Genomic DNA, 57671 nt, shown 5'->3' with positions numbered 1-57671 from the left:
ATCATTACTGATAAAGAAGGAATGAGCCAAAATCGTTTTAAACGAAATAAACCGCCACATAACGAAATTCGGAAGGAAATTTTCAAGCTAGAGAGTAAGTTAACCCCTCCTTTAAATAGAAAACGGGGAGAAACTGTTGAGGCTTGGCTAGAAAGAATAAACGATGAAGAAGATGTAAATATTCAAAGTGATATTATTATAGATGCTTATAATACGGTGCGTTATTCAAATAGTGCAAACACTGTACTTCTACATGAATTTAAGGAAGAGATTCATAAGCTTTATGCATATCAAAAAAGTTTGAAGAAACGAAAGAAATAACGTAACAAAAAGACTCCTATATTCATAGGAGTCTTTTTGTACTTCTACGTTGCTTTTTAAATGGAAGCATTCTTCCCTGCTTCAATTTCTAATGACTCTTCATGCCACCAAAGTGTTTCTTCAGGGTCTTCTTTAGCGATTTGGTGTGCTTCTTTTTTCGTTTCTACTGTAGGATATGAACCTTTTAGCGCACGCCCTGAAGTTGTAACGAATAGTACACTAAATACAACTAATCCAATAATACTTACACCTGCTAAATAAAATGCCGGTGCGAGCGGGTTACCAGTTGCATGAACTAAGTATGAACATACAAGCGGTGTTGTTCCACCGAATATCGATACAGAAATATTAAATGAGATCGAAAGTGCTCGATAACGTACATCAGTGAAAAAGAGTGATGGTAATAATGAAGGTAATGTTCCTTCATATACACTTAAGAAGAAACCTAGTACGAAAATACCTGCAAATATAGCTGCAATATGTCCGTTACCTATTAGTAAAAATGCTGGAATTGCAAATACAGTTAAACCAAGTAAACCAATTTGCACAACGCGTTTATTACCAATTTTATCACTTAATTTACCGAAATATAGTGCTAGTGGAATCATAAGTGCCATCGTAATAGAAATAATTAATAAACCTGTTGTTTCTTCGACTTTAAGTACTTGAGTTAGATAAGAAGGAATATACGAAAGAATCATATAATTTGTAATATTAAAGAAGGCGACAATTACTGTGCTTAATAAGAAGTCTTTTTTGTGATATTTAATAATATCCATGAATGAAAATTGTTCATTGTCTTCAGATTCCTCTTGTGCTTTTTCCATCTCTTCAAAGATTGGAGATTCATCTAGATGACGGCGTAAGTATAAACCGACCAAACCAATTGGTGCAGCTATTAAGAACGGAATACGCCATCCCCAGCTGAGCATTTGCTCATCTGTTAACAATAACGTCAAAATGGTAACAATTACCGATGCAGCAATGTAACCTGAGAGTGTTCCAATTTCAAGACCACTACCGAGTATACCACGCTTTTTATCTGGAGAAGATTCTGCGATATAAACCATTGCACCTGAATATTCGCCGCCTGTAGAGAAGCCTTGAATCATTCGGGCAACTAAAAGTAGTATTGGTGCCCATACACCAATTTGTTCATAGGTTGGTAGTAATGCGATGAATAATGTAGAAAGTGCCATTAAAATAATAGTAGTACTTAACACGATTTTTCGGCCGTACTTATCTCCTATTCTACCAAAGAATACACCTCCGATTGGTCGAACGAGAAAGGCTGCTGCAAATGTACCGAATGTAAGTACAAGTTGCAATCCACTATTATCAACACCTGAGAAGAATAATTGACTTAAAATTACCGCTAAATACGCGTATAATCCGAAGTCAAACCACTCCATTGCGTTCCCTATACCAGTAGCAATTACTGCTTTCCTGGCTTGTTTAGGATTGACAATATTAACGTCTTGCGGTTCAAAATTTAAATCATTATTTTGTTGCATATAATAAAACAGCTCCTTATTTAATTTAACTTCTTTAAGCACACCTTCTCTTATTGAATAAAATTAATTCGAAGCACTTAAGGAAAAGCAACGTATCCTTATCTGTTATTATTATTTCACATAATTAATTATTTGTCCAATTAAATGCTCTTTTTATATAAAATTACACCCTATTTAACTTGTTATAAAATGACGTTTAGCTTATATAATACATACCTTTACACTACAAATGAAACTTTAATTTATTTATATTTATAACGTTTCTATAATTGCTTCCTTTAACCTGGAAATCAGTAACTTTTACTAAAGATTTGCATATATTTAAAAAGTGAACTCATTAGCTCGAATTTTGTCTTATTACATTCAACTATAGTATTATTATAGATTTAAAGGAGGCTATTTTATGTTGGAAATAATACTTTTACTTGCTACTGTTTCTTTTCTCTTAATTATTTCTGGATTTTTCATTACCTTAAAGCAATATAAAGAAATAAAAAATATAAAGACTATATTAACTACCAAAAAAGAAAATGAGAAAACTCCATCCGAAAACTCAATCCCTATGCAATTAGACCTTAGCGTTCTCAATAATTTACTCGCTTCTGGAATAAATAAAGGTTCGAATTCAAGTAATGAAAATTTTAAATCTGATAAAACTAAATAGTCGTTACGTATATAATAAAATATATATCTCCTATTTTATCTAACCTTATTAATAACTACCTCTGATTAAAAAGGAGACTACTTATGTGTAAAAATCCGATTTCTATTATTATTCGTATACAGCATAACATAAGAGTTTTACCTGAAATTTTGAAAGCCTGTGAACAACTACAGCCTTTAGAAATCATCCTTACTATTAACGGATGTATCGATGATTCCATTGATACTGCACAATCTTACAATTGTAAAATTATCACATTAGAAGAACCGATAGAATCAAATAATTGTTATGTAATTGGTGCCAAAAAAGCAAAGGGTAAGTACCTCTTATTTTTAGATGCAAATTACATTATTCACCCTTCCTTACTTATACCATTTCTTCAACCATTACTAGACGAATCAGCTGACGTAGTATTAAACAATTTAGATGATTTTTTTTATCAAAAGCAAAAGCCCACTATAGAAATGATTTGGCAGCAAGTTACGAATCATTTTTTTCATCGTCCAGATTTACATGTTAACTCATTATTATTTCCTCCCTATGCAATAACAAAAGAGATTCTTGATGCAATTACTCCAGAAAGTTTATTAAATCCGATACTGGCACAAATGAAAATTATTAAAAATAAATTTCGCATTAGCAATCATTTTAAAATTTCTATACCGCAAATTCCCTCCTTCCCCTCAAAACAACTCATTCGTTACCACCTAGAAGCAATTGAAAATTGGGTAAATATATTACAAGATCCAAGAGGAAACTATACTGATAATAATCGAAGACGGGATATTATTTTAGAACTTCAAAACGGCGAACAAAGAGCTATACCTAAAATAATTACAGGTAAAGAGTTTGATTCAAATACTTATGGAAATAAACAATTATCCATCATTATCCCTGTTCAAAATGAAGAAAAAACGATAGAATCTATCATTTTTGAGGTGCAGAAATTAAAACCTTTAGAAATCATCATTATTGTTAATGGATCAACAGATACAACAGAGGAATTGGCGAAGAATTGCGGTGCAACAGTTATTACTTACAAAGAAGCACTCGGCATTGATACCGGACGTGCCGTTGGTGCATATTTTGCAAAAGGTGATATATTATTATTTATTGATGGTGATTTCTTAATTCCTAGTTCTGATTTATTACCATTTGTACAATCTGTTCAAAATGGAACCGATTTAGCTTTAAATAAATTAGAGCACTACTACATGTATCGTCTTCCTTATACTATCGTGACTGCATGTAAGTATGCTGTTAATTTAGCATGTAATCGAAAAGATTTAGGTATGGGCTCCACAACTGCTGTCCCTCATGCTTTTAGTCGAAAATGCATTGATATAATTGGGTTTGATTCTCTTCTTTCACCAACCTTAAGTCAAGTTAAAACAATTTTAGCAGGATTGCATGTACAAAATGTTCATTCTATCGACGTTGACAAGATAAATCGAGTTCGACCAGAAAAACACTTCTCGCAGGAAGGCTACCTTTCATTAGCAACGCAACAAATCATTGGTGATCATATAGAGGCAATTTCTTACCTCCTCGAACAAAAAGGAGACACTGAATGCTTTTAATTGTATATTCTTACCACCAAATAATATATAAATTCAATTTAAATATATAGCAAAATAAAAAAGATGGTTTGTAACCATCTTTTTTATTTTTACATTAGTTCAAAAGAAAAAGTAGAAAGCAGGCTTTTCATTTCTTGATTTTCTTAGGAAGTTTGAAAAGAGAGGCTTGTTAATGAAGATACAACACTTAAATCATCGTTTAGTGTAATTGAGAAACATGCAACCAATGGTAAAGTAATTACAATTGATCCACTAGGACTAATTACAATTGTAGGACTTGTCCCACATGCCCCCCCACAATCCACTACAGCGTCAATTCCACTACCAGGGGTAATTGTAATTTTAAGACATACATCAAAACAAACATTATTCGTAGTACATGCCATAACTCTCCCTCCTTTCTCTTAACAATATATGCAGTTAGTTAAATTCGGACACGACTCTCTTACTAAATTTTATAAATTAGATGTTATTTCACTATTAGTTCCATAAAAAATTAACGTTTTATTAAACTATCTAAATCAACTAAAAAACTCAAATCATCCTTTACTGAAATAGAAACACATGCAATAAACGGTATTACATTAAAATTAGATGAACATTCATCATTGCACCTTACGAATATTTCTGCCCCACCATTTGGATTGACTTTAGTTTCTAAACAAATATTAAAACAACTTTTATTGATGCAAGACAAGATATTTCCTCCTTTCTTATATCTAATATCAATTTATTCACAAATAAGAATATTGTTACAACTTTATTCACTCTTTACTTTCCATACATAAAATAAAAAAGATAAAAGCTCCTTCATATATATAAAGAAGCCTTTACCTTTTGGTTACTTGTTCATTTATTATCAGTCAGTGAAACATGCTCTTCACTTGTACCTAAGCTAAAAATAATAAAAATTTTTGATTTCAGTTTCATTGCAATACTAAATATCATCAAGTTGCATAAATGAAATGTTTAGGTTACTCATTCAATAGAGAAATTTACCTTTTAAAATAAGTCTTTAAAATCCTTGTTCTTCAATAAATACGAAAATCCTTCTAAATGATCCCCAGTAATTCTTAATACAGCTGGTGGATGTCCTATCGTGGCAAAATGCTCTTGTGGCCGAATACGATTAGGTTTCATTACATCTACAAAATGGACACATTCAACTTTATATCCTTCTAATATTGCCTTTACTTGCGCAACACACGATGTATGAAGTGTATCCCAGCCGATTCCCTCTAAACATTTTCTACTAATAGCATGAGGAACAGCAATTGTGGATCCCACCCCTAAATCTTTACGGTTACAGGCAATATTCAACATATATTTATATAAATTTACAATGTATAGAGGAAATCTAAGATTTAAATTTAAATCATTTAAAGCTATATCAACACCATCTGTAACAGCCTGTGTTAACGGATGAAGATCTTTTGCTGGAATAGCAAAATCAGCATCAATAAAGAGAAGTATATCCCCTGTGGCTTCTTGTGCACCAATTGCCCGTCCTACATCATGCCCTAATCTTTCTTCATAAACAATTACTGTAGCTCCTAATTGCTTAGCAATTGCTTCTGTTTGATCTGTTGATCCATTAATGACAACAATTATTTCTTTCGGTTCAATTTTTCTTGCCTCAAGAATAACTTCTTTAATCGTTGTTTCTTCATTTTGTGCTGGTATAATAATAGATAACTGTTTTCCATTATAAATAGAGGAATTCATTCCCCATCCTTTATGAAAACGTGAATAATTCTTCTGTTTTTTTAGTTGCTCTATAACTTCTCTTTTTCTTCCTCCATCTGTATAATTACCTCTATCATCTTTTCCTTGTAACCAACTCTCTAAAGCTTTTACATTCTCATTAATCTCACGTACTTCTAACTTAGTTAGTTTATTTCTATAAAAAGAGGTATGATTTGCATTTAAAGAGGTTTTAGTGATTGCTGAAGAAGTGTGTACTCGCCACCCTTTCTCAATAAGAGTTACTTGGGACAGAATAGGGTTCTGCAAGATATCATATCCAATGTCTTCAATTGCTTTTTTAGTAATAGCATATGGCATAGATAACATCGAATCATATTTTAAATCCATACGCCCCAATACATCGTTTACTATTTTTCTATACACCATAGCAATGCTTGGCCATTCTACTCTCATCTTTTCAAAACAAACCGAGTCTATATTATTTAAAATTACATCCTGTTCCTTTTTTAGTAGCGGTTCTATAAATCGTTCTAATTCTACCGAAAAAATAACATCTTCTCCATTAAAAAATAAGACCACATCACCATTGGCGACTTTTGCCCCATGAACTGGTGCTTTCCGTTTACTTTTCTCCTCAATCACAACAACGTTACTTTCAACAAATGTTGGTATAGATTGTATCGCACTCATTCTATCATCAGATACAATAATTATTTCTAGTGGTTTTATATGCTGCACTTTATTTAAAATTTGATTCAATTTTGATTTATCTTCTCCTAAAACTATAACGACTGATAGGTCCACTTCTTTTTGTTCTTCTTTTACAGTCTGATTAGGTTTTACTTTTTTTATATATTCAATTGTTTCACTCTTACCTACAGCTGCATGCCCTGCTTTTTTATCAAAATATAAGTCAATTATAATTTGATTTACTTCCGTGTCTTTATCAAGTTGCTCTAATTCGGAAATAAATGGTAGCAAATGATTTTGAACATCAAATTCACACGCGAAATTTTGCAAAAAATAAATATTCGGTACATATTTAATGTGATTAAAAAATTTCACAACATTAATTCTTTCGCCAAATTTCTCTTCAACTTCTTCTCTTGATAAATTTGGATAAGACAAATCGAAAACTAGATTTATTGGTACAGGTATCCATTTTAATAAATTTGTTTGAGGATTATTAATGAAAGCTGTGGAGCCCTTAACGAATCCAGCTAAAATTAAAGACATAAATCCTCCCCCAGAACTGCCATAAAACAACACATTTTTCGAATCAACTTTTAACTTTACAAATACTATTTCTAAAATATTTGCTATATCTTGTAAATAAAATCTATTTAACTCTCCCTGTCCCCAACCTAAAGATAATTTTCCAAGATATAACGTAGGGTCATTATAATATATAACAGTATCTTCAAATTCATCCATCCAAGAATGTCGATGAAAAATAGGTGGACCAATTGGCTGTTCTTGAAACCCACCTGCTCCGGATCCAAAAACAATAGTGTTAGAAGCATCGGGCTTAATACGAATTAAAAATTCATACGTTACTTTATCCCAATCAACCTTGAGTATAAATGGTTCTGTAATTTGAAAATCCATTTGCCATAATTGTTCATATGAAATGTTAATTATTTTATACTGGTCTAACAGTTTAATCACCCTTTCCATCCATTTCGAGTTGTTCTATCAAGTAAGAGAGAGCTTCAACGTGATCACCAATTATTCTTAATACTGCTGGAGGATGCCCATTGTGACTTACATTTTCCTTTAAACGAATTCTATTCGGTTTTACAACATCAACATAATGAACACATTCTACCCTATATCCTTGTAATATAGCTTTTACTTGTGCAAGACTAGGGCATAGTAAAGTTTCCCACCCTATTGCATCTAAACATGATCTACTCATAGCATGTGGAATTGCTACTAATGAGCCATTGCTTAATTCTGGACGATTATATGCTAAATTAAGCATATATTTTACGACGTCTACGACATAAAACGGAGGGTGTAACATCGGATTCAAATCATTTAATGCTATGTCTACACCAGCTGAAACTGCTTTTGTAAAATGATGCAAATTACTTCCTGAAACACTAAAATCACCATCAATAAATAAAAGAATATCGCCTGTAGCTTCAAGCGCTCCAATAGCACGTCCAACATTATGACCAAGTCGTTCGTTATATTCAATAATAGTAACACCAAGTCTTTTAGCAATATTAGCCGTTTGATCTGTCGAACCATTTACAACGACGATGATTTCTAGTGGTTCTATTTTTCTCGCCTCAAGTATTACTTGTTCTATAGTCTCTTCTTCATTTTGTACTGGTATAATGACAGAAAGTTGCTTCCCATCATAAATTGAAGAATGCATTCCCCACCCTTGATGATAGGAAGGGTATCGCTTACATTCACCTAGTTTTTGAACAATATCTCTTCTTTTTCCTGCATCAGTAAACCCTACTCTTCTTCCTTTTTTCTCTATCCATTTAGCTATACCGCGTAAATATCTTTCTACTTTCTCTTTTTCATTTTTGGATAACTCTTTTTTTATTAAATATCCTCCTTCCTCTATAGTCTCATCTTTAGATAACGTATTGATTGCATATTGATCGTTAATCCGCCACCCTTGATTCACAATCTTCATATGAGATAGAACGATATCTTCCATATAATTAAAGCCGATATTTTCCACTACTTCCTTCGTAAGCGCATATGGTAACGAAAGTATTGAATTGCTTTTTAAATCTGGTCGACTTAAAATTTCATTTAACATTTTTCTCCATACAATATCCATATTTGGACATTTACCTATTTCTATAAATTTATCTATTTTATTTAAAACTACATCGGCTTGATTTGTAACAATTGGCTCAATAAATCTCTGCATTTCATTTGTGGATAATGAAAAATTGCCATCTAAAAATAATAAAACTTCTCCTTTTGCTGCCTTTATACAAGCTCCATATCCATCATAATGCTTACTATATTTGTCCATAAAAACAATATGACATTTATGTTTCTTTGCTATTTCATACAAATTACTTCTATCGTTAGGAACGAAAATTATAATTTCAAGAGGATTTAGCTTCCATATAGATTGAATTGACTCTTCTAATCTTTGCTCTCTTTCACTGTACAAAATAATAACCGTTAACGATTTCATTACACGCCCCCTTTACACATCATGTGACATAAAATGTTAATTATTGCCATTTCCTATGAATTTGCTACTTTATTAACATATTCAAAAGTGAATTATACTGTGTGAAAACAAACGTCTATTTTTGAAAATATAATCTCTACACTTGTATCCCTCCTCTTATCGTTGTCTGTTACAACTCTCACCATTTAAAAATAAAAAAAGTCCTAATTTCTTTAGGACTCTTTTACACTAATTTATAAATATCATTAATTTTATATACAACCTTTTTCCATGTTATACCTCTATCCGTTGTAGTAAATATTTCTTTTTTATTACAAGCCCAACCTTTACGCCGATTAAAAAAATGTAAACAAAATACATTTTTCAACAATGGATTACTTGATACCTTTATCCATTTTGCTCCTTTTTTTATTATTTGATATACACTTCCATGTTCACTATTTATAACCCAGCCATAATAGGAACTAAAAAAAGAAACAGCCGCTTTACTAGTATTTATTGTTTTATTTGAAATATGCCACGAATTCCCCTTATCAAATGAGTAATTCATTAAAAATACATCATTATTCATTTTAGTTGGTATTACTAACAAGTTATTTTTATAGATTGCTTTATAAGCCATAGAAGTCTCATTATTACTTCCTTCAAGACTTGGAATATCTTTTATAGGCTGCCAACTTGCCCCACCATCTATTGTTTTAAATACCGCTGATGTTTCATATTGTTTGTGTAATGAAATAAATCCAACTAACTCGTTTATAAATGTTATTCCTGAAATACTATCACTAATACTTATATTTTTAATTACTTTCCATACTCTCCCTTTCATTTTCATATAGTATAAATTATGTTCAAATTTATTTGATGCAAGCTTTCTAGACAATACAATCCATATACTATCCATATTCGCGGCATGCAATTGTACTTGAACATCCGTCGATTTCTCCCACTCTTCTTCAATTGGTAATATAAACTCACTCCATTTTTCCCCTCTATTAACTGTATAAAATATAGCGGGTAATAAATCATCATTCTTTTTTGTTAAACCATATGCCCAAGAGCTTCGAGCATTTATTGGATATCCAAATATTACAATTGAATTTAGAGGGTTAACAACATCCCATTCTACTCCTCCGTTTCGAGTATATAAGATGGCTTGCTTTTTATTTGTATATTGAATACCAGCCCACCCAAATCTATCAGTTCGCATTTGTAAAGAAGTAAATTGAATATCATTATTTTCCAATATATCACCTCATTCTTATCATATATATATTCGTATGCTATTATTTTCAAAACGTTCTATCATTAGTTATTTAAACCATCCGCTTTATCTACTATCTTTATACTTACTTTCCCTTTTCTTCACCACTCAAATATAACGAAATTCCTTCTATTTTTCCGTTATCATATACAAACGACTGTATTTTACAAAATTCAACTATAAAAAATGCACCCCAATTGTAAACTATCCCCAACAATTAGAGTGCACTTTATATAAAATATAGCTTTAATTTTTAAGCACTTACTACAGCAGCAACTTTATCTAAACAAATAATAAACTGATTCATAAATGCGTCAATTTCCTCTTTCGTAATAATATACGGCGGAAGTAATCGAATAATATTCCCTTTTGTTACATCGACTAACATTCCTTTATTCATTAGCTCAACCTGTAATTTCTTCACATTTTCATTCGTATCATTCAGACTAATTCCAAACATCATGCCAGCATGACGCACTTCCTGTATATAATAAGAATTTTCTTTCTGAATGTCTTGCAGTTTGTCATTCAAATATAGTGACGTTTCATAAGCTTCTTGCATTAACCCATCATCAAGTAATGTATTTAATACCGTTAAACCTAAAGCTGTTCCCATTGATGAATGAGCAAACGTTGTCCCGTGATCTCCTGGTGAAAATACATCACATAACTTTTCACCTACAATAATCCCTCCTAGCGGTATCCCGCCTCCTGCTCCTTTACCAATTTGAATAATGTCCGGTGTGATATTAAAATTTTGATAAGCAAATAGTTTTCCCGTTCGACCCATACCACTTTGAACTTCATCAACGACAAGAAGTACATTATATTTTTCACATAAATTTTGAACACCATGCAAATATTTACTTGATAAAGGATAAATTCCCCCACTGCCTAAAACAGGCTCTAGCATAATCGCAATTGGTTTTTCTTTAATAATGGTCTCCTCTAATTGGTCTATATTCTCACGCTCTACTTCGTATACAGAAATAGATGTTTTAGGGAAATTTTGATATACCTTTTCTTGTCTCGTAAAATGTAGTGCCCCTAACGTCCTCCCGTGAAAACTATCTTTTAATACAACTACTCCGTCACGCTCTTCATTCGCAATAGATCTATATTTATCAATTAATTTTAATGTCGTTTCTGTCGCTTCCGTACCAGAGTTTGTAAAAAAGACTTTTCCGCTTTTTAAAGTACACTCTACTAATTTCTTTGCATACTCAATTGCAACTGGGTTTAAGAAATGAAACGGTAAATGCAACGATTTCACAACTTGCTCCATTGTCGTTTGTACAATTTTAGGATGATTGTATCCTAGTACATTTACTCCTACGCCAGAAAATAAATCTAAATACTCTTTACCATCTACATCATATAGTTTACATCCTTCTCCTCTTTCCATTGCAACCTCTGTCCGACAATATGTAGACATCATATATTCTTTATCTAATTGAAACCAATCCGACATGTTAAATTCCTCCTAGTTATTTTTCCTTTTTTAACGTTTATTCTCTATATAATCGTTTATAAATTAAGTTTTAAGATTGAAATTTTAATAGTGGTTTTCTTCCACATTTTTTATTAAAACGTGTGCTTTCTCTTCCCGATATTCATTTTTCCATAATTTCTTCTATTTCAACAGGTCCACTACATATGTGTTTTTTTCATCTAGCGGTATGTTACTGCTTTGAACTTTGTATGTCATACATAATCGAGACTATAAAATCATATTTAGTAACAATCGACGAAAAAATTTGGAGGCTATATCGATGAATGAAAAATATGATAAACATAGGAAAGAATTATTAGAAGAAGACTTTAATAAACATCGAGAACTTACTGAACCAGCTAAATTTCACTCTCAAACAGTTGGTTCACGTGGACCTGTACTAGAGCAAGATAGTGTACTGCATGAGTCATTACAACAATTTATTCATGAAAAAATTTTAGAAAGACCTGTTCATGTAAAAGGATTTGGTGCGTTCGGTTATTTTCAAACGATATATTCGATGTCTGAACATACTAAATTAAGTTTTTTACAAAATTCTAATGAGAAAGTTCCTGTTATGGTTCGATTTTCGTTAGCTGTTAGTACGAAAGGAACACCGGATACTGCTAGAAATGTACGCGGTTTTTCCACAAAATTTTATTCAAAAGAAGGCATTTTTGACCTTTTATGTAATCACATTCCTGTTTTTTCTGTCCGTGATCCAATGCGTTTCCCTGAAACGATTCAAGCATTATTGCCTTCACCTAAAAATAACTTAATAGACCCTAATAGATTTTGGAGTTTTGTCGCTAAAGCACCTGAATCTATTCATTTTGTTGTCCGTTTATACTCTAATAATGGTACGGCCAAAAGTCTTCGCCACATTCCAGGACATAGTGTTAATACATATGTATGGAGAAATGCGGAAGGTAATCGAAAGTATGTAAAGTATCATTGGTACCCATTTGAAGGTGTACAGTACATTACAAGTAAAGAAGCAATTAAATTAGCTGCTGAAAATCCTGATTATAGCGGGAAAGATTTATATGATGCTATTGAAAATGGTAAACCAGTGGAGTATGGTTTATACGTCCAGCTCATGGATCCGAAAGATGAAGCGCACCTTTCTTATGATCCTTTAGATGACACAAAAGTATGGGATGAACAGACGTATCCTCTCATACCAGTCGGGAAAATGGTATTAAATAAAAATCCTGAAAATTTTATGGAACAAGTAGAAAAGGTCGCATTCTCTCCTTCTAATTTACTGGATGGTGCAGAACTATCAGATGATAAAATGCTGCAAGGGCGCGCTAACATTTACAGTGATTCACAAAGAAGAAGAATTGGTCCAGAATTTCGCAAATTAACGATTAACCAGCAGCAAGATTGGACACCTGCTAATCAAATTACAACCGGTGAAGGAAGGTACGTTGAAGGTAAACTTGAAAGAACTTCTATAATGAAACAGGATGACTTTACGCAGGCTGGTGAATTTTATACGAAGTTACAGCCAATAGAAAAAGAACATCTCGCTGAAAACTTAGCTAGTGATTTGAAAGTTATATCCGATGATATTAGGGAGATCGTTTTGGGGTATTTCAATCAAGTATCAACTGATTTGAAAACAAGCATTGAGACAAAAATGAAAGAGCATTAAGAAGATTAAAACATGCTTTACGAATGAGAATTCAAATCTATATTAATTATTTTCTTGTCAAAATCCAATGAGGTTATTTAATTTGAAAATATAAAGCCAACATATCCCTGTTCTATAATTAGAACAGGGATATGTTGGCTTAGTTTAATGTTTAACATTACATACTTTATTTCGCTAAAAAATGCGATAAGTAGCCTTTCAAAACAAACTATAGTAAACTATTTTACTTGTACCGTATAATTCCCTGTTCCACCACCATACTTATATACACTTAAGTAATATTTCCCTGGCTTTGCATTATAATTTCCAAGCAATTTGTTTCCATCACGTTTTGTTGCATAAGCTACATAATTATTTAAATCTGATTCAGAATATAATACCCAGTTCAGTCCAAGATTTTGTTCGTTCGTAACAGAAATTTGTAAATCTTTTTGATCCTTTACATCAATAACAAATTTATCCCCCTGATCTTGATTGCTCAAGGTTCCTCTTAACAAAATATTCAAAGATAGTGGGTTTGCTGTTTCAAATGAATTATTTGGTTCTTTTTCTACAGCCGTACCTTCTTCCGTATTCACTCCGCTAAACACAACATCATATTCAAATTGCCCAGCATTATTTACACGGTAATTTACAAAATAAGCAGTCAATGTTTTATATCCAGTCCACTCTTTTCCTGAAAGACGTTTCAACATATCATTTGTTGCTTCATTCATCACTTTCCAGTCCTCAACTTCTCCTTTAGCCACACTTCCTGTATATGTTCCCTGTAGTGTAAATGTATTAAAGAATTGTGATTTATTCTTTGTTACTTTCACATCTTTTAATTTCGCTTCATTCGTAATATCTGAAGTAACGTCCGAAAGCGATTTTGGATCATGTTGAGTTAAATACTCATCTGATACTTGTGGAATCGTATACTTATCACGATTATCAATAAGCATTTGCATATAAGATTGATATTCTTCATTTAACTTATTATCTTTGCTTAATGTAGCACGGTATGCATCGTAACTTGAAACATCATTTGCGCGAATTAAATCATGTACTTTATCGAACATTTCTGGGCGCTTATTATACATATATGATTGCAGCGCAAACGAATAATTATAAAAATCCCACGTTCCATATTTCGCATTTAATGTTTGTGATGCTGTATAACGTTTTGCAGGATCATTAGATAACCCGCCAATTATACTTTTTCGCGGTACTACACTATCTAATCGCGTTGCACCTGCAAAGAACTCTGCATTCCCTTCTTCAAACCATGTTAAACGTTCATTTTGATACATTTCCCCTTGGCCCCATAATCCCTGAACTTCGTACCTTCCCTGTAAATAGTGCGTAAATTCATGGCGGAACAATTCTTCCAGACTATAAATACTTTGCTCTGGTGTACGTTCATATGTAAAGAAAGTTCCTGTCCCTTCAATATAAATCCCACCATTATTCGTTTCATATCCGTACAGTTGACGATTAAATTGATACTCATCTGGGCTATTATAAATAACCATCGTTAACACATCATCAGCATGTCCACTTTCAAGTGGTTTATCGCTACCAACTGTACGATAAAATTGAGAACGCACCTCTTTTGCCGCCCAGTATAGACGTTTAATTTTCTCTTCGCTAACTTTATCCCCAGCTTTAAAGACAATTGCTCCATCATCAAACGTATACGTTTTCGGTAAATATTTCTTTTTACCTTCTTCTCGAATTTGATCTAAATTTACAGTTTTTCCATTCACATCTATTCCTCCATAATTTGTAGTAATTTGTTCTGCCGCAACAAAGTATTGCTCTCCTAAATATGGGTAAATTCGCATTGCATCTGTAACAACTTGTTGTCCTTTTGTCGGCGTGCTATGAAGCTTGCCCAATCGGCCAGCATAATAAATTCCATTATTAATTAACCATCCGTTTTTATTTGTTACTGTACCAAGTAGTGCAAAACGATTTACTTCATTAATAAAGTTATCGATATTCCGAAACCACATCGTATCTTTTGGCTCTTTTCCAGTCGTGTACATATCCGTCTGAATATCAAAGTCAATTCCCTTCATCAACTCATATATAGCGTCTCCTTTTGTTCGGTCTTCAATGAAAGTTGCAAGATTATCGTTATATTGTTTAAAAATTTCACCTGCATATAAAACCGTTTCAACATCTGCTGATGCATTTCCAATTAATTTTCCATATGATGCAATTATTTTATTTTGTTCTGATGTACCAAGTTTGAAATTTGGATTTTTTGCAATTGTTTTTAAAGCTGGTAAACACTTATCATGGTAGCTACGCTCATTTAGTTTGCTTAATTCATCATGGTAAAAACCTAAATAAAATGCTGCACGTAGAGCTTCTACTAATGTTTCAATCCCTTTTGAATCATCTTTCGTATAAGCTTGTCCTTGTTCTGCTAGTTTATTAATAATTGCTTGCATTCGGCTATCATCTTGATAGAATTTAAGACTATCACTATTAAACTGAAATAATTCCGGAATTTGATACCATTTAATTGTCACAAGAAGATCAGTTAATTGTTTATTATTTAATTGATTTAACTCAGCCATTGAATACTTTTTTTCTTCAGCTAACGATTTAATATTATCGGTTGGTGCTAGTGGACGCTGTGATAAATCCGCTAATTTTAACCGTTTTGTAAAAGATGCATTTTCTTGTACTTTTGAAGGGTGCGCCAATTCATCAACAGATTTCTGTATTCCTACCGGCTCCATTTGTAATACGTTCTTCACATTTTTCTCTTTTGTCTCTGCTTGAATTTGCAAACCATTACACGTTATTGTCACTAATCCAACACCAAGAATCCACTTAGAAATTTTCGAATATTTAACCATCCCATTGCCCCCTAATAATTTAAAAGAAAATTCAGAATTTTAAAACCAAAAAAACCACTTATTTGTATGTATTTACAGTTCCGCTATAAATACAATTATGATTAATAATGCAATAGTAGCTTGTTTTATACTATTACGAGTACAGATTCCTTACATACAATCTCCCTTCCTTACATGTAATACAAGCAAAAACCGTGCCAATCATATTTCTTATGAATAGCCAACATTCTTTTATAAATACTGTAGAATAAAATATACATAGGTGGTTCGGCAATGTATAAATCATTTGACACAAAATCTAATGTTTATGAAGAACAAATTCATTGAATATTATAAGTTCATTAGCCAGTAAATAATCCCCAATTATTAAATCTCTCAAAAAAAGGTAAACAAACATATTCCATAAAGCTAATATGTTCGTTTACCTTTTTCTATTTCACATCAACAGCAAAATATCGTTGAATAAAAACAGTATGAATAAGTATTTTGTTATTCATTTCTCTTTTTCATATAATCTTTTTCACATTGCAACAGCTTGAATTTCACTTTTTTCCCTTTCTTCTTTTTCGTTTTTATAACGAGCCATTCCCCTTTTTCAACGTCTAGTTTTAGGCGTTTCATTACATTGATATTATCTTTTTCTTTATAAAGTAAAAATGCTTCTTGTGCCCTCACAAATAAGCTGGGCTGTTCGCTAAATCCACCACTATCATAAATTTTAGTTAGCGAATTATAATAAGAATCATTTTCCTTTCCACCATACATCAAATGAGCAGCCTCCAGATCTCTTTTACTTACTTCCCAAAAACTATGTTCATCAATATTTAAATTAAATGTGGATTTAATGTCCTGTATTATATTCTTCACATGCTTTTCATCTCTAACTTTTCTTTCTTCGAGACAATCCGAAGATAATTCTGGTGCATCTGATTGGGAATGTACAACGTGTTGTATCGATACACACAGAATAAATACGCTTAAAATGTAAAATATTTTTTTCATATTTACATATCACCTCAAATGATTTAGATACTATATCATTTGAGGCTTACAATATTCTTATGCTAATAATGAGAAAGATCCTATAAAATTTTTATAGGATCTTTCCTTTTAATATTGCTTTATCAAATTCACGGGCGGGGCAACTACCTTACTACTTTTCACATCATATAATCCTATAGGTGTTACTCGTATAAAAGGCAAGTGCGTCGCAGAAAAGAATAAAATTGTAAATGCTGGATCATCATACGCGTAGCCACGCTCTTGTAGTAATTTCACCATCTGTTTCTCTTCCTGTATTAATTCACTCATTTTTAAATTAGACATACTCCCGAGCAATGGTAATGCTATTTCGTGTAGTACTTCATTCTTTTCAGCTATTACCATTCCCCCGCCAAGCTCTTTTACTCTACGAAAAGCTGTAAGCATATCTTCTTTTCTTTTTCCGATAAGAATGATGTCACCTGTACCAGAATAAGAGCTAGCAAGCCCACCCAGTTCTTTCGCAAAACCTTTCACAGCTATATTCACTTGCCAACTGCCATCACGAGCAATCACCATAAGGAAACATTCATCATGATCTGTGGATAATTCATCACAGTCTATATTGATTTCACTAGTATATGGTTTTGTAATAACGTTATTTAATAAGTGTATCCCCGTTTTATTAGAGAAAATCATATCCTCTTTTTCTATTGACCAATCTAATGATAATGGAGTTACTTTATATCTACTCCAGTCTATAAGTAATGCTTCATGTGTATTTACACCGTCACGCTTCACCCATTTCCCCTTTGCAAGGACACTGATTGGTACTGGGTTTTCTTTACTTTCTAAAATATTGATATTAGCAATTCTACCTGTCGCAATCGAACCATGTACATGTTCCATATTATAATAACGAGCAATATTATAACTTGCCATATCGTATGCATCTATTACTGGCACTCCTTGCTCTATTGCTATTTCTATCAACCGATTTGTCATTCCGTTTTCATAAAAGGATGGATGTGAACCGTCTGTTGTAAAAATGAATCTATCAAATTGTTTCACACCTAATTCCAGCAATTCTTTCAGTAAAACTTCTAAATCCGGTCGGATGGAAGAATTTCTAAGAGAAACAGTGTAACCTTGCATAAGACGAGTTAACGCTTCTTGACCTGTCATCGCTTCATGATCACAATCTGTACCTAACAGTTTTAACTTCGCTAAAGTCGTTTCAGATGCTCCTGGGAAATGTCCTTCTACTTTTTTCTGCAATTGCTTCGTTTCCTGCACCCAATTTAACATTTCATCATCGCCATGTAATAGTTTTGGCCATGCTGTTAGCTCGCCGCCTTGAAGAACCGCTTCATGCTGCAGCCACTCTATTATTTCTTCACGATTAAACAAAGATTCCCTGTTTTGCAATTCAGTTTGTCCATCAAAACGGCACCACCAATACATACTTGCTGGAATCTTTTTGAATTCATCTAATAAACGAAATGCTTCTTCACGCTTTAATGTGAAAAATAAAGTTAAATTATCATTAATAAAAGTTGTTGTCCCAAACTGCATCGCATAATTCGCTAACGTCTCTGGGTTATACAACTGATACGGATGTGCATGCGGTTCTATGTAACTGGGTACGACATACTTTCCTTCGCAATCAACAACTTCACACTCCATTAATTGCTCTGGCAGCTGCTCCCCTACGTATACAATTCGATCATTATATATCCAAATGTTCGCTGTCATCCACTCGCGCATATAGGAATTTAAATATGTTGCATTCTTTAATAATATGTGTGTGCTTCTCTTACCATCTAGTACTTCAACATGTTCTCGTAATTGTTTATTACTCCATTTATAATGATTTTCCTCCATTGTATTCAACTCCAAATCAACTCATAATTATTTTGATTAAAACGAGAAATATTTAACTAACTAAAGTATTTTCCATTCATAACTCCCAAATTGGCGCCCCTATATCCTTCATTATATGGAACAATTTCAAAAATAACAATTTTCAGAACTATATACATACCTCTTTTATCCAAAATAAAAAGAATGTCATGTAACTGACATCCTTTTTTATTTTGTCGTAAGCATTAAGATTGATTTTCACTTTGGAATACACTTGATGTCATATCATAAATGCAACTACTGTCCATAGTTGCGAACTTAAAAAAGCACCTCTTTTAAATACAACTATAACAAAATTCTATTCATTTTCTTTTCATCTATTTATTAAATTCAATTTGCATCATTTTATTAAACTGCGGAACAATATCGACCCCACCTATAGAGTTGAGACTGATAGCCAATGTATGTTTGCCTCCAATTACTCCCCCAGCAAAAGTTGTAAATCCAGGAATTCCTCCTCCATGCCCCCAAACTGAAACACCGTTTGGAAGTTTAGTCTCATAGATTCCAAGACCGTATGCGTCACCAACGCCTTTTCCTTCTATAGGAACTGTAGTAAGCATTTCTTTTAGCTCGCGTTCTTTCAGTAACTTACCACCGAGTAAAGATGAAAAGAACTTATTTAAATCATCCGCATTAGAAATCATATCTCCAGCTGCATTAGCTAAACTCGGATTATAATACGTAATGTCTTTCAACTCGCCTGTTCCTTCCATTTTCACATATCCACGAGCATGATTCTTTCCTGGGATGACGGGTGAATTTCCTGGTAAAAACGTATTTGATAGGTCCAAAGGTTCAATAATTCGCTTTTCGATTTCTTCCGCATAACTATTTCCAGTTATTTTTTCAATAAGCATTCCTAGTATTACGTATCCTGTGTTTGAATACGACCAGCTTTTACCTGGCGAAAAATCCGGAGGCAGCGCAAGTCCTATTTTCACTATTTCTTCTGCTGTATACGTTTTTTTCGAATTCATTATGTCAGCATCTTTTGACTTTAAATATTCAGCTATACCACTCGTATGATTCAAAAGTTGGCGTATCGTAATTTGATTACCATCATACCCATTTCCTTGCACGAGACCTGGTAGCCACTTTTCAATTGGATCGTCAAGTTGTAAGCGATTTTCTCCTACTAATTGAAGCACAGTCGTCGCAGTAAACGTCTTCGTCACACTACCAATCCGAAAGCGATAATCCGATTTCACCGGTTTCTTTGTACTTAAGTCCGCCACGCCAGCAGTAAAACTACTAGTTTTTCCGTTGTTAGACGCCTTAGCTAATATTCCTACAGCACCAAGCTGTACTGTTTCCTGCATTACTTGTTTCCAGCCATTACGATTCTTTTGATCATGTACTTGTGACGAACTAGAAATATTTTGAGTTGACTCTGCAGTCACAGTAAAACCAGGTGTGAATAGAACAGTACCCGCTAATAAAACTGCAAAACTTGCTAACTTAATTGAATTACATTTTTTCATAAGGCTTTCTCTCCTCCATTAATATCGAATTGATTCAAGCTATACTTTCATCCTATATGATAAATCTCTCTTTTTTCTTATCCATTCCTTACGAAATACTTACGTTTAAATTTAAATACGGTAAACTGAGGAAGAGTTATGCATGCAAATAAAAAGAGAACATGTTTTCATTTTTTATGTAAACATGTTCTCTTAAACATTTAAAATTCTATATCAACTTTTCATCCTATTCTTTACACAACTAATTTATATTCCTTTTTACCAGCCCGCACTAGCATTCATACCATTTCCAATAATAGAAAGTAATAGCGGCCATAATACTGGTCCCAATGTAAGAAATACATTTAGAAGTATGAGCATTCTATATCCAACGGTGAAATTGTGATTTTTACGATTAACAAATACTAAACTGATTAATGATATTATAGTTGTTAAAAATAATACTAACATTAGCAACCAATACCACACCATTAAACTAAGACTCCACGGTGTTAATAGCTCATGTATGATACAAAATGAGATTCCTAATACAGCAAAACTAAAACTAGTCACCGATGTTTTTATAAGCCATTTATTTATTTATTTTTTTATCGTATGTATTTTTACAATATAAATCTATTAAAGTATATAAAGATAAATATGCCATTAATACACCTATCCAAGACAATAACCAGTCTCCGTCTCCTTTGAATAATACGTACAGTAACCAACACATACCTACTGCTGAAAAAACAAAGGAAATAAGTATGCTTTTTAATACCGATTTCATTACATTTTCACATCCTTAAAAAATCAAAAATTAATTATAATTTATAAAAATTAAGTATAGGTTAACATGTAATGAAGTATAAGTAAATAAAGTTAATTTACAGTTAATTTCATTTTCTTAGTTGAAGGCAGTTTTATATATGAAAATGATTCATGATAATCAAATTTCTCTACAAAAAATAAAGGTGGATATTTACGTATCCACCTTCCCATCTCCCTCTACCCACTTCATTATTTTTTCCACATCTAACTCCGTATACGTCTTTTCTCCATAACGAACAGACTCATATAACGAAGTAATATTTCTCGTTCTACAAATTCTTTTTAACCACTGTTGTATCGTTTCATAGGATCTTCTCTGTTCATGAAATGGTAATGTTCTTTCCCATTCAACTAACGTTTTTCTTATCGTATCTGTCGGTAACGGCTGTTCTAACTGATGAATGACTTTTTCATTCTTTATGCTTCTTACCGCAGTTTGCTTTGTGATCGATTCTTTCTCCTGTACTATTTCTGTTTTCGTCAATTTTTTCCTAATATACTTGTAGATGGCATATATAATTGATATTGCGATTATCACATAAAAAACTATAGTAATCCATACATTTGAAAGAATAGAAAGCACGTCACTCCATAGACTTTCTCTTTCGAAAGGTTGAAATTTTCTACCCGTTTTCGTTCTTATACCTGTATCTTTTACTTCTTCATATTCATCTTCATCTATTTTGGAATCATCAAAATTTTCACCTATACTAGTAAAGTCATAATTTCTTTCTGATATTGTCTTAGTCTTACTGAAAAAACGCTCTTTTACTATGTCTTGTACATACACAACACCTTGTGATAACGTTATCGCACTAATCGCAAAGAAAAGTATGATTAAAGTTCTTACACTCCATAACTTCACTTTCATATGCCGCTTTTTATTCCCCATGACATAAGCCCCTTCTTATTCTTTCATTACAATCCATTTATTCGTTCTACTGTATTTCTTTGGTGAAGTACCAATAATTAAAGGAACCGCATCCAGTTCCTTTCGACGAAAGCCTGCTGTGTAAAAGTAAGAAGAAGATATAGGCGTATCTTGGTCTGATATCGAGGCAAGTACCCTTAATACATTTTGCAAATGTTTCCGATTATCCCCATTTTTTATATGTAGCAAACCGTTATCTTTTACACTATTGATCCATACTTCAAACGAACAGTTTTGCATAAGAAGTTGTTTGCATATACCTGCTGTTAATTCAATTAGTTCCTCTATATCATTTCGCAAAGAAACACCACTTTTATTTTGCAAGTTGAGATAAATCGCGTATTTATCACATTATGTTCGCTCATACTTTTTCGCAATTATCGTCCCTGTTTTCGCTGTTGCACTCCAGTGGATGGAACGAAAATCTTCATTTTCATAAGACTTTACTCCCATTACTTTCGTTTCATCATATAAGGGTGAAGACATCGCTTTTCGAAATCCTCGTGACCATTCTTGTAATTCAGGAACTTGTATTTTCGGAACAGCTGGTAAGACTAAATAAGAGGGCGTATCAACTTGTTTATATGTTATATGGTTCGTTATAAATCCAAAGAGATCAGTAATAACAATTTCAACTTCTTCCCATTTTGCGATGCCTCTTTTTAACGCTACAGCTTGCAAATCAAATGAAACTGACTCCCTTCCTTTTAAATTAAAATTCATATAATAATTTGAACCTGTACTATGATTTTTGTTTATTTCATCATGATTCCAAGTTAGCTTATTTTCACATTTAAATCTAAATACGATATTAAGAATAGGAAATATCGACTTGTTTGAAATTTTCATTTTGCACATATTCGTTTCACCTATAAAAACATTCGAATTCCCTTGACTGTATTCCCATTCAACACGAGATACTTTACGTATATATACATGCATAGCACCTATTAAAATTACATATAAAAATACGAGAGATAAAAACAGTAGATTACTTGAAAATACACTTAAAATAACGGCTACAACTGACATAACCCCCATTACGAAAGGCTCCGCTAAAGGTGTATACACAAGCTGTTGATTCATCGTACATTCTCCACTGGCACACTAATCGTATGAAGAATTTCTTTCATAATTTGTTCTTTCGTCGTTTTCATCTCTCCCTCAATCGTTAACGTTAAACGATGAGCACAAACTGATGCAGCGAGCGTCTTAATATCATCTGGCGTACAGTAATCTCTTTCATTTAATATTGCCCGTGCTTGAATTGCTCTCATAAATGCCAACGTTCCCCGAGGGCTTACACCAATTTCAATTAACTCATGGTTACGAGTTGCTTCAATAATTTCAAGGAGATAATCTTGCACATCATTCCCTACTAACACTTCTCTTGCACGCTTTTGCATCGTAATAATTTCTTCACTTGAAATAATAGAATGTAACGTTTCTAATGGATCATTCATTTGAAGCCGATTCATCATTTCCTTTTCAGCTTCTCTCGTAGGATAACCTTGGCGTATTGTGAGTAAAAACCGGTCTAACTGAGCATCTGGTAAAGGAAATGTGCCCGCTGATTCGAGTGGATTTTGCGTTGCTATAACTAAAAAAGGGTCTGGTAATGAATGTGTCTGTTTCGCAATTGTAACAGTACGCTCTTCCATAACCTCAAGTAACGAAGATTGTGTTCTCGGTACAGCTCGATTAATTTCATCCACTAATACGATATTTGCAAAAATGGGTCCTAACCTCGTTTTAAAATCCGATTCCTTCACATCAAAATATTCAAGGCCAATAACATCTCCAGGCAAAGTATCCGCTGTAAATTGTATTCTTTGAAATTTAGCGTCCACACTTTTAGCCAAACTTTTCGCTAATGTTGTTTTTCCTGTCCCAGGTACATCCTCTAATAAGATGTGTCCTCTTGCTATAAGAGCTATAGCTGCCAGTTCTATCGATTCATCTTTTCCTATAATAACCTTCGAAATATTATTAGTAATTTTCTTTAATGTACTCATATATTATCTACCACCTTTTAATTATCTAAAAATTAAGAATATATTTTTTCCAAATTATAACATGAAATTCGAAGATGAAATAGAGTGAAAATGAATCTTTTATTTTTTCTTCATTGCACGCAAAAAAGCACCTATTGTCGTATATTGACAATGAGGTGCTTAACTCAATCCAACAGCCTTCTTTCCCTCTAATTTTTAGTAACAATACATCCTTTTTACTCCCACGCATACATTGTTTTCAATTAACTAGTAAAATGCATTCTAATATTACATATAATAAAAACCATTTCGATTTGTTCGTTATAGAACTTCCTCTACATCGACACTCTCTATCTTCACTTCATACATATTTGGGATGTTTGCTTCTTTTGGTACCCATGCATAATAATTTTGATCATTCTCTAAAATAAATTGAATTAACTTTGTTTCTGATCCATTCCAGAAATTTTTAAGATTATCAATGTAGTCCTCTAAATCTTCTTTATAGTCCAATTGTAATATATAATCTCTTACCGTCAGGGCAAACACAATTAAACTTCCTAATAGATTTTTTTGCTCATTTTCTTCTTCATACTCTTGTGGTAAGAACCACACTTGACCTATTCCTATCGTTTTTTTGTATTTTTCATAAAAACTACTATCATTCATATTCTCATAATCATGTATTAATTCATTGACCAATGAATGCCATTTTGGCGGAATCATGTTTTCCAATGCAGGATTATGTTCAATTCCTTCTACTATATCCTCGATTTCTTCTGTCTCATCTTCATAGTGATATTCACCTAGGTCTATATGCTTGAATTTCATTTCATTTTTATAATGTGCCAAATCATATGGATAATGATTATTATCTTTTAAACTTGTATCATCAAGTCCGAGTATCTTTACTATTGCAGCTGTCTCAAAGCTCCAGTACCCCACATATCCAGGTTCTTTGTGCGCATTTTTCCATTCATAATCATAATGGCCTTTAAACCATTCTTTCTCCATGTACGTTTGTAATCTTTTAGATGCTTCTTTTTTATCTGTTTGTGCAAGTTCTATAATCTCTCTCGTTTTTGCATATGGATTTTCTTTATAATATCTATTCGTCACTTTTGTGTATCCGATATCACTAGCGCATAAGAGGAAATCGATTACTGCGTCGTTCATATTTTCCTTCTCAACTAGCTTGGCTAAACTTACAAGATTCTTTTTATCTGTTTCTAATAAAATCCCTAGAGATATCATCCAAATTAGATTTAAATATCCAACTTCATTTTCCCCTATATGCCTCAAATCAATAAGAGCTTTGTCAAAATCTCCTTCTATTGTATGGATAGCTTCTCCTAGGGAATATTTTGCGTTAATATCCTCTAACTCATAATTAAAATTTAATAGATACCTTCCTTCTATAAGACTTTTATTATCTTTAGCCTTTCTTTGAATACCATTCCTTTCATCTTCTTCAAAACTTTTAATCTCCTCTCTATTTTCCTCAATAAACTCTTTATTATATTCTATTCCTTCTCTACATTTTTCTTCTATACATAAAGGATCTCTCATACTATTCAATTCCTCCTAGTTCCTTAAATTATGGCCATTCTCCAATTATGTCTCCCTTTGCATCTATTCTAAATGTTTTCACATTTCCACTACTATCAACCTTTGATAACACTCTCTCAACTTCCTGATCTTGTAATGCTTTCGTAATCTTTGATGCTAATTTTGCATCTCCATCAACTGCCTTCAATATTCTACTTTTTCGGGTCTTCGCACCATTCAACCAATCATTTGACATTTGTCGTCCATCTTTAGTTTTCCCCAATTGTGAACTACCAAACTTAGCTTCATCTATAACGTATTTGATCTTTGATTCTGCATTTGCATTTTCGTATAATCCATCAATCCCTTTTACTATTTTATCATTTATGCCTGATGATGCACTTTTTTCGACTGGCTTTAAATCAAATCCAGCTTCTTTTAAACTTTGATTATTCAATAAATTGTCACTAGATTTTATTTCACCATAGTTCCCTTTTTGCTTATTTGTAGCTGTTTTTGCATCAAAATTATCTACATTTGTATTTTTGTTACTGCTAGGTTTACCGTTAGCCGCACCCCCACCAGAAGACTGGATTTTTTGAATAGTATCCTTAGTATTTTGAATCGATTTATTCCAAACAAATCCACCATGTACAAAAAGACTTGCCCCAGTAGCTGTTGCTGCTATATCTAATGGAATAACAATTGGTGATGCTAACCCACCAGTTCCTACTTCTGCCACGATAGTTAAGAAATTAGATCCGCCTATGAGCGAGATACCTTCAAACATTTCTAGAATGGACCCGGCTATTTAATAATATTGCCCTGTTTTTTTTAATGTTTTTTGACATTGAAAAACAAACTATATACCTGCAATTGAAGCCTATGTGCATATTCTGTTAGCTTTAATTCATAAAAATAATTTTGATAAATTTATAGCTTACCTTTCAATTAAAAAAGCACTTATTATCTCAAATAGACAACCAAGTGCTTTAAGTTCATATGTTTTTAAGTAGCATAAATTTGTAAATTTTTGCCCATTCCAAGTCTTTAATATTCGTCGTACAGTAAAATGTCATCTCGCCTAAGCTCGTAATTCTTTTTCTATTCTCTCATTGCACACAGTACTCCACGATGGTACAACCATCATGATCTATGAATTTCAAGAAAGTATCATTATATCCCATGGTTCTATAATTAAGCACACCAACTATTCCTTTAATTTAAAGATTTTCTATATAACTTTCTGCAATATCAATATCATTTGTCATTTCTAATTCTGGAAATTTTCCATCTAATTTTCTTAAGCAATTAATTAGTTCTTTACTTTGTATAATTTCTACTATATCTTCCAAAACTTCACTTATCCAATATAACTCTTCTTTACTACAGTTCTCTAAATATCTTATAGTATTTTCCTCATTTTCTGAGAGAACTTCTATTATTTCATTCCAACTTTTTTGTATCCCATAGTCATCATTCAAATTTAATTTTTTTCTTTCATTTAATATAACTTCCATTTTATTTGCTATATCCATATTAATCCTCCAAACTCTATCTACGGTTGTTTAGTCGCATCTGGAAAAATAGTCCCTATCTCTCCATTTGTTTTTATAACTCCAACCCTAACCCCATTATACTCTCCAAAAATAGCCACACCATTTTCTGTATTCGCAAATTCGGGCAATTCAGCAATCTTAGCACCTGCTGCTGTAATATCAGACTCTGTCCAGCTTTCTGGAAACCATGATTGATTGGAACCTGTTCTTTTTGCTTTCACCTTGTGTCCAGGCACATTACCTACCCTAACACCGTTTTCGTATACTTTATTTATATTATAATCTACATTATTTTTTTCCAAAAATTCAATATTACTTTGTCCATGTCCTCCACCCTTCATTTTTGAAATATCTCCTGTTTTAGGATGTGTTGTAAAGTCACCTACATTTGAATGTTTAATGCTACTTTCGGGTATATTAACCTTGTTAGCCCGACTAGTTCCATTACTGAATCCACCCGTACCCTTACCACCTTCTTTAGACTTCGCAAACTTATAATAAGCTTCTATTAATTCGCCTTGAGGTATTTTGGTTACAATAGTTCCACCAACACTAGAGAGTGCATAGGAAGCCTCTCTCTTAAATGATTGTAACATTTCAAGCGTAGGCTTCAATTCTTTTGCTAGTTTTACTGCATTAGCAAATGTACTTACTCCACTTGATGCTTTTGCTCCTTTTGTGATATGGCCTACTTTATTTAGTGCCCTATCGCCTAATATTGTGGTAGCTACTTGTGTTAATCCATAGGTAGTCAATTCTGTACGACTCTCTGCATCTCCCTCTATCATATCTCGTTTTATTTTATTTGAAAATGCATGCCACATATTTTTTGCAGTTTCATCCAAATGGAAAAGTGCATAGGTTACATTAATAAAAGTTCCTATGTCCATATTACTTAAAGCTATTGCGGACTCGATTTCATCACCAATAGCTTTCCCCGATCCTCTTTGAATAGCTTCCCACATCTTTTTCGCTGTTTCAAACGTGCCAACTATACTGTCTGTCGCATCGTCCCAAGCATTTCTAACCGGAGATTTCTTCTCAATTATGTTATTTGTTTCTATATCATTAATTGACTGATCATTTTTTCGAGCTGTTTCTTCTATAATCCCCTGAATCGAACTCACCCAATCCATATTCAACCCTTGTGTACTAAACGTACCACTCACAGGACTAAATCCTTTCCCACTTTGCACTTCAGCGAGTCCGGCTGTGATGCTAGCTGCTAATTGGAGAGCGGTGCTGTAGTTGTTGCTGGATGAATGATTGAATTCATATAAATGCTCTAGTTTTTCTTCCAGTTTTTTTCTCATTGTACCTAATACCGTTACAATTGCACCTACTCCGGGCATTGGTGTAAGTACTTCTATTGCTTCTATACTTGTAATCGATTGATTAATTCCCCTTATTTGTTCTCTTATTTCTTGTTCAATCACATCTGTCGAAGCAACTTTCGCTTGGAACTCATTTGGAAATGCTTCGTTTTGGCGAATTAATTCTTCACATAAGCATATAATTCCTTGCGCTAATGGCCGAAATGTTTGGACAAGGTAGGATTTTGCACTACTGTATGTTTGTCCTTGTAATACTGTGTCTATCGCAAAGGCATCAATAGATTGAATGACTTGTTCCATACTTTGAATCGTAGCATTACATATAGCGTTCATACTTTGAGTTTGACTTTGTACTTCTCCCAAATACATGTTTAAACTCATGTATTGGCCTCCCTTTGTAGTTGCTGCTGTTCATAGGAAAGGTCGTTTTCTTTCTCACTGAGATGCCGTTTTTCTTTAAGCAACGTCTCTTTTTCATTTTCTAATTCGAATGTAAGTTTTCTTTCATACTGTCCGATTTCTTGCCGCATATTCGTAAAAAGGTGAAACACTTCTTTGTCGCCGTGCCAAGTTTCTAGTATTCGGTTAAATAAACGATTACTTCTATTTTTCCATTCATGAAAACTAGCCTCAGCTCGTTCTTGATTTTGCAGCGCGATTCGGTTTTCATTTTGTTCTTCAAATATAATTCGTAATTTTTGATTACATTGATTGATTCTCGTTTCAATTCCTTGACTCATCTTTTCCCCCTACCTTTTCCCCTTTACGTAGGTTGTTACATTATTGAAAAGTCTTTTGAAGTCCTGTATCCATTTTCTCAAATTCATTTGCTACGGAATGGATATTATCAATTGTTTGTTGAAAAGCAGTACAAAATTGTTTCGTGATCTGTAAATTTTGTTGATTTGCTTCTTGTGCCTTGAAGTTCACAGATAGTGTAGTACGCGTTGCCTTATTTATAGAGCGACTAGTAGCACTTTTCATTCTATCTGAAGCATTTCTCATTTTCGTTGCAAGTTGCGTTGCCGTATGCAAATTACTTTGAAATTCTCCCATTACTTGCTCCTCTCTACCTTTTATTTACAAGAAAATTATACCACGGAAAAATATCCCAATAAACCGAATGTTCGAATTTAACATACAATTCAGCACTGTTACTGAGGATACGAGCAACGCTTATCTATCAACATAACTGAGTCCAAAATGGATTCTACTTATACAAAAAAGATGACTTCAGCCATATGCTAAAGTCATCTTTTTCTACCTTATTATTTTACTAACTCTCCATTATAAGCTTTTATATCAAGAGGAGCAGTTAAAAATTGTGCTGCTTTACTAACGAAAGATGTGAAGTGTTCACTCGTATTATGGCTCGCAACTGCTGCTTCATCTTTCCATACTTCTACCATCGTATAAACACTTTCTTTTTCTGTATCTTTATATAAGTCATAAGATACATTGCCACTTTCTTCTCTTGAACCATGAATGAGTGGCTGAATTTCTTCTAAAAATGCTTGTTGTTTTGCTGGGTCTACTTGAAATATTGCGTGAATAATAATCATGGTGCTTCCCCTCTCATCTTTCACTTATTGAAGTTCTTTTATAAAATTATTTCCACTCTGCAACTTTTTCAATTGGAAGACGTACTGATTGGTAACCACTGTCTGCAGCTTTCCCGATTGAAATTAACATAACTGGTACGTAGCTTTCTTTATCTAGTCCAAATGCTTCTGCGATTTGATCTTTCTCAAATCCACCAATTGGACAAGTGTCATAACCGTGCGCACGAGCTGCTAGCATAAATTGCATTGCTACAAGACCACCGTCAATTAATACCGTATCTTTCATTACTTCTGGTGTAACCATAGAGAAGTAAGCTGAAAGTTTTTTCATTTGATCTTCTTTTACTTCTGCTGGCATAAGTCCACGCTCTACTGCTGTACCGTAAATTTCTTCTGCGTTATCAAAGTTGTTTAAATCACCAAATAAAGCAATCATTGCTGAAGACGTTTCTACTTGAGATTGATTGAATTTCGCAAGTGGCGCAAGTGTTGCTTTCGCTTCGTCACTTTCAATCACTACGAATCTCCATGGTTGCATGTTTACTGAAGATGGTGCAAGTGTTGCTTCTGTAAGAATTTCTGTCATTTCTTCTTTGCTAATTTTCACTGAAGGGTCGTACTTACGAATTGAACGACGTCCTGTTAAAATTTCGTTAAAATCATTTGTTTTTACTGAGTTAGTCATAGTTGTATTCTCCCTTTTTTATAATTCTTTTATATTTTCTTGAATGTGATTTAACATATTTAAAAGATTATCGCGTTCTTCCTCACTTAATCCTTTAAATGCAGATGCTGCAAAACGTTCTTTTTCTTCTTGAAACGCCTGAATTTTATTTCGCCCCTCTTCAGTAAGAGAAACTAACGTAATTCTGTTATCATCTGGATTTTTACGTCTTACAATCATTTCATTGGCCTCAAGCTGCTTTAAATGCCTTGTTATCGCAGCATTATCAATATTCACTTCTTGCTGAAGTGCTTTTTGACTAATTTCACCTACTTCAAATAATTGAAGTATAAGCTCTAATCGAGACTGGCTCATACCCGTACACCCTTCAAATTTCGAACTTACTTCTTTATTTAGAAAGTGTAATTTATATAAAATAATCGCTTCTTTTGAGCATGAACTTGTCAAATTAACCCTCCTTTACAATCAAAATAAAAACATTTGATGTATCAATAGTTGATATGTCAATTAATATAATCTATATCGATTTAGAATGCAAGCATTTTGTTTTCATTTTATTTTTTCCAAATTAAGGCGCTTTGTAGCGTTACAAATAATGTTAATTGCACTATAATAATACTAATTTAAAGAACTGGAGAGTGATTGATAATGCGGCAATATACAAATAGAAATGAGGAATTGAAAATGGAAAATGAAATGAGGATATTCACAAATGACAACAATAAATATAGGGATTGTCGCGCACGTAGACGCTGGCAAGACGAGTTTGACTGAGCGTATTCTTTATGAAACGAATGTGATTAAAGAAATTGGCCGAGTAGATAGTGGTAATACACAAACTGACTCAATGGAATTAGAAAGACAACGCGGAATTACGATTAAAGCATCTGTCGTTTCTTTCTTTATTGATGCTGTAAAAGTAAATGTCATTGATACACCTGGACACGCTGATTTTATCGCTGAAGTGGAGCGATCATTCCGCGTTCTAGACGGTTCGATTTTAGTTATCTCTGCCGTTGAAGGTGTGCAAGCACAAACAAAAATTTTAATGCGAACATTACAGAAACTAAACATACCGACTATTTTATTCGTTAATAAAATTGATCGTAGTGGCGCAAACAATGAAAAAGTTATGAAACAAATAAAAGAGGTTCTTTCAAATGAAGCATTCCCCTTCTATTCTGTTCTAAACGAAGGAACGAAAGAAGCCCGGATCATTGAATACAAATCATATGACGATTGTATGGAACTGTTAGCACCATTTAATGAATCATTACTTGAATCATATGTAAATAACGAAATAATACCGGACGCACTATTAAGAGAAAAACTAGAACAGCAAATACAGCAAGCGAATGTGTATCCAATCTTTTTCGGTTCAGCAATGACTGGTATGGGCGTAACAGAACTTCTTGAAAAACTTCCGGCTCTCATTCCAGCTCTTACATCGGCACAAGAGGAACCATTATCCGGTGTTGTTTTTAAAATTGAACGTGAACCTTCTGGAGAAAAGGTTGCGTATATAAGAGTTTTTTCTGGTAGTTTACACGTTAGAAAATATGTGGATATACAGCGCAATCAGTCTCTACCACATAAGGAAAAGATAAAAAAAATGTGCATATTTCATAATGGAGATGCCGTTCAAACTACTACCGTTCCTAGCAGTGAATTTTGTAAAGTGTGGGGACTGAATGATATTAAAATTGGTGATATTATCGGTGAACGTACGGATTATATAAAAGATACTCACTTTGCCGAACCACAAATGGAAGCAGCCATCAATGCAGTACCAAAAGAACGAATTCATGATTTATACGCTGCACTTATGGAACTATGTGAAGAAGATCCGCTCATTAAAGTGTGGAAAGATGATATTCATAATGAACTTTATATTCGCCTTTTCGGTGAAGTACAAAAAGAGGTTATCGAAACAACACTTTATGAGAAATATAATTTGCAGGTTACTTTTTCAAGTACGCGAGTTGTATGTATGGAGAAACCAATTGGCATTGGGAATTCCGTTGAAGTCATGGGTGAAAAAGCGAATCCTTTTTACGCAACAGTTGGATTCAAAGTCGAACGTGGTGAACTTAATTCTGGCATAACATATAAATTAGGCGTTGAACTTGGCTCACTACCTTTAGCATTTCATAAAGCAATTGAAGATACTGTATTTCAAACGTTAAAACAAGGTTTATACGGATGGGAAGTTACGGACATTTCTGTCACGTTAACGCATACAGGTTATGCAAGCCCTGTTACAACAGCGAGTGATTTTAGAAACTTAACACCACTCGTACTAATGGATGCTTTAAAGAAAGCTGAAACATATGTATATGAACCAGTAAATGAATTTGAATTAACTGTACCGGAGCACGCAATTAGTACCGCAATGTATAAGCTCGCTGCCGTTCCAGCAACTTTTAGAGAACCTATATTAAGTAATAACTCTTACCAGTTAACAGGATTATTACCTGTTGCGAAAACAGAGAATTTCAAACGAATGCTACATTCATTTACAGAAGGAGAAGGCATATTTACAACGAAGCCAGCTGGTTTCACAAAACTTATGGCTCCCTTCCCTACTCGAAAACGTGTTGATTATAATCCGCTGAATCGTAAGGATTATTTACTTCATGTTTTGAAGGCTTATTAAAGTAAAAGAGGTGCAATTCGCACCTCTTTTGCATGTATTAATAGGTTAGTTTGTCCTAACAACTTCTTTAAGTTTTCCTATTATTTTCGCTATAGCCTCAATTGAATTTTCCGTTTCATATCCCCCAACATTTACAGAATGATTCGCATTTTTGACAACTCCAATCTGTAAATTCGTTTTATGTAACTGATCAACTTGATCTGCATTGTATTGATGATCTTTATCCCCAATAACTAAAAACCCTTCGTGATTACTATGCAAGATAGAATCAAAAATCGTATCAAACGTCAGTAACGGTGTCAGTAATATCATTTTCGACTGTAAAAACTCTTCTCTCTTCATTAAATCATTCGCAATTGGAATTGTTCCGAGTGACTTCCCTAAAAATATAGTATCGTTGTATTGCTCAGCTTTTAATACTTCCTTCATTACAGGATTAATATCATCCATCATTATTTTTGTTACTTCTTCCATTGGTTTATTCATTACTTGTTCGTCGTAAGAATAATGAATATGTACAACATCAATTTTATGTTCAAGCATAAGCATCGTCGCGTAATAAAATAACGGCTTATCATAATTGTATCCTGAACCTGAAAACATAAAGCAAACCGTACTAGAACCTTTTTCGATATGTGTGTAATAAATTACTTTGTCATTTATATGTATCTCTTTTTTAATCCCCTTCATCCTTTTCTCCTCCGAATACATTTAATCTTGTAAAATGATATGTTCTGTATGAACTGCTATATTCTTTACTTTCTCTTTTATAAATGCAGGCTGTAAATTATATGCATGTAACTCTTCTACCGGCACCCACTTAAACAAATATGTTCTATCCTCTTCTTCCAAAATATATTGATCCGCTCCATTTGCAGGTAATTCATGTAGCTCTACTTCATAATAAAAACTAATCTCATGAAACTTTTGCTCAGAAAGTGTAAAGAAATTTTCTACTGACCATATTAATCTCTTCCCTTTAATAGGAGCAGCTAGTTCTTCTGCAAGTTCCCGTTGTAACGCATCCTCACTGTTTTCTAACATTTTCACTCTTCCGCCCGGTACGTACCAAAAATCTTCACCGTCACCTTGCAGAATAAGTATTTTATTATCCTGTTTACAAATTGCTCCGACTCGGTAGTTAAAACATGTTACCTCTACTTTGAACGTAAGATCCACAACGATTGCCTCCTATACTTTATTTAAAAATCGCTATAAAACTATTATGTATGTATCGTACAAATAAGATTACTAAATTTTTCTAGTTCGTTCAATAATTTTCGAACTTTCCAAAAATAATACACATCATTTGCCATCACAAGTATAAATACATATGTCACAATTACTGCGCACACTTTTGAAGCATTATGGGGGATGAATGCATCTATCTCAACCAATATACAAAACTGAAAAATCAAATATTTTTTAAGAAATCATTGTAAAAGATAAAGTGAAACATCAATAAGTGGAGTTTTTATCCTTTTCCTGTTATTTTTAAATATAGTTAAGACATTATTAAAAAGACGCAAGGTCAACTTATGTGCTAATTAATTCTTTTTCTAGAAAAAGCGTCTTTTATTGCACTTGTTACTACATTTAGGAATAATAAAATAGCCATAACTGCCGTTAGTACATTAAATTGCTTTGTTTTATAAGGAGCGAACCATTCCGTAAAGAACTCTGAATTAACGAGACGATCCCCAACTCCTCCTTCCTTGAAGTTCGGTATCCACGAATTCATGTCAAGGATGATAAAAATTAGTTGCATAACGAAAAATGCTCCAATAGTTTTCAGCCAATTTCGTATTCGACTAGGACGCTCTTTTTTTGATGTCATTTAAACCATCCTCCTTTTAGAACTTGCTATTAAAGAGCCTTGTTCTGATAGATACGAATAGATAATATCCATGAAACCCCATAGCACCCCACTGCTATGACAGCAAATAAAAGAAATAATTTCAAATCTGAAATCTCTTTTAAAAAGGTCAGTACGCCATTAGCATATTTATTTAATAAATATGGAGTATTTCGCATTAAATATATAACTCCAATAGATAAAAATATAAAAACTGGTACAAGTGTTTTCACTTTAAATGCAACAAAAAATGGGATGTAAAATGCTGTTATCAGCATGACTGCCAAGAAGCCTAGTATGTAACTTTCTAAGGAAAGTTGAAATTCCATGCTGTCTAAAATGAAATATTTTCCAACTAAACAAAATGGGATGATTACTATTGTAAAAAGTAAGGTTCCAACGTATTTTGAACTTATAATTTCCTTCCTAGTATACGGTAATGAGTTTACTAAAATATTAGCATTATCTTTATCATCAGATTGATATGTGTTAATTACAAAAACGGCACTACAAATGATTATGACATATGCTACATCCATGCCGGCCCACAAATAGGTAACTAGAAATAAGAGATAAGCAGGCAAGAAAGTTTTTTGTAAAATCAAATCCTTTTTAATTAAATTAAGCATCTTGAATCCCCCTTTTTCATGAAATACATAATATCCTCTAAACTTGGTTTTTCAATCACTACATCCTTATCAAATAAGTTTTCGATAGAATGTGCATTTTCAATCAATCCCTCGAAACCTGTATTTGCCTTACGTACAGAAATAAATTCACGCTCAGTATCAAACTTTAACAAATCTAGTGGTCCTTTGACTAAAACATAATCCTCCGCAATGGCATAAATATCTTTTGTGAAAATATGCTTCCCATTTTGAATAAATGTTATATAATCGGCTATGCGGTCTAAATCCGTTGTAATATGTGATGAGAAAAAGATAGTTTTCTCTCCATCCTGCATAATATTTTGTAGAACATCCAATAATTCTCTTCTGAATACAGGATCAAGTCCAGATGTAGGTTCATCCATAATAATTAGTTCAGCATGATGTGAAAGGGCAATTGCGAGAGAGGCTTTCATTTTCATTCCTTTGGAGAATGTTTTCATTTTTTTATTTAATGGTAATTCGAACAGCTCTTTATAATATGTAAATTGGTTAAAATCCCATTTTTTATAAGCAGGCGCAATAATTTTAGTAATTTCCTTTAATGTGAGTTCATCATAAAACACATTATCGTCATAAACGAAGCCAATTCTTTCTTTAATTCGTTTCGCATCAGTCGAATAGTTCATGCCAAATAAGGAGACGTTTCCACTATCCGGGTTTATTAGATTCATAATCATTTTAATCGTTGTAGATTTACCTGATCCATTTCCTCCAATAAAACCCGTAACAAATCCTTTTTTTACTTCCATCGAAAAATTGTTTATTTGAAACCCTTTAAAAGATTTACTGACATTTTGAAGTTCTATTACGTTTTCCAAGAGTTTTCCTCCTCGTATAAAATTGTAAGCATTTCTTTTAGCTCATTTAAAGAAACATCCATTTGCTTAGCATTTTGAATCGCTTCACATAACTTTTCTTCAACTGTTTTTAATTTTTCTTCTTTCATAGTTTCAATGTTTTGTTCTGCTACAAAGGACCCTCTTCCGACAATTGAATTAATAAAACCGTCTTTTTCCAGTTCTTCATATGCTCTTTTCGTTGTAATAATACTTACTCGTAAATCTTTTGCTAACTGACGCATTGAAGGAAGAGCATCTCCTTGTTTTAAATCACCTAGTAAAATAAGCTTTTTTATTTGGGCACTAATTTGTTCATAAATAGGTTCCTTTGAAGTGTTCCTAATAGTGATTTGCATGCAAATACCTCTTTTTAAAAATATTGTATATATACTTTATATACAATATATACTATCGTACATTTTAAATCAACAGAAAATTCCCAAAATATAGTTACAAACACAATCTAATAATGTAATTACTACAACTTATTTATACAGACCTTCCTTGTATTAGTCTGATTTTGAGGCACCGGTCTTGCTACTAGCTAATACACGATAAAGACTTCGTTGTGTTTTACAGAAAAATTGGCACAACTGATAGTGTGAAAAAGAAAGAGTTTGAAATAGAAAAAAAATTTGAGGAAGTTGATATCAAGTTAGACTAGGATGAGGATGACGAAGAAGGACTGAAAAATATGTTTTCTAAGCTGTGGGAAATGTACGGGGAAGAACCAATTGATTTATAAATTCACATACGAAAAACACCTTGTTTCTTTAGTAACAAGGCGCTTTTTCTTAATACTATGTTTAAATTGTTATCTTTCCGCTTAATTTATTGATACCACTTTTCTAACAATTCCTTCTCCCTTTCGCCTGAAATACCTGCTTTTAATTCCCATTCGTCTGTGCTCTTCATCCACTCATACACGTCTGTAACTGTCTCTTCTATTCTTCTAAAAGTAAGCCCTTCTTTCACAGCATTCTCGACACTAATAGAAAACCCGCCTTTCCACGGCTTCGTCTCACCATCTAATGGAAAAGTTTCCGGAATCCATAAAGGCATCTCTATCCAAGGCTCTACTTTTTGTTTCTTCATAAATGACTCATCTACCCAAATGAATTCAGCATCACTATTCGTAACCTTTTTACACGTATTTAATAGCTCTTCCATCGTCAATTTATCATTTGGACCTGTTATATTAAATGTTCCTGCTTTATTATTTTCTGCCATGTTTAGTCCCCAGTTTGCGACATCTTTGATATCAACTAATTGCACTGGACGATCTTTTCTTCCTGGAACTAACACTTCTCCTCCTTTTGCTACACGCTGAATCCAGTATGGAAGTCGATCTGTATAATCGAACATTCCTGAAAGAAGTCCTGCTCTTACGTGTAAAACACGCCCCGGCCAAAACTTCTCTGCTTCTTTTTCACATAATACTTTCAGCGCACCATAATGCTCATAAGGAGATATTTCACCATTCTCTACAGCCTTTATTTGCTCTTCCATTGGTTCAGGTTGTAATATATAGTCTTCTTTTATGCCATGCGGAATCCAATCTTTATATACGGAAAGACTTGAGATGAATATATAATGTTTTATATTATCTTTTAAGACATCTCCAATATTCCGAATGTGATGCGGAGAAAACCCACATGTATCCACGACGACATCCCATTTTCGATTTTCTAAGCTTGATACATCACCATTTCTGTCACCGATCAGCTGCTCCACTTCAGGAAAAACTTCTTTGTTTGTTCCGCGGTTAAATAATGTAACTTCATGCCCTCTGTTCAAAGCCTCTTCTACCACAGCTCTTCCCAAAAATCGTGTACCACCTAGTATTAACATTTTCATGGTTCTCCCCCATTCATCATTAAAAATCGTTTCTTTTGTTAAACGAATTTCAGTCGTAAAAAGTTACGGGGGATTTGTTATTTTACTTTAATTCTAGAAACAAAAATAGAATCCATTTTGAAAAATAAATTAACATGGATTCTTAAATAAAAAACAATTTTTTTGATGTATCTTAGTTGAATTTTTAACTCTGCACAATTTCCCCATCAACTAACTCAATAATTCTATTACAATTATTCGCTACTTCCATATCATGCGTTACAATAATAATTGTTCGCCCTTCTTCATTCAGTTGTAATAGCAAACTCATAATTTCTTCTCCCGTTTTTCTATCTAAATTCCCTGTCGGTTCATCTGCCAATATTAATTCTGGTTCGCCTACTAATGCTCTTGCAATTGCGACGCGCTGCTGTTGTCCACCTGATAGCTCGTCGGGTGTTTTATGCATATGTTCTTTTAACCCTACTTTTTCTAAATAGAACTTCGCCTTATTTTCTCTTTCACGTTGCTTTAGCTTTCTATATGTGAGTGGTAGCACTACATTATCTAGTACAGTATGTTCTTTTAACAAAGCAAAATATTGAAAAACAAATCCGATCATTTCATTTCTTGTCCTATGAACTTTATTTGCTCTAATTTCAGTTAATGATTTTCCATTTAACGTATATTCCCCCTCATTTGGCATATCAATTAACCCTATAACATTTAATAGCGTACTTTTCCCCGACCCTGATCGACCCATTATCGCTATCATTTCGCCCTTATTTATCATTAAGTTTATACCATTTAACGCGAACGTATTATGGTTCTTGTTACTATACACCTTCTTAATGTCTTTCAATTCAATTAAACTCATTATTCCATCCCACCTATTAATGTTTTCGGTTCAAGCTTTCTAATATATAAGAAGACAATTACATTCGAGACAATGATGATCATTAATAAAAAAAGAAATACTAAAAATAATATAGGCATATCCAATTTAAAGTCTAATACCGTTGCTGTTTTTATATCCTTTGACATTTGCAATAGAGCCCCATATCTCCATGAAAAGTAAACTAGTGACATCCCTAAGCCAACTATTGCTACAATAATGTTTTCTAAAACAATTTGAATAAACATTCCAAATTTACTTTCACCAAAAGCTATTTTTATACCAAATTCCCGCTTTCTCATCAAGATAGAAATAATAGTCGTTACTACAATTCCGACGATTGAGAATAAAACAAATAAGATTCCGACTATAAGTTGAGGTATTTCAGAATAGCTATCAAGAGTAACTATATAGCCCTTATCTATACATATCCCAATTAGCGCAGAGATTATCGTTTTTGTGACTGACGCTATGTGAAATGCATCATCTGGACCGTAACCGTTATAATATTTTTCAAAAATAACATTACCTTTCTGCACTACTAACATACCATTCATATTTTCATATTCTTCTTTTATAATCTGATCTAACTTTTCAGCAGTTTTCATTATTCCTTCCCCTTTAACCTATAATTAAAAAGGTTCGATAGGTACATATATTTCAACTATATGTTTATGCTTTGGATGCTGCTTTGGATCATTTTTATATACTTCAAAAGGATACGAATCTCTCGGTTTATATCCGCTATTTGGAAGCCACTCACCGTATATAAAGTCCCATGCTCCTTTATATTCATCTTGGCATATTTCAAAATGTCCTACTGCATACTTTCCAGAAGGTATTACCATTATTCCAACGTCGTTCGTTTCTACTGTGGATTCATCTGAAATTGTTATACATAAACTTGTTCTTAAATGATAGTCCTCAGTAAATTCATGATGATCGTGGTAAATGGTTAATACTTTCGTATCCTCAAATACATGATAGTTTTGCTTAGCTGCGTAATGAAATAATTTCTCTATCATTTTCGGAAAAGCTATAGTTAACTCTTCATATGTACCGATATGTCTTATGTATGCGACGTTTATATTGTCTGCTGTTACAATTTCAACATTTCCTCGAACCTTCTTACATTCATTGTATTGAGGAATTCCCCTTACGTCTTTGCAATTCTTGCTATTGTCGTTTCGATATTGAGATGGACTTACGCCGTAATAATTTTTAAATGTTCGGGAGAAAACTGCTGAATCTGTGAATCCGAAGTGATATGCAATATCTGTAATCGTCATATCTGTCCGATATGTAAGTAGATGTGTGGCCCTTTCTAACTTCAATCGGTTTACATACCGTGATAATGACTCGTTTACTATCCCCTTAAAAATCCGATGAAAATGAAACTTTGAAAATCCTGCTACATCCGCTAACTCTTCAATTGAAAGTGAATCATTTATGTTTGATTCTATATAATCTTGCACTTTATAAATGCGTCGTAAGTATTCATTTCTACTTTGTTTACTCTCCATATTTCTAGCTCCTCACAACAAAAAGGCTAACTTTTCGCTAGCCTACTTTTACACATGTTTCAAAAATAAAACTCTACTCCCGCCGTTCCTATCATAATTTGTATGTACCGATACACCCTCTATCTCATCATCCCCAGCCTCAATTTGAAAGCCAATCTCCCTATGAAACTGTATCGATTTTTTATTAACCGGTGACGTGATTGCTTTTATAACTTTACGATTGTTTGCACGAGCTACATCGAAGAAATAAGAATACAATGTCGATGCGATTCCTCTTCTTCTATACTTCGGATTTACTCCAATAAAATGAACGTACGCTTCCTCTTTATGCGTTTGCGAAAAGAATCCGCATAAGAAACCTAACGTTTCGCCATCTTCTTCAATGATAAAACTCGTTTCTTGAAAGTGAACGAAAAACAATTTTGGCAACATGGCAGCCATGTCTCTCCCGCCCCACCAATCATTTAAAACAGAATGAATCTTTACATAATCTTCCCCTTGGATGTTTCTTACTCGCATATGTTTCTCCCTCTCACTCACTTCATTTTTTCATAAATTTTAATGACTGTTTCTACTAAAAGGATGAATACCCATATCCCGCAAAATACAAGAACAGACTGGAATAAAGAACCTAGCATAACAATACTTATTAAACCTAATTCTGATCCTGAAATGGACATTTCATCAAACCCTATATTATGTATAAATGGACCGGTTGAAAAAGCCATTAAAATAGATGCTATTAAATAAATCACACTCATTATTTTTAATATTTTTATAGAAAGATACGAAGTTTGTTCTTGCTCCACTTGTGATAATTCGATTTCACCGCTCGCAATTCCTTTTTGTAAACAGTCCTCACATAGAAATTCTTCCTTAATTTTTTTACCACCGTGCAATGTACCTGTAATTTCTTTACAGCGCGAACACTTTCGATTTATCATTTTGTTATCACTCCAATCTCGTAAGATTATACTTATACAATTCTATTTTTACCTTATTATTCCTTTTGTGTATTTTATAGAGAGGTGACGTGTTTTATGATATCTAAACTTATTTTTGGTTATAAAAAGCCTACTGAGCAATATGTATTACGGCCTAGTTGTTATGCAATTATTTTTAACTCAACTTCTTCAAACATTGCTATTATCCAAAAAGGAGACCGTTATTTTTTACCTGGTGGCGGTATGGAAGGTACCGAAACAAAAGATGAATGCTTACATCGTGAACTACTAGAGGAATTAGGATGGGCAATTGAAATTAATCAATATATCGGTAATGCAATGCGATATTTTTATGCGGAAAAAGAAGATACATATTATTTAAACGATGGATTTTTTTATATTGCGAACATGGTGCAGACACAAACTGAAAACTGTGAGGAAGATCATGTTTTGCGGTGGATGTCTCCTTTACTTGCTGTAGAGCTTCTCATTCATGATCATCAAAAATGGGCTGTTGAACAAGCGCTTTTATTACAAAAACCAAAAGGATCTCCTTCTATATGAAAGAGATCCTTTTTATTGTTAACTTACTTTTTTCAAATTGAGAGCTGGCTTTTGAATTCCACCCTTTTTTACAACATATAAGCCGATAAAGATTATAAGTCCGCCAACGAGTTGCATCATGTTGATTTGCTCTCCGATAGTTACTGCCGCGAAGATAACTGCGAACAATGGTACAAGATACATATAAACCATTACTTTCGTTGAGCCTATTTTACTAATACCGACATACCACATTGCAAGTCCGAAGATTGTCGCGAAGACGATTGAATATGCTAGAGACCCCCAGCTTGGCATGTCTACTGGCCACGTTAATGTATTTACGTTGAATAAACAATATACAACGAGAGGTACAATCCCAATTAAAGTTGACCAAGATGTGACTCTCATTGCGGAATATTTTGTTATAAGAGGTTGCGCTAATATTGGGTACCATCCCCACGCAATCGCTGCGACTAATCCAATTATGTTTCCGAGCCACGCATATTCGTAAGTAGCTCCTCCTGTATGCCCTGTTAATAAAACGAATGCTGCACCAACAAAGGCCACTATTGAACCAATTTGTACTTTCATCGAAAAACGTTCTTGTTTGTGCAATACTGCTAATATCCCTGTAAAAATAGGTGACATTGCAATTAATAATGAGGCGTTTGTTGCTGAAGTATATTTCACAGATAGCATAAACATCGTTTGATACATTGTTGTACCAACGATACCGACTGCTACTAATCGTAACCAATCTTTTCTTTCAATACGTAATGAGCGTTCCATCATAAAAGTGATAAGTAATAATACCGGTGATGCTACTAAAAATCGTAAACTATTAAATTGAATGGATGACATATATGCCACTCCATACTTTCCTATTGTATAATTTGCTCCCCATACTAATGCAACTGATACTAGGAGCCATTCCATTTGCCATCGTTTCATCCGAATCTCCCCTTCCCTATTTAGCATAGTAAAATTGGCTGGATATAACACCGTCCAATTGGCTGTTTTTTTACCCAGCCAATTTGCTATACTTGATGTATATAAGAGATACGGAGGCGTTTTTTATGGAATGGAAACTAGATAGTGACAGTAAAATCCCTATTTATCAGCAAGTTGTTGACTTTATTGAAAAACGTATTACATATGGAGAACTTCCTCCAGGAAGCTTCCTCCCTTCAGAACGGAAATTAGCTACGCAGTTAAATGTAAACAGAAGTACAGTAACGACTGCTTATAATGAACTACGTGCTATGGGAATTGTAGAGAGTACGACTGGTAAAGGAACACGCGTGAGTACACATATGTGGGGTGTTTCTCCAACATTAACGCCGAACTGGAGAAATTTCGTAGAAGGTGGTACTTTTTTACCAAACTTACCACTACTTCGCCATATTCGGGCAGAAGTACAACAAAATGAAAATATTATTGATTTTGCAAACGGAGAGCTCGGTTGTAATCTTTATCCCCACGATCAACTACAAGCGATTTTACGTGAACAACCGTTAACGCATTCATTAAGTTACGATCATCCGCAAGGCTATCTCCCGCTAAGACAAGCGGTCGTAAAATATATGAAGGAATATTTAAAAGTTGAGGCGACTGAACAATCCATTATGATTACATCTGGCGCACAGCAAGCACTTCACCTTATCGTGCAATGTTTATTAAATCCAGGTGATGCTGTTGCTTTCGAAAGTCCTTCACACTGTTATTCCCTGCCTCTATTCCAATCAGCAGGTATTCGTATTTTCCCATTACCTGTTGATGAACATGGGATTAACCCAGATGATGTACAGGAGTTATATAGAAAACACCGTATTAAAATGATCTTTTTAAATCCAAATTTCCAAAACCCTACGGGAACGATGCTTCATCCAAACCGTAGAAAAAAACTATTATCACTTTGTGCAGATTTACGAATTGCAATCGTTGAAGATGATCCATCTAGTTTGCTGACGCTAGAAAAGAAACAACCTTGTCCTACTTTGAAATCAATAGATGAAAACGGAACTGTCATTTATGTACATTCTTTATCAAAAATGATTGCACCAGGCTTACGAGTTGGTTGGCTTGTTGCCCCGCAGTCTGTAGTAGAAAGGTTATCCGACGCAAGGCACCAAATGGAATTAGGTATGAGCATATTCCCGCAGTGGCTTATGCAACAATTTTTTGAAACCGTACCATTTCAGTCTCATATCGTACCGTTACGAAAACAACTAGCAGAAAAAAGAGACGTTATCGTTCGCGCCTTAAACGAGCAACTTCATGATAAAATCTCTTTTTCAAATCCGACCGGTGGAATATACATATGGGGAAAATTAAAAGAACCGATAAACGAAAAACAACTTATTATGCAAAGTTTAAAACAAGAAATTGCTTTTATGCCAGGGAGTATTTTCGGCGCAAAAGATGGTTATATACGTTTATCTTATGGAAAAGTGAATATTAATCAAATTGAGGAAGGTATTTCTCGTTTGCGGGAGGCTATTTTGGTTTGTGAAAAATAACGTGAGATAAAGCTTTCTCGTTTGACAAAAGAAAAATCTACCATTATTATCAACACGAACCTAGTTATAGGAGTGATAAAAATGAAAATTTACGTTGATGCAGATGCTTGTCCTGTAAAAGATGTAATTATTTTTGAAGCTACGAATGCAGAAATCCCTGTAACCCTCGTTACTAGCTTTTCTCATTATTCTAATGCTCAGCAACCTAAAGGTGTGGAAACAATTTATGTTGATTCCGGGGCAGATGCTGCAGATTACCGAATTATGCAGTTAGCAAAAAAAGAAGATTTAATCGTAACACAAGATTACGGTCTTGCTTCGCTCGCTTTAGCAAAAGGCTGTATCGTTCTACACCATAAAGGCTATAAGTATTCGAATGATAACATTGAACAATTGTTACAAACACGATATTTAAGTGCAATGGTTCGAAAAAGTGGTAAACGTACAAAGGGACCGAAACCATTTACAGCAGAAGATAAAGAGAAATTTAGAGAGCTCTTTAAAAGTATGATCGCACTTTAAAAATGAATCGTCTATTTGCAAGGAAAACTTCGCAAAACAAAGAAGAGAATATCGTAATGAACATTCTCTTCTTGAGGTTTACCCGTTTAAAATGAAGGTAAATTATCTAAGTTATTTTCTTTTATTCCATCCGGTTCACTACGTATAATATCTCTACCATACTTATGAAATACGTCCACATGAGCTAACTTCCCTGATTTTGCTTCATTAAGAGCAGTCATATAATCTAACTCTCTCCCGCTACTTGTTTTAAACGCTATTAAATCTCCATCATCATTTTTACGAACGGCAACTATTTGTTCTGCTCCTGAATTGACTTCATGGCCTACTTCAAATTGAGCTTGCTCTTCCCCTTGATGTAAATAATCATTATACCCTTTTTCAAAGTCTTTTTTGACCATAAAACTCACCTCCAACACATTTTATTAGTATGGTTGGGAGATGTTGATTTTATGTAATTTGCTCTAAACTTTAGTATTTTCAAATGAAAAAATTGTCCCCTCACTATTTGATTGTAAAGTGTATTTTATATCGAACATCTTTGATATATCTTCAATATTTTTCAAACCAAGTCCCGTTCCTTTACTATTTATATCAAACCCAATCCCATTATCTCTAAAAGAAACAACATCTTTATCTATAATGATTTTCAGTTTTTTAGCTTCTGAATGTTTAAGGACATTTTGAAAAACATTATCAAATAGCCTTTGAATCCATAACTCATTACTATTCCATATCAACTCTTTATCTTGTGGATTATATACTAATTCAATTTTATGAATGCTATACAAATAGCTCCATTTTTTAATCATATTTTCTATTAAATTGTGTATATTCACTTCATCATGCACAATATAAGTATTCTCTAAGGTTTCTGTAGATTGAATATTAAATTCGTTAGTTAAATCACTTATATATTGTATCTGATCATAAAGTGATTCAATTACTGGTACTTGTTCCTTGTACTCACCTTCTAAATAATATAATTGTAATCTGACCGCTGTTAAGGGTGTATTAATATCATGCCGTAATTTATTTAATAGTTCCTTTTTTATTTGTTCCTGTTGCTGTAATTCCAATTCTCGATAAGTTGTTCTTTCTATAAGCAAGTTTACTGATTTAATCAGTTCTCCCATTTCATCATCGCTTTTAACATCTATTATATTAGGGATTTTTTTATCACTAGCTAAATCTCGAATTGTTTGATTTAATATATTAATTTTGTTTAATACGGTGTTAATCGACTTTGAAAATACAAAAGCTAATACTAATAGTGATAATAAAAATATGATTAACATAGTAGGATATGCATAGGATTCGTGAAAAGGGATGTTCTTATTTTTAGTTTTAAAGACAACATTATAAATAACTGATACAAAGATACTAATCGACAACAATAACAGTGGTACGCTAATAATAGCGGAGAATAGTAGTAACTGATATTTTTTCTTTAAGTTCATTTCTTCATGTAGGTATTTAGTCTATACCCTTCTCCATATATGTTCTGTATAATATCACCTGTTTTATCATCAATTTTGGTCCTAATTTTCTTTATATGTACGTTCATGATATTTTGATTTCTATCTTCGAGTTGCCATAGGTAATCATAGAAATGTTCTTTCGATAAAATTCTATCTCTATTTTCATATAAATAGAAGAATATTTTACGTTCAATTGCTGTAAAAGCAACTTCATTACGCAAACCATTTATAAAAACTCTTTTATATTCTGCATCTATAAATAAATGGTTAATTTGCGTGAAGGTACCATATTGATTATCTAACATTTTCTGAATCCTTAACAACAACTCTCTAGGGTCAAAAGGTTTTATCATGTATTCTTCTCCAATAGTCAAACCTTTTAGTTTACTATCCATATCATTCCGAGCTGATAGAAATATAATCGGAATATTTAACCCTAGATTTTTTATTTTTTTTGTAATTTGATAACCATCTTCGCCTGGTAACATAACATCCATTATGACTAAATCTATTTCATGAATTACACCAAGAACTTTCCTTCCCTCTTTCTCCCAATGCACATTATACTTCTCGCGCTGCAAAATTTTTTGTAATAAATCTCCTATAATTAAATCGTCTTCAACAATTAATACGTTATATGCTTTCATTATGTAGACCTTTCATTGCTATCATAGCAATAGCTTAGTTCTTCACTACTTTATTATTAATAAAATTCATAGCAAATTTGTATATTTCATCAGGAGCGTATAAATAAATACTATGTGTGCCTTCAATTATTTTCACATCAGCTCTTAATAACTCGCTAGCAAACTCCCTATAATCTTTATTTTTTTGCTTTGTATACTTTGAATCTTTATTTTGCCTAGCAATTGCATCTATAAATAAAATAGGTGTTTCTTTTGGGATTGATAAGGAATTCGATTTTTTACTGTTATTATAGCTTTGTAAAAGTTCTTGCTTCATATCATCATTAAAAGCTCTTTTGTATGTAAGCGCTTTATAAATTTCTTTTTCTTGTTCGTTTAAAAAGGATTGCTTAATGACCTGGGGATTATAAGTAATAGAGGGAGCTAATCTCTGAAAACCAATTTTCGTTAAAATATTCATCCCTTTTATTTTTAATGAATCCACCATGCCTATTTTATGAGTTACGTACTGTTTAGGTAAACCAATATCTAATGCAATAATCCCTTTTACTTCACCCGGATATTTTTGTGCCCAATAAATAGCCTCTATACCCGATAGAGAGTGTGGTACTAAGATGTATGGTGGTTTATTTCCACTTCGAATAAGCGCTTCTCTTGTTTGTTCTAATATCGTATCAATATCTCTCTCATCTTGAAAAACATCACTGTATCCATAACCAGCTCTCTCAATTACAGAAATCTTGTTTTCTTTCGAAAATTTACTATATAAGCCTTTCAATTCATAAACAGGAGCGGCAATTCCAGATCCGGCCATAAATACAAACGTATCCTCCCCGCTCCCCTCATTATAAACATTCAATTTTTTATTATCGAAATTAACAAGTTCGCCTTCATTGTTCATTAATTCCGATTCCATTTTTAATTGATAGTTATGATATATAAATACAGCTCCTGTTCCAAAGAAAATCATACTAATACATATTAAAAATATTATTTTCACTGACTTTAATAATTTTTTCATTTGACACCCCTTTCAGCCTATACTAAAAGGGTACAATGTAAAAATAAATTTCTAATAAATTTTTCAAAATGAACATGTATTCTTTGTTTCTAATTATGGATTATTTTAATACCTACGCAACCCTTTCAAAGTCTCCAATACATCATCTGTAAAGGCTGTATTACCCTCTGTCTCTAAAACTCTAAAATATAAACTTCTTAAGAAAGCTCTAATATTTTGTACTAAAATAGCATGCTGCGGATGTCGGATGTCCTCAACAGTTGCTATACTATGTAGCCAATTGCTCCACTCTTCTTCAGTTAAAAGCTTTTGGTTATGTAACGACATAATTGGCTTTACTAATCTCTCATCCTCAAAGTGTACATATACGTAATCACTCAATCGAACCTTCTGACGAACAGCCGCAAGAATCGCATATGAAAACTCACGATTTTGAATTGTACGTGCTAACGCATCGAGCGCATCTGCTGCATGTGCAGTAGAGTGTGCCCAGCCTTTTCCTTCTACGTAGCCCCTTACATCTTCTTCTAAATATACATATTCCAACACTTGTTCTGCCACACTGTACAATTGTTCTTCCGATAACAACGGTTCTCTTTCATGAACAGATAAAATAAGTGGTGGAATTAATACGGAGAATGCACGTTTAAATACAGAGTCTGTTCCCTTTTCACCAATTTTATAAAATAAATAATCAGGACTAATTGCTTGTAACATTAATCCTCTTAACTCTTTTTGTCTAAATACATCATTTGTAATCCATGTGTGAAGCGTACTATAAATTAAATCATCACGTAATTCAGCATCAGGTGATCCGATATAATCTAGCATCCACTGCGCATATGGATATGCATCTACGTCTTCTGGTACAGCATAATTATTATTTTTAATTTGTAGTAGTTCTTCTTTTAGTTCTAGTACTTCTGTCATTTTTTTATCCCCTTTAAATTTCTCTTCCTAAATTATTCCCTATTAGTATCATAAAATTAAACCCATTCTTAACGCAATATAAAATGGAATCATTAATTATCTTCACTATGTAACAGTTCTTCCAATGTTGCTTTAACTTCTTCTTCTAATTCATTAATCGTTCCGCTATAAAGTGTTCCTATGCTACTACTTTTTCGATATCCTTGGTAATAATACCAAAGCGAAATAGTACAGACTTCCCATGATTTTGAAGCATCATATTCAAAATTAATTTCTGATCTATATTCATACTCTAAACAATTCTTAGATGTTAGTTCTTCTAATTCATCACCGTCTATATCTCTTTTAATTGACAGCTTCAAATTTAATTTACCATTTTGCGCAAAACGTTCTTCATATATTTTTTGATACTTACTGCAAATGTCTTCACTTATACTCTCTAGTTCCATTATTTTTTGTTTTAACTGTTCATTTATCTGTTCATTTTTGATTTCTAAATATTGTCCATCCTTCTCTTCATTCACTTTATTATTTTTTTGAAACCATCTAAACAAATGTTCATTCTCCCTATATAAACTGTATTAATGTCTTTTAAATAGAACTACTGGATCATCAAATTTACTATTTTCAAATAAAACATCTGCAAGTTCTTTCGGATTATGCTCATCTATATACATCTTACAGGCCGCATGATATCTGTTCAAAAATATCTTCTCTGCTTCTTCATAACTTCCAAAAGCTTCAGTTTCCCGCTTCGCACCACGTTTTCTCGCAATCTCAAAATTTGTATCTACAAAGATTTTGTAATCAAATAAATACGCAACGTCTTTTTTCAATAGAAACGTTCCATCTACTATGAATATCATATTTTGCGTGGCCAATAGCGGCTCATTATGTACAGACATATCCGTTAATAAGTTATGAGAAATCGTTTCATACTGTAAATTCCCGTTAGGTCCTAAAGGCATTAATAATCTTTCTTTGAAAGCTGTATAATCGTGTGCATCTTCATAATACCCTCTTGCAGATTCTTTTCCTTTTGCATAGCGAATCACTCTTGGATTATGAAAATCATCAATGCTTGCGCGTGTTACTGGTAATCCTCGTTTTTTTATTTCTTCTGCTAATTCGTTTGCAAATGTTGTTTTTCCTGATGCTGTAATACCACTTACTCCAACTCTTGTTGGATAGGTTAAGTTTAGCTTTACAATATGATTTGCAATTTCTTTGATTCGTTGTTTTCGGTTCATGATATCTCCCTTTATAATTAGTTTACATAATATAATTATAAGTAACAATTCATGTCACTATTTGTCGGTAAATCGATATCCTTTGTCGAATCGTTGATATATCGAAAAAATCGTTGATATATTTTAAGTTATGATAGATATATTTGAAAAATCGTTGATATATTATTAGCTTACTTCCCCTTAAACCCCCGATATAAGGCCGTCCGTAACTCTTGCTTATACTCTTCAATTTCTGGCATTTCGAGTTCTTCTGCTAATCTGATAGCTAATTCAATATCATACGGTACTCGTACGAGTTGAATAGAAAAGCTTGCTGCTTCTTTTTCTTTGTAAGTTCCTTCAAATATTAAATAGGAAGCTTGTGTGATTTCAAGTGGGTTTCCTACGCTACCGGCGTTACATAATGTTTTCCCTCTGAAATTTTGAATGAACGCTTGGTGAACGTCACCGTAACAAACGACATCTGGTTTTCTTTCCCCTTCTATATTTTCCGTCAGATCACTATTTTCGAACATACTAATACGTTCTTCTCTTGAAGCGTGTGGTTGAATTCTTTCATACAAACTTCTCGGTGAAGCGTGAAACATACGAATGAGTTTGCCGCTCATAAAAAACTCGATTGAAAATGGTAAGCTTCTTAAATAGACATTTTGTTCTTCCGATAATTGTTTTTGATGCCATTTTAATGCTTCAAATTCAGTTGGCTTTGTAATAAAATCATCCCAGTTTCCCATTACGACTACTTCACATTCTTTACGAATGATTTCAATTGCTTCACTGGAATGAGGTCCTTTTCCTACTAAATCTCCAAGACAAATAATGCGCTCGATTCCTCTTAATTTAATATCATTCAACACGGATTCTAATGCTTGAATATTACCGTGAATATCTGAAATTACTGCTATTTTATCCATATAGATTACTCCTTTATTTATTAAATTCGCTTGATTGATACCATTTTGGAATATAAGATGAAAAATGATTATGATCTTCTAAAATTCCATTTAATCTCTCCTTCATATCATCTACTAAATATGGTGTGCTTCGGTTTGTCCATACGATATCAGCCGGGAATATCATCGCTGCATATAATGAGTACAGTTTCCAAAAATGTAGATCAGGTTCTCCTCCGCAATAACCGTGAACTTGTCCAACCGCAAATGGTTTGCTTATTCTTGTAGTAAAAATCGCTACATTATAAAAATCGTGTATTGGATCGCCAAAATCATATCCACCAAAATCGATAACGATAAACTCCTTATTATGAATCATACTATTTGCTGGATGGAAGTCATCATGTAAAAATCTTATTGGACGATTTTTCAATAAATCTTTATGATTTTCTACAAAGTTTAATACTGGCTTCAAATCCAGAAAATTCACCTCGTAATCTGTTAGTGCCTCTATGTATCTTTCGTATTTATTCCATCTAGATGTTTCCCATTTATTACTTGCACTTTCTCTTTCAATTGAGTGAATCCTCTTTAATACTTCCCCTGCTTTTCTTCCTGCATTATACTGTTCTTCCACCGATAACTTCGTTAAACCTTCTTCACCATTTATACCTTGGGTCCATTCAAATACTTGAACACATTTATTTAATTTCTCAAGTATTATGAAATGAATTAACTTGGGTGTTGGAATATGTAATGACTCTAATTGTTTCATATACGTATATTCTTCTTGTTTACGTTCAAAATGAACAGTATCACATACTTTTACAAAATAAGTTTCTTGATTCTTTAATTCAATTTTATACTTCTCTTCATGTGAAAAACCTTTTGAAATAGCTGTACACTTTGCAATACGAGGCCATTCTAGTATTCTCTCTATCTCTCTAAGCATTTCTTCCAAAGCATTCACCTCTATCAATATATGTACAAACTACCTAGCACTTCATGCTCTCGTTTATTTCCACCTTTAAACTCTACTGCAAATGGATATTCGCCATGATTCTTTATGTATTCTTGCACTAGGCCTTCTCCAACCGGTTCACAAAACTGTACTTGAATATCTCCAAACGATACACTTTGACAATCAGCATTCCATTTTTCATTTTTTACGACCGAACTTACAGTTAGCCCCATTACTTCTTCCCATTTCCGCACTGTTTCTCGAACGTTTTTCACTGCGTAATGAATCGTATCCAGTTGTTGTACTTTGTTTTTATGTTCAGTGATTGTTCCTATTTTCCGTAAATCATTTCTTCTTTCTTCGTCCGTTTCATTCCACTGTATAAAGAAAGGTAATTTCGGTCCGCTCTCTTCTTGCTTAACGAATAACATTTTCCATTCTAAAAGTCGGCCATCTTTTCTCATGCGTTTCCCTTCAAATGGCCCTATCGTATGTAAGCCGTACTTATTAAAGTTAACTACTAGCTCCTCAATTGCATCTGTTCGGATTGCGATTTGTAGCATTCCTTCTCCATTTTGTAGTTTCACCACTGTTTCTTGTACTAATGGATTTTCTGCTTCTTTCGCTTTTTCTTCATGTTGAACTGCTAAAAATTCTATATATGATAAATCAAAATAACTTAAACTATTCCAAGTACCCCAAGTAATATGCTCTCCGCCTAGTGCAGTATGAAATCCCAGTTCCTGCATTTTTTTTGCCGCTTCCTCCGGTGTACTATGAACTGCGTGAACGAGATGATCAAATCGTAACATGTCTTTCTCCCCTTTCTCTCCATCCTTTTATTGTATATTTTATTTTTCTTTCATTCAATTCAAAAAACTTAAAAACCTAGTTGATTTATATGATTAATATGTATTATAATGAAACAAATTTCAATATTGCTGATTGGAAAAACCAAAGGCACTTTTCTCACACGGGAAAAGTGCCTTTTTCATTTATTATTACAGGGGGATTTTTTATGCAGAAATTAATTGTCTTTGCTATTATCGGATTTTTCGCTCAATTGATCGATGGAGCACTTGGAATGGCGTATGGGGTAACGTCTTCCTCTTTATTATTAATGTTTGGTATTGCACCAGCTGTTGCATCTGCATCAGTTCATTTAGCTGAAGTCGTCACAACTGCAGCTTCCGGCGCATCTCATATCAAATTTGGAAACGTTGATAAATATACAGTTTCCAGGCTTACATTACCTGGGGCAATCGGTGCATTTGTTGGGGCATGTTTTTTAAGTAATTTGCCTGGAGATGTAATTAAACCGTACATTTCCGTGTTTTTATTTACTTTAGGGGTTTATATTTTATTACGATTCATCATTCAAAAACAAATTGTCGCTTCAAATAAGCGTATGTCTGCAAAACAACTTGTGCCGCTTGGTTTATTCGCTGGATTCGTTGATTCAACTGGTGGCGGTGGTTGGGGGCCGATTACGACACCCATTCTTCTAGCAAGAGGAAATGAAGCTAGAAAAGTTATTGGATCTGTAGATACGAGTGAATTTCCTGTTTCACTCGCTGCAACAATCGGATTTTTCATTTCACTTGGCTGGGAACAAGTAAGCTGGGTTTGGGTATTTGCGTTAATGCTTGGCGGTATTGTCGCTGCACCAATTGCTGCATGGTTAGTTCGCATCGTTCCAGCACATTTACTTGGCGTATTAGTTGGCGGTCTTATTATCTTCACAAATATTCGTACACTGCTTACTACATTTAAAGTGGATCCAACTATTATTTCACTTTCTTACGTTGCAGTTGGTCTTGTCGTTATTATTTCTATTTTCATTGCTGTTCGAAATCATTCCAATCGACCTAACGCATCAACGGCTGAGTATCCGAATGATCAGAAGCAAATGCTACCATAACTATAAAAATACCGCCCAATTTAGAGCGGTATTTTTTATTTTTTTATTTTTTTATTTTCCAATTAATCATCGTTTCTGTAGCATTTACTCTCTTCATATGTAACTTTTCTAAAACACGCATCGAACTATAATTATCTAGGAGTGTCTCTGCAATTATTGTTTCTACCTCTCCTGTTTTGAAAGCCCAATCGATTAGTTCTCTTACAGCTTCTGTTGCATAGCCCTGATTCCAATATTTCTCAATAAATCCATAACCGATTTCTACTGTTTGATTCTCATTTGGTTTCCCCTTAAACCCAATATCACCTAGAACGATGTCATCTTCTTTTCGAATGACATACCACGCGCCCCAAGGTAATACATCCTTATTTTGTTTTACATTTTCTACATGCCCTACAATATGTGGGCCACTATTATATCCTTGCTCGTTAGCAAAGTGCATACTCTCTTCTGTACACGGTACTATATAGAGCCTTTCTGTTTCTAATTTCATTTTGATTTCCCCTTTTTTGCTTATACGTTATTCTAATTATATCAAAAAATATGACCTGATTATGAATGTCGAATTATATTTTCTGAATTTTCTTTTAATTTTTGAAGGGTTTTTCAATATTTTTTGCGAAACATTTGTATAACAATTTTTTCTTTGCTTATTGTTACATAATAGTAGGTTCGGGTGGAGTTTTGCAAGCGTTTCCTATACAATAACCGATATTTTTTGATTTTTTCCTACAAAATATCTTGCAATATATTCAGAAACTCATTACAATTGCCATATATTAAAAATCTTAGCAATATATAAATCCTCATCAATCCGATGAGGTAGAGGTTGCGGCTTTTAAGAGTAAAACGGACGAGATACAGAGAATGTCTAAGACTCCGTTTGAAAGGAAAAGTTGCCGAAGTTTATATTTCTTCTCTGGAAATATGAGCTGGGGCTGTCTCCGAAAGGAACAGAACTGTCACGTTTACAAAATTACCGTGTAAACGTGGGGTGCTATCTTAACGGAAGGGTATGATGGGGTGGTTATTTGTGAAACGTTCCGCCAAATTCCTTTGGCGGTTTTTTGTATTTTTCTCCCCCGCTCCTTCCTAACCTACAAGAAAAGGAGTGTTGAACATGAATAGCGCAACAAATCAATCTACCTCTAAAACGCAAACTACACAAGGACAAGGTGAATTAAAACGCGGATTAAAATCTCGTCACCTTACGATGATTTCTCTCGGTGGTACAATTGGTACCGGACTATTTCTTGCCAGCGGTGGTGTCATCCATACAGCTGGACCTGGTGGCGCATTAATTGCATACGCCGCAATTGGAATTATGGTTTATTTTTTAATGACAAGCTTAGCTGAACTTGCAGCTTACATGCCTGTTACTGGATCTTTTAGTACGTATGCAACAAAATTTGTTGATCCATCACTGGGCTTTGCACTTGGATGGAACTATTGGTATAACTGGGCAATTACGATTGCTGCTGAACTTGCAGCCGTAACATTAATTATGAAATTTTGGTTCCCAGATACCCCTTCTCTTATTTGGAGCGGATTATGTTTAGCTATTATTTTCCTTTTAAACTATTTGTCTGTTAAAGGGTTTGGTGAATCTGAATATTGGTTCGCACTTATTAAAGTAGTTACGATTATTATCTTTTTAATTGTTGGTTTCATGATGATTTTTGGAATTATGGGCGGTGAAACGGTTGGATTTAAAAACTTCACTGTTGCAGATGCACCATTTAACGGCGGTATCATGGCAATTATCGGTGTGTTTATGGCAGCTGGTTTCTCATTCCAAGGTACTGAACTATTAGGAGTAGCTGCTGGTGAAACTTCTGATCCAGAGCGTAATATTCCGAAAGCGATTCGTTCAATCTTTTGGCGTATTCTTTTATTCTATATCCTTGCAATTCTCGTTATCGGTTTATTAATTCCTTATACAACTGAAAGCCTTGCTGCAAGTGATGTTACAGTAAGTCCGTTTACACTTATTTTTGAAAAAGCGGGCGTTGCCTTTGCTGCTTCTGTTATGAACGCTGTTATTTTAACGGCAGTACTATCTGCTGGTAACTCTGGTATGTATGCATCAACTCGTATGCTTTGGGATTTAGCTCGCCAAGGAAAAGCACCAAAGTTTCTTGGTAAATTAGATAGCCGCGGTGTACCTGTTAACGCATTAATCGTAACATCGATTGTCGGTAGTATCGCTTTCATTGCTTCTTTATTCGGTGACGGTGTTGTATACATTTGGTTATTAAATGCATCAGGAATGTCTGGCTTTATCGCTTGGGTCGGCATTGCAATTAGTCATTACCGTTTCCGTAAAGCATATATTGCACAAGGAAAAGATTTGAAAGACTTACCATATAGAGCAAAATGGTTCCCATTTGGTCCAATCTTCGCATTTACACTTTGTATCATCGTAATTTTAGGACAAAACTACGGTGCATTTATGGGTGAATCAATCGATTGGAATGGCGTACTCGTTTCTTACATCGGTTTACCACTCTTCTTAGTACTATGGTTAGGATATAAATTTACGAAAAAAACAAAAGTGATTCCACTTGATAAATGTGAACTAAAATAAAGTGAAACGAGCAAACAAATTGAAGTGACCCCTAAAAGTTAGACACGGTTATTTCATTAGGCAGCTTGATAAAAATGAGTTCGGTATTGTACCGGACTCATTTTTAATTTTGCCTTAATCCGTTTCGTATT

At 33.5% G+C, this 57671-nt stretch carries 54 protein-coding genes, 6 pseudogenes and 1 riboswitch (1 of these 61 running past the window's edge); of the genes and pseudogenes, 11 read left to right on the top strand and 49 right to left on the bottom strand.

The genetic code is table 11. From position 1 onward, the window contains the following. Nucleotides 1-321: the 3' end of a DUF4018 domain-containing protein gene (locus tag ACTFO4_RS24580; protein ID WP_078421361.1), read on the top strand. Its footprint begins 789 nt before the window's first position; 321 of the gene's 1110 nt are visible here — the last part of the coding sequence; its start codon lies off the left edge, out of view; the stop codon is at nt 319-321. A gap of 56 nt (nt 322-377) precedes the next feature. On the opposite strand, the gene ACTFO4_RS24575 is transcribed toward ACTFO4_RS24580, so the two are convergent. After that, nucleotides 378-1835 (bottom strand): MFS transporter, encoded by a 1458-nt coding sequence (locus tag ACTFO4_RS24575; protein WP_001186926.1) that lies wholly within the window; start codon nt 1833-1835, stop codon nt 378-380. Between the two features lie 403 nt (nt 1836-2238). Here ACTFO4_RS24575 and ACTFO4_RS24570 point away from each other — a divergent pair, with 403 nt between their 5' ends. Further along, nucleotides 2239-2499 carry a hypothetical protein gene (locus tag ACTFO4_RS24570; protein ID WP_063536685.1) on the top strand — a complete coding sequence of 87 codons (261 nt, stop codon included), beginning with the start codon at nt 2239-2241 and terminating at the stop codon, nt 2497-2499. A gap of 83 nt (nt 2500-2582) precedes the next feature. Further along, nucleotides 2583-4079 carry a glycosyltransferase family 2 protein gene (locus ACTFO4_RS24565; RefSeq protein WP_440014260.1) on the top strand — a complete coding sequence of 499 codons (1497 nt, stop codon included), beginning with the start codon at nt 2583-2585 and terminating at the stop codon, nt 4077-4079. Between the two features lie 143 nt (nt 4080-4222). Here the strand turns inward: ACTFO4_RS24565 and ACTFO4_RS24560 are convergent, their stop codons facing one another. From ACTFO4_RS24560 to ACTFO4_RS24535, 6 genes are all read right to left on the bottom strand, one after another. Beyond that, complete coding sequence (locus ACTFO4_RS24560) at nt 4223-4465, bottom strand: hypothetical protein (RefSeq protein WP_000752466.1); 243 nt, start codon at nt 4463-4465, stop codon at nt 4223-4225. 110 nt (nt 4466-4575) lie between these two features. Beyond that, nucleotides 4576-4776 (bottom strand): hypothetical protein, encoded by a 201-nt coding sequence (locus ACTFO4_RS24555; RefSeq protein WP_001277651.1) that lies wholly within the window; start codon nt 4774-4776, stop codon nt 4576-4578. A 305-nt stretch (nt 4777-5081) separates the two neighbouring features. Further along, nucleotides 5082-7394, bottom strand: coding sequence for a glycosyltransferase (locus ACTFO4_RS24550; protein ID WP_440014283.1), 2313 nt, complete (start codon nt 7392-7394; stop codon nt 5082-5084). 52 nt (nt 7395-7446) lie between these two features. Next, nucleotides 7447-8964, bottom strand: coding sequence for a glycosyltransferase family 2 protein (locus ACTFO4_RS24545; RefSeq protein WP_440014258.1), 1518 nt, complete (start codon nt 8962-8964; stop codon nt 7447-7449). 223 nt (nt 8965-9187) lie between these two features. After that, nucleotides 9188-10210, bottom strand: coding sequence for a WD40/YVTN/BNR-like repeat-containing protein (locus ACTFO4_RS24540; protein ID WP_078421357.1), 1023 nt, complete (start codon nt 10208-10210; stop codon nt 9188-9190). 271 nt (nt 10211-10481) lie between these two features. Next, entirely contained in the window at nt 10482-11699 is a 1218-nt protein-coding gene (locus ACTFO4_RS24535; RefSeq protein WP_440014256.1) for an aspartate aminotransferase family protein, read from the bottom strand. 301 nt (nt 11700-12000) lie between these two features. Between ACTFO4_RS24535 and ACTFO4_RS24530 the strand changes: the two genes are divergently transcribed. Further along, nucleotides 12001-13380: a catalase gene (locus tag ACTFO4_RS24530; RefSeq protein WP_001003610.1), complete on the top strand. Its 1380-nt coding sequence runs from the start codon at nt 12001-12003 to the stop codon at nt 13378-13380. 218 nt (nt 13381-13598) lie between these two features. Here the strand turns inward: ACTFO4_RS24530 and colA are convergent, their stop codons facing one another. The 17 genes and pseudogenes from colA to ACTFO4_RS24445 all read right to left on the bottom strand — a co-directional run bounded on the left by colA (nt 13599) and on the right by ACTFO4_RS24445 (nt 31493). Beyond that, nucleotides 13599-16235, bottom strand: a complete 2637-nt coding sequence (colA, locus tag ACTFO4_RS24525; protein ID WP_440014255.1) for a collagenase ColA — start codon at nt 16233-16235, stop codon at nt 13599-13601. 489 nt (nt 16236-16724) lie between these two features. After that, nucleotides 16725-17237, bottom strand: a complete 513-nt coding sequence (locus tag ACTFO4_RS24520) for a hypothetical protein (protein WP_000719372.1) — start codon at nt 17235-17237, stop codon at nt 16725-16727. A gap of 108 nt (nt 17238-17345) precedes the next feature. Beyond that, on the bottom strand, nt 17346-19100 hold the full coding sequence (locus ACTFO4_RS24515) for an adenine deaminase (RefSeq protein ID WP_078421530.1): 1755 nt from the start codon (nt 19098-19100) through the stop codon (nt 17346-17348). Between the two features lie 356 nt (nt 19101-19456). Next, on the bottom strand, nt 19457-20623 hold the full coding sequence (locus ACTFO4_RS24510) for a serine hydrolase domain-containing protein (RefSeq protein WP_440014254.1): 1167 nt from the start codon (nt 20621-20623) through the stop codon (nt 19457-19459). A 258-nt stretch (nt 20624-20881) separates the two neighbouring features. After that, nucleotides 20882-21392, bottom strand: a pseudogene (locus tag ACTFO4_RS24505) (DUF3902 family protein). Nucleotides 21393-21584: 192 nt separating this feature from the next. Beyond that, entirely contained in the window at nt 21585-22325 is a 741-nt protein-coding gene (locus tag ACTFO4_RS24500; protein ID WP_440014252.1) for a signal peptidase II, read from the bottom strand. A 15-nt stretch (nt 22326-22340) separates the two neighbouring features. Beyond that, a pseudogene (locus ACTFO4_RS24495) lies at nt 22341-23450 on the bottom strand (DUF58 domain-containing protein). Further along, on the bottom strand, nt 23447-24379 hold the full coding sequence (locus ACTFO4_RS24490) for an AAA family ATPase (protein ID WP_078421527.1): 933 nt from the start codon (nt 24377-24379) through the stop codon (nt 23447-23449). Before ACTFO4_RS24490 ends, ACTFO4_RS24495 begins: the two are co-directional and overlap by 4 nt. Before the next feature lie 300 nt (nt 24380-24679). Further along, a complete protein-coding gene (locus tag ACTFO4_RS24485; protein WP_078421526.1) occupies nt 24680-25927 on the bottom strand; it encodes a PoNi-like cognate immunity protein in 1248 nt (415 codons plus the stop codon). A gap of 28 nt (nt 25928-25955) precedes the next feature. Then, nucleotides 25956-26717: pseudogene (locus tag ACTFO4_RS24480) on the bottom strand (hypothetical protein); the annotation flags it as partial. Between the two features lie 412 nt (nt 26718-27129). Then, nucleotides 27130-27444 (bottom strand): hypothetical protein, encoded by a 315-nt coding sequence (locus ACTFO4_RS24475; protein WP_440014251.1) that lies wholly within the window; start codon nt 27442-27444, stop codon nt 27130-27132. Nucleotides 27445-27464: 20 nt separating this feature from the next. Next, a complete protein-coding gene (locus ACTFO4_RS24470; RefSeq protein ID WP_440014250.1) occupies nt 27465-29180 on the bottom strand; it encodes an EndoU domain-containing protein in 1716 nt (571 codons plus the stop codon). Beyond that, nucleotides 29177-29539, bottom strand: coding sequence for a DUF3958 family protein (locus tag ACTFO4_RS24465; protein WP_000077520.1), 363 nt, complete (start codon nt 29537-29539; stop codon nt 29177-29179). Before ACTFO4_RS24465 ends, ACTFO4_RS24470 begins: the two co-directional genes overlap by 4 nt. A gap of 40 nt (nt 29540-29579) precedes the next feature. Then, nucleotides 29580-29855 (bottom strand): TIGR04197 family type VII secretion effector, encoded by a 276-nt coding sequence (locus tag ACTFO4_RS24460; RefSeq protein WP_000503635.1) that lies wholly within the window; start codon nt 29853-29855, stop codon nt 29580-29582. Between the two features lie 212 nt (nt 29856-30067). Next, the gene (locus ACTFO4_RS24455) at nt 30068-30361 is read right to left on the bottom strand and encodes a putative quinol monooxygenase (RefSeq protein ID WP_000583804.1); all 294 of its coding nucleotides are present in this window, start codon (nt 30359-30361) and stop codon (nt 30068-30070) included. Nucleotides 30362-30407: 46 nt separating this feature from the next. Next, nucleotides 30408-31046, bottom strand: a complete 639-nt coding sequence (locus ACTFO4_RS24450; protein WP_000185393.1) for a nitroreductase family protein — start codon at nt 31044-31046, stop codon at nt 30408-30410. Between the two features lie 18 nt (nt 31047-31064). Then, nucleotides 31065-31493, bottom strand: a complete 429-nt coding sequence (locus ACTFO4_RS24445; protein WP_000204162.1) for a MarR family winged helix-turn-helix transcriptional regulator — start codon at nt 31491-31493, stop codon at nt 31065-31067. Nucleotides 31494-31758: 265 nt separating this feature from the next. On the opposite strand from ACTFO4_RS24445, the gene ACTFO4_RS24440 reads away from it, so the two are divergent. Next, a complete protein-coding gene (locus tag ACTFO4_RS24440) occupies nt 31759-33702 on the top strand; it encodes a GTP-binding protein (protein ID WP_440014247.1) in 1944 nt (647 codons plus the stop codon). Between the two features lie 45 nt (nt 33703-33747). Here ACTFO4_RS24440 and ACTFO4_RS24435 read toward each other — a convergent pair whose 3' ends face one another. The 6 genes from ACTFO4_RS24435 to ACTFO4_RS24410 form a co-directional block, all read right to left on the bottom strand. Beyond that, complete coding sequence (locus tag ACTFO4_RS24435) at nt 33748-34392, bottom strand: alpha/beta hydrolase (RefSeq protein ID WP_326235041.1); 645 nt, start codon at nt 34390-34392, stop codon at nt 33748-33750. A gap of 21 nt (nt 34393-34413) precedes the next feature. Then, nucleotides 34414-34881: an NUDIX hydrolase gene (locus tag ACTFO4_RS24430; RefSeq protein WP_006927592.1), complete on the bottom strand. Its 468-nt coding sequence runs from the start codon at nt 34879-34881 to the stop codon at nt 34414-34416. A 364-nt stretch (nt 34882-35245) separates the two neighbouring features. Continuing rightward, nucleotides 35246-35539: a YfzA family protein gene (locus tag ACTFO4_RS24425; protein WP_000202084.1), complete on the bottom strand. Its 294-nt coding sequence runs from the start codon at nt 35537-35539 to the stop codon at nt 35246-35248. 29 nt (nt 35540-35568) lie between these two features. Then, nucleotides 35569-36186: an ABC-2 transporter permease gene (locus tag ACTFO4_RS24420; RefSeq protein ID WP_006927587.1), complete on the bottom strand. Its 618-nt coding sequence runs from the start codon at nt 36184-36186 to the stop codon at nt 35569-35571. After that, a complete protein-coding gene (locus tag ACTFO4_RS24415) occupies nt 36174-37046 on the bottom strand; it encodes an ABC transporter ATP-binding protein (RefSeq protein ID WP_000432461.1) in 873 nt (290 codons plus the stop codon). Before ACTFO4_RS24415 ends, ACTFO4_RS24420 begins: the two co-directional genes overlap by 13 nt. Then, nucleotides 37034-37423: a GntR family transcriptional regulator gene (locus tag ACTFO4_RS24410; protein WP_006927585.1), complete on the bottom strand. Its 390-nt coding sequence runs from the start codon at nt 37421-37423 to the stop codon at nt 37034-37036. The genes ACTFO4_RS24415 and ACTFO4_RS24410 overlap by 13 nt, the downstream gene beginning before the upstream one ends. Before the next feature lie 302 nt (nt 37424-37725). On the opposite strand from ACTFO4_RS24410, the pseudogene ACTFO4_RS24405 reads away from it, so the two are divergent. Next, nucleotides 37726-37812: pseudogene (locus ACTFO4_RS24405) on the top strand (DUF4240 domain-containing protein); the annotation flags it as partial. Between the two features lie 86 nt (nt 37813-37898). Here the strand turns inward: ACTFO4_RS24405 and ACTFO4_RS24400 are convergent. The 7 genes and pseudogenes from ACTFO4_RS24400 to ACTFO4_RS24370 all read right to left on the bottom strand — a co-directional run bounded on the left by ACTFO4_RS24400 (nt 37899) and on the right by ACTFO4_RS24370 (nt 42265). Beyond that, nucleotides 37899-38924 carry an SDR family oxidoreductase gene (locus ACTFO4_RS24400; protein ID WP_326235042.1) on the bottom strand — a complete coding sequence of 342 codons (1026 nt, stop codon included), beginning with the start codon at nt 38922-38924 and terminating at the stop codon, nt 37899-37901. A 184-nt stretch (nt 38925-39108) separates the two neighbouring features. Further along, nucleotides 39109-39780, bottom strand: coding sequence for an ABC transporter ATP-binding protein (locus ACTFO4_RS24395; RefSeq protein ID WP_440014243.1), 672 nt, complete (start codon nt 39778-39780; stop codon nt 39109-39111). After that, a pseudogene (locus ACTFO4_RS24390) lies at nt 39780-40208 on the bottom strand (FtsX-like permease family protein); the annotation flags it as partial. The gene ACTFO4_RS24395 and the pseudogene ACTFO4_RS24390, both read right to left, overlap by 1 nt. Then, nucleotides 40194-40406: pseudogene (locus ACTFO4_RS24385) on the bottom strand (serine hydrolase); the annotation flags it as partial. The pseudogenes ACTFO4_RS24390 and ACTFO4_RS24385, both read right to left, overlap by 15 nt. A gap of 24 nt (nt 40407-40430) precedes the next feature. Then, nucleotides 40431-41321, bottom strand: coding sequence for an AraC family transcriptional regulator (locus ACTFO4_RS24380; RefSeq protein ID WP_078421514.1), 891 nt, complete (start codon nt 41319-41321; stop codon nt 40431-40433). 48 nt (nt 41322-41369) lie between these two features. After that, complete coding sequence (locus ACTFO4_RS24375) at nt 41370-41840, bottom strand: GNAT family N-acetyltransferase (protein ID WP_410987934.1); 471 nt, start codon at nt 41838-41840, stop codon at nt 41370-41372. A gap of 17 nt (nt 41841-41857) precedes the next feature. Then, the gene (locus ACTFO4_RS24370; protein ID WP_410987933.1) at nt 41858-42265 is read right to left on the bottom strand and encodes a DUF3980 domain-containing protein; all 408 of its coding nucleotides are present in this window, start codon (nt 42263-42265) and stop codon (nt 41858-41860) included. A gap of 96 nt (nt 42266-42361) precedes the next feature. Between ACTFO4_RS24370 and ACTFO4_RS24365 the strand changes: the two genes are divergently transcribed. Continuing rightward, nucleotides 42362-42829, top strand: a complete 468-nt coding sequence (locus ACTFO4_RS24365) for an NUDIX hydrolase (protein WP_000623966.1) — start codon at nt 42362-42364, stop codon at nt 42827-42829. Between the two features lie 18 nt (nt 42830-42847). On the opposite strand, the gene ACTFO4_RS24360 is transcribed toward ACTFO4_RS24365, so the two are convergent. Further along, nucleotides 42848-43759 carry a DMT family transporter gene (locus ACTFO4_RS24360; protein WP_410987932.1) on the bottom strand — a complete coding sequence of 304 codons (912 nt, stop codon included), beginning with the start codon at nt 43757-43759 and terminating at the stop codon, nt 42848-42850. Nucleotides 43760-43884: 125 nt separating this feature from the next. Here ACTFO4_RS24360 and pdxR point away from each other — a divergent pair, with 125 nt between their 5' ends. After that, nucleotides 43885-45327 carry a MocR-like pyridoxine biosynthesis transcription factor PdxR gene (gene pdxR / locus ACTFO4_RS24355; protein ID WP_060851978.1) on the top strand — a complete coding sequence of 481 codons (1443 nt, stop codon included), beginning with the start codon at nt 43885-43887 and terminating at the stop codon, nt 45325-45327. Between the two features lie 81 nt (nt 45328-45408). Beyond that, nucleotides 45409-45849: a YaiI/YqxD family protein gene (locus ACTFO4_RS24350; RefSeq protein WP_098582834.1), complete on the top strand. Its 441-nt coding sequence runs from the start codon at nt 45409-45411 to the stop codon at nt 45847-45849. Between the two features lie 86 nt (nt 45850-45935). Here the strand turns inward: ACTFO4_RS24350 and ACTFO4_RS24345 are convergent, their stop codons facing one another. The 10 genes from ACTFO4_RS24345 to ACTFO4_RS24300 form a co-directional block, all read right to left on the bottom strand. Continuing rightward, a complete protein-coding gene (locus ACTFO4_RS24345; RefSeq protein WP_326235051.1) occupies nt 45936-46250 on the bottom strand; it encodes a DUF3892 domain-containing protein in 315 nt (104 codons plus the stop codon). 63 nt (nt 46251-46313) lie between these two features. Beyond that, nucleotides 46314-47309, bottom strand: a complete 996-nt coding sequence (locus tag ACTFO4_RS24340) for a sensor histidine kinase (protein WP_069355844.1) — start codon at nt 47307-47309, stop codon at nt 46314-46316. Continuing rightward, a complete protein-coding gene (locus ACTFO4_RS24335) occupies nt 47306-47977 on the bottom strand; it encodes a response regulator transcription factor (protein WP_326235052.1) in 672 nt (223 codons plus the stop codon). The genes ACTFO4_RS24340 and ACTFO4_RS24335 overlap by 4 nt, the downstream gene beginning before the upstream one ends. 34 nt (nt 47978-48011) lie before the next feature. Further along, entirely contained in the window at nt 48012-48998 is a 987-nt protein-coding gene (locus ACTFO4_RS24330) for an alpha/beta hydrolase (protein WP_000734906.1), read from the bottom strand. A 105-nt stretch (nt 48999-49103) separates the two neighbouring features. After that, entirely contained in the window at nt 49104-49928 is an 825-nt protein-coding gene (locus tag ACTFO4_RS24325; protein ID WP_326235053.1) for a DUF2785 domain-containing protein, read from the bottom strand. Nucleotides 49929-50020: 92 nt separating this feature from the next. Beyond that, nucleotides 50021-50482, bottom strand: a complete 462-nt coding sequence (locus tag ACTFO4_RS24320; RefSeq protein WP_000490271.1) for a hypothetical protein — start codon at nt 50480-50482, stop codon at nt 50021-50023. Between the two features lie 27 nt (nt 50483-50509). Then, the gene (locus ACTFO4_RS24315; protein WP_326235054.1) at nt 50510-51178 is read right to left on the bottom strand and encodes a hypothetical protein; all 669 of its coding nucleotides are present in this window, start codon (nt 51176-51178) and stop codon (nt 50510-50512) included. Nucleotides 51179-51348: 170 nt separating this feature from the next. Continuing rightward, complete coding sequence (locus tag ACTFO4_RS24310; protein WP_326235055.1) at nt 51349-52092, bottom strand: metallophosphoesterase family protein; 744 nt, start codon at nt 52090-52092, stop codon at nt 51349-51351. A gap of 13 nt (nt 52093-52105) precedes the next feature. After that, nucleotides 52106-53032, bottom strand: coding sequence for an aminoglycoside phosphotransferase family protein (locus ACTFO4_RS24305; RefSeq protein WP_000392073.1), 927 nt, complete (start codon nt 53030-53032; stop codon nt 52106-52108). 14 nt (nt 53033-53046) lie between these two features. Further along, on the bottom strand, nt 53047-53844 hold the full coding sequence (locus ACTFO4_RS24300; protein WP_000943361.1) for a VOC family protein: 798 nt from the start codon (nt 53842-53844) through the stop codon (nt 53047-53049). 98 nt (nt 53845-53942) lie between these two features. Here ACTFO4_RS24300 and ACTFO4_RS24295 point away from each other — a divergent pair, with 98 nt between their 5' ends. Beyond that, on the top strand, nt 53943-54953 hold the full coding sequence (locus ACTFO4_RS24295) for a sulfite exporter TauE/SafE family protein (protein ID WP_326235104.1): 1011 nt from the start codon (nt 53943-53945) through the stop codon (nt 54951-54953). 43 nt (nt 54954-54996) lie between these two features. Here ACTFO4_RS24295 and ACTFO4_RS24290 read toward each other — a convergent pair whose 3' ends face one another. Then, nucleotides 54997-55446: a GNAT family N-acetyltransferase gene (locus ACTFO4_RS24290; protein WP_326235056.1), complete on the bottom strand. Its 450-nt coding sequence runs from the start codon at nt 55444-55446 to the stop codon at nt 54997-54999. 322 nt (nt 55447-55768) lie between these two features. After that, a riboswitch (Lysine riboswitch) is annotated at nt 55769-55961 on the top strand. Nucleotides 55962-56073: 112 nt separating this feature from the next. Here ACTFO4_RS24290 and ACTFO4_RS24285 point away from each other — a divergent pair. Continuing rightward, the gene (locus tag ACTFO4_RS24285) at nt 56074-57540 is read left to right on the top strand and encodes an amino acid permease (RefSeq protein ID WP_001083395.1); all 1467 of its coding nucleotides are present in this window, start codon (nt 56074-56076) and stop codon (nt 57538-57540) included. The last annotated feature ends 131 nt before the right edge of the window (nt 57541-57671 follow it).

The organism is Bacillus cereus group sp. MYBKT14-1 (assembly GCF_051915185.1).
Classification (GTDB): domain Bacteria; phylum Bacillota; class Bacilli; order Bacillales; family Bacillaceae_G; genus Bacillus_A; species Bacillus_A cereus.
This window is presented reverse-complemented; position numbering and strand designations above follow the sequence as displayed.

Coding starts and splice junctions, on each gene's coding strand:
- ACTFO4_RS24450 (WP_000185393.1), bottom strand. CDS start 31,046: ATGACTAACTCAGTAAAAACAAATGATTTTAACGAAATTTTAACAGGA.
- ACTFO4_RS24380 (WP_078421514.1), bottom strand. CDS start 41,321: ATGGAGAGTAAACAAAGTAGAAATGAATACTTACGACGCATTTATAAA.
- ACTFO4_RS24340 (WP_069355844.1), bottom strand. CDS start 47,309: ATGAACTTAAAGAAAAAATATCAGTTACTACTATTCTCCGCTATTATT.
- ACTFO4_RS24395 (WP_440014243.1), bottom strand. CDS start 39,780: ATGAGTTTAATTGAATTGAAAGACATTAAGAAGGTGTATAGTAACAAG.
- pdxR (WP_060851978.1), top strand. CDS start 43,885: ATGGAATGGAAACTAGATAGTGACAGTAAAATCCCTATTTATCAGCAA.
- ACTFO4_RS24400 (WP_326235042.1), bottom strand. CDS start 38,924: ATGAAAATGTTAATACTAGGTGGTACACGATTTTTGGGAAGAGCTGTG.
- ACTFO4_RS24465 (WP_000077520.1), bottom strand. CDS start 29,539: ATGAGTCAAGGAATTGAAACGAGAATCAATCAATGTAATCAAAAATTA.
- ACTFO4_RS24330 (WP_000734906.1), bottom strand. CDS start 48,998: ATGAAAAAATTATTAAAGTCAGTGAAAATAATATTTTTAATATGTATT.
- ACTFO4_RS24325 (WP_326235053.1), bottom strand. CDS start 49,928: ATGACAGAAGTACTAGAACTAAAAGAAGAACTACTACAAATTAAAAAT.
- ACTFO4_RS24425 (WP_000202084.1), bottom strand. CDS start 35,539: ATGACATCAAAAAAAGAGCGTCCTAGTCGAATACGAAATTGGCTGAAA.
- ACTFO4_RS24345 (WP_326235051.1), bottom strand. CDS start 46,250: ATGGTCAAAAAAGACTTTGAAAAAGGGTATAATGATTATTTACATCAA.
- ACTFO4_RS24570 (WP_063536685.1), top strand. CDS start 2,239: ATGTTGGAAATAATACTTTTACTTGCTACTGTTTCTTTTCTCTTAATT.
- ACTFO4_RS24470 (WP_440014250.1), bottom strand. CDS start 29,180: ATGAGTTTAAACATGTATTTGGGAGAAGTACAAAGTCAAACTCAAAGT.
- ACTFO4_RS24285 (WP_001083395.1), top strand. CDS start 56,074: ATGAATAGCGCAACAAATCAATCTACCTCTAAAACGCAAACTACACAA.
- ACTFO4_RS24455 (WP_000583804.1), bottom strand. CDS start 30,361: ATGATTATTATTCACGCAATATTTCAAGTAGACCCAGCAAAACAACAA.
- ACTFO4_RS24565 (WP_440014260.1), top strand. CDS start 2,583: ATGTGTAAAAATCCGATTTCTATTATTATTCGTATACAGCATAACATA.
- ACTFO4_RS24490 (WP_078421527.1), bottom strand. CDS start 24,379: ATGAGTACATTAAAGAAAATTACTAATAATATTTCGAAGGTTATTATA.
- ACTFO4_RS24500 (WP_440014252.1), bottom strand. CDS start 22,325: ATGGGGAATAAAAAGCGGCATATGAAAGTGAAGTTATGGAGTGTAAGA.
- ACTFO4_RS24295 (WP_326235104.1), top strand. CDS start 53,943: ATGTATTATAATGAAACAAATTTCAATATTGCTGATTGGAAAAACCAA.
- ACTFO4_RS24530 (WP_001003610.1), top strand. CDS start 12,001: ATGAATGAAAAATATGATAAACATAGGAAAGAATTATTAGAAGAAGAC.
- ACTFO4_RS24485 (WP_078421526.1), bottom strand. CDS start 25,927: ATGAGAGATCCTTTATGTATAGAAGAAAAATGTAGAGAAGGAATAGAA.
- ACTFO4_RS24365 (WP_000623966.1), top strand. CDS start 42,362: ATGATATCTAAACTTATTTTTGGTTATAAAAAGCCTACTGAGCAATAT.
- ACTFO4_RS24460 (WP_000503635.1), bottom strand. CDS start 29,855: ATGGGAGAATTTCAAAGTAATTTGCATACGGCAACGCAACTTGCAACG.
- ACTFO4_RS24560 (WP_000752466.1), bottom strand. CDS start 4,465: ATGGCATGTACTACGAATAATGTTTGTTTTGATGTATGTCTTAAAATT.
- ACTFO4_RS24510 (WP_440014254.1), bottom strand. CDS start 20,623: ATGAAAAAATGTAATTCAATTAAGTTAGCAAGTTTTGCAGTTTTATTA.
- ACTFO4_RS24420 (WP_006927587.1), bottom strand. CDS start 36,186: ATGCTTAATTTAATTAAAAAGGATTTGATTTTACAAAAAACTTTCTTG.
- ACTFO4_RS24315 (WP_326235054.1), bottom strand. CDS start 51,178: ATGAACCGAAAACAACGAATCAAAGAAATTGCAAATCATATTGTAAAG.
- ACTFO4_RS24550 (WP_440014283.1), bottom strand. CDS start 7,394: ATGGATTTTCAAATTACAGAACCATTTATACTCAAGGTTGATTGGGAT.
- ACTFO4_RS24310 (WP_326235055.1), bottom strand. CDS start 52,092: ATGGATAAAATAGCAGTAATTTCAGATATTCACGGTAATATTCAAGCA.
- ACTFO4_RS24350 (WP_098582834.1), top strand. CDS start 45,409: ATGAAAATTTACGTTGATGCAGATGCTTGTCCTGTAAAAGATGTAATT.
- ACTFO4_RS24290 (WP_326235056.1), bottom strand. CDS start 55,446: ATGAAATTAGAAACAGAAAGGCTCTATATAGTACCGTGTACAGAAGAG.
- ACTFO4_RS24370 (WP_410987933.1), bottom strand. CDS start 42,265: ATGATAAATCGAAAGTGTTCGCGCTGTAAAGAAATTACAGGTACATTG.
- ACTFO4_RS24360 (WP_410987932.1), bottom strand. CDS start 43,759: ATGAAACGATGGCAAATGGAATGGCTCCTAGTATCAGTTGCATTAGTA.
- colA (WP_440014255.1), bottom strand. CDS start 16,235: ATGGTTAAATATTCGAAAATTTCTAAGTGGATTCTTGGTGTTGGATTA.
- ACTFO4_RS24535 (WP_440014256.1), bottom strand. CDS start 11,699: ATGTCGGATTGGTTTCAATTAGATAAAGAATATATGATGTCTACATAT.
- ACTFO4_RS24440 (WP_440014247.1), top strand. CDS start 31,759: ATGACAACAATAAATATAGGGATTGTCGCGCACGTAGACGCTGGCAAG.
- ACTFO4_RS24475 (WP_440014251.1), bottom strand. CDS start 27,444: ATGGATATAGCAAATAAAATGGAAGTTATATTAAATGAAAGAAAAAAA.
- ACTFO4_RS24520 (WP_000719372.1), bottom strand. CDS start 17,237: ATGAAAAAAATATTTTACATTTTAAGCGTATTTATTCTGTGTGTATCG.
- ACTFO4_RS24435 (WP_326235041.1), bottom strand. CDS start 34,392: ATGAAGGGGATTAAAAAAGAGATACATATAAATGACAAAGTAATTTAT.
- ACTFO4_RS24300 (WP_000943361.1), bottom strand. CDS start 53,844: ATGTTACGATTTGATCATCTCGTTCACGCAGTTCATAGTACACCGGAG.
- ACTFO4_RS24410 (WP_006927585.1), bottom strand. CDS start 37,423: ATGCAAATCACTATTAGGAACACTTCAAAGGAACCTATTTATGAACAA.
- ACTFO4_RS24335 (WP_326235052.1), bottom strand. CDS start 47,977: ATGAAAGCATATAACGTATTAATTGTTGAAGACGATTTAATTATAGGA.
- ACTFO4_RS24515 (WP_078421530.1), bottom strand. CDS start 19,100: ATGGAGGAAAATCATTATAAATGGAGTAATAAACAATTACGAGAACAT.
- ACTFO4_RS24545 (WP_440014258.1), bottom strand. CDS start 8,964: ATGAAATCGTTAACGGTTATTATTTTGTACAGTGAAAGAGAGCAAAGA.
- ACTFO4_RS24575 (WP_001186926.1), bottom strand. CDS start 1,835: ATGCAACAAAATAATGATTTAAATTTTGAACCGCAAGACGTTAATATT.
- ACTFO4_RS24375 (WP_410987934.1), bottom strand. CDS start 41,840: ATGCGAGTAAGAAACATCCAAGGGGAAGATTATGTAAAGATTCATTCT.